53 protein-coding genes and 2 tRNA genes (1 of these 55 running past the window's edge) are annotated in these 56,416 nt (G+C 72.9%); 18 read left to right on the forward strand and 37 right to left on the reverse strand.

Annotated features, from left to right (window positions below):
• Positions 1–932 carry the 3' portion of a ketopantoate reductase family protein gene (locus BLU82_RS21180; RefSeq protein ID WP_092623056.1) on the forward strand. The gene continues 40 nt to the left of window position 1, outside the view, so only the last 932 of its 972 coding nucleotides appear in the window; its start codon lies off the left edge, out of view; the stop codon is at positions 930–932.
• A 603-nt stretch (positions 933–1,535) separates the two neighbouring features.
• Here BLU82_RS21180 and BLU82_RS21185 read toward each other — a convergent pair.
• From BLU82_RS21185 to BLU82_RS21285, 21 genes are all read right to left on the reverse strand, one after another.
• Positions 1,536–2,447, reverse strand: coding sequence for an NADP-dependent oxidoreductase (locus BLU82_RS21185; RefSeq protein ID WP_092623057.1), 912 nt, complete (start codon positions 2,445–2,447; stop codon positions 1,536–1,538).
• A complete protein-coding gene (locus BLU82_RS21190) occupies positions 2,444–3,880 on the reverse strand; it encodes a GuaB1 family IMP dehydrogenase-related protein (RefSeq protein ID WP_092623058.1) in 1,437 nt (478 codons plus the stop codon). The genes BLU82_RS21185 and BLU82_RS21190 overlap by 4 nt, the downstream gene beginning before the upstream one ends.
• Positions 3,881–3,913: 33 nt before the next feature.
• Positions 3,914–5,596: a metallophosphoesterase gene (locus BLU82_RS21195; RefSeq protein WP_092623059.1), complete on the reverse strand. Its 1,683-nt coding sequence runs from the start codon at positions 5,594–5,596 to the stop codon at positions 3,914–3,916.
• Positions 5,597–5,613: 17 nt separating this feature from the next.
• Positions 5,614–7,236: a CdaR family transcriptional regulator gene (locus tag BLU82_RS21200; protein ID WP_092623060.1), complete on the reverse strand. Its 1,623-nt coding sequence runs from the start codon at positions 7,234–7,236 to the stop codon at positions 5,614–5,616.
• A gap of 217 nt (positions 7,237–7,453) precedes the next feature.
• Positions 7,454–7,693 (reverse strand): hypothetical protein, encoded by a 240-nt coding sequence (locus tag BLU82_RS21205; protein WP_157741167.1) that lies wholly within the window; start codon positions 7,691–7,693, stop codon positions 7,454–7,456.
• 38 nt (positions 7,694–7,731) lie between these two features.
• Complete coding sequence (locus tag BLU82_RS21210; protein ID WP_092623062.1) at positions 7,732–8,340, reverse strand: ATP-binding protein; 609 nt, start codon at positions 8,338–8,340, stop codon at positions 7,732–7,734.
• A 54-nt stretch (positions 8,341–8,394) separates the two neighbouring features.
• A complete protein-coding gene (gene menC, locus BLU82_RS21215) occupies positions 8,395–9,504 on the reverse strand; it encodes an o-succinylbenzoate synthase (protein WP_172885664.1) in 1,110 nt (369 codons plus the stop codon).
• A complete protein-coding gene (locus BLU82_RS21220) occupies positions 9,501–10,331 on the reverse strand; it encodes a GNAT family N-acetyltransferase (RefSeq protein WP_197682371.1) in 831 nt (276 codons plus the stop codon). Before BLU82_RS21220 ends, menC begins: the two co-directional genes overlap by 4 nt.
• A 32-nt stretch (positions 10,332–10,363) precedes the next feature.
• Positions 10,364–11,497: a M20/M25/M40 family metallo-hydrolase gene (locus BLU82_RS21225; protein ID WP_092623064.1), complete on the reverse strand. Its 1,134-nt coding sequence runs from the start codon at positions 11,495–11,497 to the stop codon at positions 10,364–10,366.
• A complete protein-coding gene (locus tag BLU82_RS21230; RefSeq protein ID WP_197682372.1) occupies positions 11,494–12,324 on the reverse strand; it encodes a serine hydrolase in 831 nt (276 codons plus the stop codon). The genes BLU82_RS21225 and BLU82_RS21230 overlap by 4 nt, the downstream gene beginning before the upstream one ends.
• Before the next feature lie 4 nt (positions 12,325–12,328).
• Entirely contained in the window at positions 12,329–15,613 is a 3,285-nt protein-coding gene (locus BLU82_RS21235; RefSeq protein WP_092623065.1) for an LpqB family beta-propeller domain-containing protein, read from the reverse strand.
• Positions 15,610–16,581, reverse strand: a complete 972-nt coding sequence (locus tag BLU82_RS21240) for an ABC transporter ATP-binding protein (protein ID WP_092623066.1) — start codon at positions 16,579–16,581, stop codon at positions 15,610–15,612. Before BLU82_RS21240 ends, BLU82_RS21235 begins: the two co-directional genes overlap by 4 nt.
• Positions 16,578–18,473 carry a dipeptide/oligopeptide/nickel ABC transporter permease/ATP-binding protein gene (locus BLU82_RS21245; RefSeq protein ID WP_092623067.1) on the reverse strand — a complete coding sequence of 632 codons (1,896 nt, stop codon included), beginning with the start codon at positions 18,471–18,473 and terminating at the stop codon, positions 16,578–16,580. The genes BLU82_RS21240 and BLU82_RS21245 overlap by 4 nt, the downstream gene beginning before the upstream one ends.
• Positions 18,473–19,480 (reverse strand): ABC transporter permease, encoded by a 1,008-nt coding sequence (locus BLU82_RS21250; protein WP_197682373.1) that lies wholly within the window; start codon positions 19,478–19,480, stop codon positions 18,473–18,475. The genes BLU82_RS21245 and BLU82_RS21250 overlap by 1 nt, the downstream gene beginning before the upstream one ends.
• The gene (locus BLU82_RS21255) at positions 19,477–21,081 is read right to left on the reverse strand and encodes an ABC transporter substrate-binding protein (RefSeq protein WP_092623068.1); all 1,605 of its coding nucleotides are present in this window, start codon (positions 21,079–21,081) and stop codon (positions 19,477–19,479) included. Before BLU82_RS21255 ends, BLU82_RS21250 begins: the two co-directional genes overlap by 4 nt.
• A gap of 114 nt (positions 21,082–21,195) precedes the next feature.
• Complete coding sequence (locus BLU82_RS21260) at positions 21,196–22,767, reverse strand: amidohydrolase family protein (protein ID WP_092623069.1); 1,572 nt, start codon at positions 22,765–22,767, stop codon at positions 21,196–21,198.
• A gap of 53 nt (positions 22,768–22,820) precedes the next feature.
• Positions 22,821–24,116 carry an ATP-dependent Clp protease ATP-binding subunit ClpX gene (gene clpX / locus BLU82_RS21265; protein WP_074946843.1) on the reverse strand — a complete coding sequence of 432 codons (1,296 nt, stop codon included), beginning with the start codon at positions 24,114–24,116 and terminating at the stop codon, positions 22,821–22,823.
• Between the two features lie 146 nt (positions 24,117–24,262).
• The gene (locus BLU82_RS21270; RefSeq protein ID WP_370246327.1) at positions 24,263–24,916 is read right to left on the reverse strand and encodes an ATP-dependent Clp protease proteolytic subunit; all 654 of its coding nucleotides are present in this window, start codon (positions 24,914–24,916) and stop codon (positions 24,263–24,265) included.
• Complete coding sequence (locus tag BLU82_RS21275) at positions 24,913–25,521, reverse strand: ATP-dependent Clp protease proteolytic subunit (RefSeq protein WP_172885790.1); 609 nt, start codon at positions 25,519–25,521, stop codon at positions 24,913–24,915. Before BLU82_RS21275 ends, BLU82_RS21270 begins: the two co-directional genes overlap by 4 nt.
• 258 nt (positions 25,522–25,779) lie before the next feature.
• Positions 25,780–27,225 carry a trigger factor gene (gene tig, locus BLU82_RS21280; RefSeq protein ID WP_092623071.1) on the reverse strand — a complete coding sequence of 482 codons (1,446 nt, stop codon included), beginning with the start codon at positions 27,223–27,225 and terminating at the stop codon, positions 25,780–25,782.
• Between the two features lie 74 nt (positions 27,226–27,299).
• Positions 27,300–27,375, reverse strand: a tRNA-Pro gene (locus BLU82_RS21285).
• 63 nt (positions 27,376–27,438) lie between these two features.
• Here BLU82_RS21285 and BLU82_RS21290 point away from each other — a divergent pair.
• Positions 27,439–27,512: transfer RNA gene (locus BLU82_RS21290), tRNA-Gly, on the forward strand.
• 5 nt (positions 27,513–27,517) lie between these two features.
• Here the strand turns inward: BLU82_RS21290 and BLU82_RS21295 are convergent.
• Positions 27,518–28,078 carry a GNAT family N-acetyltransferase gene (locus BLU82_RS21295; RefSeq protein ID WP_092623072.1) on the reverse strand — a complete coding sequence of 187 codons (561 nt, stop codon included), beginning with the start codon at positions 28,076–28,078 and terminating at the stop codon, positions 27,518–27,520.
• Between the two features lie 50 nt (positions 28,079–28,128).
• Between BLU82_RS21295 and BLU82_RS21300 the strand changes: the two genes are divergently transcribed.
• Positions 28,129–28,563 (forward strand): hypothetical protein, encoded by a 435-nt coding sequence (locus BLU82_RS21300; RefSeq protein ID WP_092623073.1) that lies wholly within the window; start codon positions 28,129–28,131, stop codon positions 28,561–28,563.
• A gap of 150 nt (positions 28,564–28,713) precedes the next feature.
• Here the strand turns inward: BLU82_RS21300 and BLU82_RS21305 are convergent, their stop codons facing one another.
• A complete protein-coding gene (locus BLU82_RS21305) occupies positions 28,714–29,895 on the reverse strand; it encodes a GGDEF domain-containing protein (protein ID WP_157741168.1) in 1,182 nt (393 codons plus the stop codon).
• A 161-nt stretch (positions 29,896–30,056) separates the two neighbouring features.
• On the opposite strand from BLU82_RS21305, the gene BLU82_RS21310 reads away from it, so the two are divergent.
• A complete protein-coding gene (locus tag BLU82_RS21310) occupies positions 30,057–30,812 on the forward strand; it encodes a GntR family transcriptional regulator (RefSeq protein WP_092623075.1) in 756 nt (251 codons plus the stop codon).
• A 1-nt stretch (position 30,813) separates the two neighbouring features.
• Here BLU82_RS21310 and BLU82_RS21315 read toward each other — a convergent pair whose 3' ends face one another.
• Positions 30,814–31,371, reverse strand: a complete 558-nt coding sequence (locus BLU82_RS21315; RefSeq protein WP_092623076.1) for an AAA family ATPase — start codon at positions 31,369–31,371, stop codon at positions 30,814–30,816.
• 121 nt (positions 31,372–31,492) lie between these two features.
• Here BLU82_RS21315 and BLU82_RS21320 point away from each other — a divergent pair, with 121 nt between their 5' ends.
• A complete protein-coding gene (locus BLU82_RS21320) occupies positions 31,493–32,287 on the forward strand; it encodes a metalloregulator ArsR/SmtB family transcription factor (protein WP_092623077.1) in 795 nt (264 codons plus the stop codon).
• Positions 32,288–32,352: 65 nt separating this feature from the next.
• Complete coding sequence (locus BLU82_RS21325) at positions 32,353–32,895, forward strand: GNAT family N-acetyltransferase (protein ID WP_197682375.1); 543 nt, start codon at positions 32,353–32,355, stop codon at positions 32,893–32,895.
• Here the strand turns inward: BLU82_RS21325 and BLU82_RS21330 are convergent.
• Positions 32,870–33,205: a YnfA family protein gene (locus tag BLU82_RS21330; protein WP_092626105.1), complete on the reverse strand. Its 336-nt coding sequence runs from the start codon at positions 33,203–33,205 to the stop codon at positions 32,870–32,872. The two genes, BLU82_RS21325 and BLU82_RS21330, sit on opposite strands and share 26 nt — an antisense overlap.
• Before the next feature lie 52 nt (positions 33,206–33,257).
• On the opposite strand from BLU82_RS21330, the gene BLU82_RS21335 reads away from it, so the two are divergent.
• Entirely contained in the window at positions 33,258–33,668 is a 411-nt protein-coding gene (locus BLU82_RS21335) for a RidA family protein (RefSeq protein ID WP_092623079.1), read from the forward strand.
• Positions 33,669–33,996: 328 nt separating this feature from the next.
• On the opposite strand, the gene BLU82_RS21340 is transcribed toward BLU82_RS21335, so the two are convergent.
• The 6 genes from BLU82_RS21340 to BLU82_RS21365 form a co-directional block, all read right to left on the reverse strand.
• The gene (locus tag BLU82_RS21340) at positions 33,997–35,055 is read right to left on the reverse strand and encodes a hypothetical protein (RefSeq protein ID WP_092623080.1); all 1,059 of its coding nucleotides are present in this window, start codon (positions 35,053–35,055) and stop codon (positions 33,997–33,999) included.
• Complete coding sequence (locus BLU82_RS21345) at positions 35,052–35,753, reverse strand: glycerophosphodiester phosphodiesterase family protein (protein ID WP_092623081.1); 702 nt, start codon at positions 35,751–35,753, stop codon at positions 35,052–35,054. The genes BLU82_RS21340 and BLU82_RS21345 overlap by 4 nt, the downstream gene beginning before the upstream one ends.
• On the reverse strand, positions 35,753–37,159 hold the full coding sequence (locus BLU82_RS21350; RefSeq protein WP_092623082.1) for an ABC transporter substrate-binding protein: 1,407 nt from the start codon (positions 37,157–37,159) through the stop codon (positions 35,753–35,755). Before BLU82_RS21350 ends, BLU82_RS21345 begins: the two co-directional genes overlap by 1 nt.
• Positions 37,160–37,193: 34 nt before the next feature.
• Entirely contained in the window at positions 37,194–38,018 is an 825-nt protein-coding gene (locus BLU82_RS21355) for a carbohydrate ABC transporter permease (RefSeq protein ID WP_092623083.1), read from the reverse strand.
• The gene (locus tag BLU82_RS21360) at positions 38,015–38,995 is read right to left on the reverse strand and encodes a carbohydrate ABC transporter permease (protein ID WP_197682376.1); all 981 of its coding nucleotides are present in this window, start codon (positions 38,993–38,995) and stop codon (positions 38,015–38,017) included. Before BLU82_RS21360 ends, BLU82_RS21355 begins: the two co-directional genes overlap by 4 nt.
• Before the next feature lie 514 nt (positions 38,996–39,509).
• Positions 39,510–40,319 carry a DeoR/GlpR family DNA-binding transcription regulator gene (locus BLU82_RS21365; protein ID WP_092623084.1) on the reverse strand — a complete coding sequence of 270 codons (810 nt, stop codon included), beginning with the start codon at positions 40,317–40,319 and terminating at the stop codon, positions 39,510–39,512.
• A 144-nt stretch (positions 40,320–40,463) separates the two neighbouring features.
• Between BLU82_RS21365 and BLU82_RS21370 the strand changes: the two genes are divergently transcribed.
• From BLU82_RS21370 to BLU82_RS21395, 6 genes are all read left to right on the forward strand, one after another.
• Entirely contained in the window at positions 40,464–42,110 is a 1,647-nt protein-coding gene (locus tag BLU82_RS21370) for an FGGY-family carbohydrate kinase (protein WP_092623085.1), read from the forward strand.
• The gene (locus tag BLU82_RS21375) at positions 42,107–42,718 is read left to right on the forward strand and encodes a histidine phosphatase family protein (protein ID WP_092623086.1); all 612 of its coding nucleotides are present in this window, start codon (positions 42,107–42,109) and stop codon (positions 42,716–42,718) included. The genes BLU82_RS21370 and BLU82_RS21375 overlap by 4 nt, the downstream gene beginning before the upstream one ends.
• A complete protein-coding gene (locus BLU82_RS21380; RefSeq protein WP_092623087.1) occupies positions 42,715–43,497 on the forward strand; it encodes a DeoR/GlpR family DNA-binding transcription regulator in 783 nt (260 codons plus the stop codon). The genes BLU82_RS21375 and BLU82_RS21380 overlap by 4 nt, the downstream gene beginning before the upstream one ends.
• A 15-nt stretch (positions 43,498–43,512) precedes the next feature.
• Positions 43,513–44,967, forward strand: a complete 1,455-nt coding sequence (locus BLU82_RS21385) for an FGGY-family carbohydrate kinase (RefSeq protein WP_092623088.1) — start codon at positions 43,513–43,515, stop codon at positions 44,965–44,967.
• Positions 44,964–45,992: a 2-hydroxyacid dehydrogenase gene (locus tag BLU82_RS21390; protein WP_092623089.1), complete on the forward strand. Its 1,029-nt coding sequence runs from the start codon at positions 44,964–44,966 to the stop codon at positions 45,990–45,992. The genes BLU82_RS21385 and BLU82_RS21390 overlap by 4 nt, the downstream gene beginning before the upstream one ends.
• Positions 45,993–46,072: 80 nt before the next feature.
• Positions 46,073–46,792 carry a DNA alkylation repair protein gene (locus tag BLU82_RS21395; protein ID WP_092623090.1) on the forward strand — a complete coding sequence of 240 codons (720 nt, stop codon included), beginning with the start codon at positions 46,073–46,075 and terminating at the stop codon, positions 46,790–46,792.
• Here the strand turns inward: BLU82_RS21395 and BLU82_RS21400 are convergent.
• Positions 46,770–47,612 carry a phosphoribosylaminoimidazolesuccinocarboxamide synthase gene (locus BLU82_RS21400; protein WP_092623091.1) on the reverse strand — a complete coding sequence of 281 codons (843 nt, stop codon included), beginning with the start codon at positions 47,610–47,612 and terminating at the stop codon, positions 46,770–46,772. The genes BLU82_RS21395 and BLU82_RS21400 overlap by 23 nt on opposite strands.
• Before the next feature lie 152 nt (positions 47,613–47,764).
• Between BLU82_RS21400 and BLU82_RS21405 the strand changes: the two genes are divergently transcribed.
• From BLU82_RS21405 to BLU82_RS21415, 3 genes are read left to right on the forward strand one after another with little or no spacing between them, the layout of a single operon-like run.
• A complete protein-coding gene (locus BLU82_RS21405) occupies positions 47,765–48,280 on the forward strand; it encodes an RNA polymerase sigma factor (RefSeq protein ID WP_197682377.1) in 516 nt (171 codons plus the stop codon).
• Positions 48,273–49,055, forward strand: coding sequence for a hypothetical protein (locus BLU82_RS21410; RefSeq protein WP_092623093.1), 783 nt, complete (start codon positions 48,273–48,275; stop codon positions 49,053–49,055). Before BLU82_RS21405 ends, BLU82_RS21410 begins: the two co-directional genes overlap by 8 nt.
• A gap of 48 nt (positions 49,056–49,103) precedes the next feature.
• Positions 49,104–49,784, forward strand: coding sequence for a hypothetical protein (locus BLU82_RS21415; protein WP_092623094.1), 681 nt, complete (start codon positions 49,104–49,106; stop codon positions 49,782–49,784).
• A gap of 9 nt (positions 49,785–49,793) precedes the next feature.
• Here the strand turns inward: BLU82_RS21415 and BLU82_RS21420 are convergent, their stop codons facing one another.
• Positions 49,794–51,125, reverse strand: coding sequence for an Nramp family divalent metal transporter (locus BLU82_RS21420; RefSeq protein WP_092623095.1), 1,332 nt, complete (start codon positions 51,123–51,125; stop codon positions 49,794–49,796).
• A gap of 75 nt (positions 51,126–51,200) precedes the next feature.
• Positions 51,201–51,890: a GntR family transcriptional regulator gene (locus tag BLU82_RS21425; RefSeq protein WP_092623096.1), complete on the reverse strand. Its 690-nt coding sequence runs from the start codon at positions 51,888–51,890 to the stop codon at positions 51,201–51,203.
• An 89-nt stretch (positions 51,891–51,979) separates the two neighbouring features.
• Here BLU82_RS21425 and BLU82_RS21430 point away from each other — a divergent pair, with 89 nt between their 5' ends.
• Complete coding sequence (locus tag BLU82_RS21430) at positions 51,980–53,416, forward strand: FAD-dependent oxidoreductase (RefSeq protein WP_092623097.1); 1,437 nt, start codon at positions 51,980–51,982, stop codon at positions 53,414–53,416.
• 82 nt (positions 53,417–53,498) lie between these two features.
• Here the strand turns inward: BLU82_RS21430 and BLU82_RS21435 are convergent, their stop codons facing one another.
• The 3 genes from BLU82_RS21435 to BLU82_RS21445 all read right to left on the reverse strand — a co-directional run bounded on the left by BLU82_RS21435 (position 53,499) and on the right by BLU82_RS21445 (position 55,652).
• Positions 53,499–54,782, reverse strand: coding sequence for an RNA polymerase sigma factor (locus tag BLU82_RS21435; protein ID WP_197682378.1), 1,284 nt, complete (start codon positions 54,780–54,782; stop codon positions 53,499–53,501).
• Between the two features lie 2 nt (positions 54,783–54,784).
• Positions 54,785–55,138: a YciI family protein gene (locus tag BLU82_RS21440; RefSeq protein ID WP_092623098.1), complete on the reverse strand. Its 354-nt coding sequence runs from the start codon at positions 55,136–55,138 to the stop codon at positions 54,785–54,787.
• A 118-nt stretch (positions 55,139–55,256) separates the two neighbouring features.
• On the reverse strand, positions 55,257–55,652 hold the full coding sequence (locus BLU82_RS21445; protein WP_092623099.1) for a cupin: 396 nt from the start codon (positions 55,650–55,652) through the stop codon (positions 55,257–55,259).
• A 99-nt stretch (positions 55,653–55,751) separates the two neighbouring features.
• Between BLU82_RS21445 and BLU82_RS21450 the strand changes: the two genes are divergently transcribed.
• A complete protein-coding gene (locus BLU82_RS21450; RefSeq protein ID WP_092623100.1) occupies positions 55,752–56,354 on the forward strand; it encodes a TetR/AcrR family transcriptional regulator in 603 nt (200 codons plus the stop codon).
• The last annotated feature ends 62 nt before the right edge of the window (positions 56,355–56,416 follow it).

The raw sequence follows: 56,416 nt of genomic DNA on the forward strand, positions 1-56,416 counted from the left end.
TCCTGGGTGCGCGCCTGCACTCCGCCGGTTTCGACGTGCGGCTGATCGCCCGCGGCGCGCACCTGTCCGCCATCCGCTCCGGCGGGGTGCGGCTGGAGTCGCCGGAGGGCGCGACGACAGTGCCGGTGCCCGCGTACGGGTCGCCCGCCGAGGCCGGGGTCGGCCCGGACGACGTGGTGCTGCTCACCATGAAGAGCCAGGACACGCCGGCCGCGCTGGACGCGCTGCGCTTGGTCGCCTCGTCGACGACGCCGGTCGTGTGTCTGCAGAACGGCGTGGCCAACGAGCGCCTGGCGTTGCGGCTGTTCTCGCACGTGTACGGCGTGTGCGTGATGTTCCCGGCTGCGCACATCGAGCCGGGCGTCGTCCAGGCGCGGTCGGCGCCGGTCCCGGGCCTGCTCGACCTCGGCCGCTACCCCGGCGGCGTCGACGAGACCGCGCGGTCGGTGGCGGCCGCGTTCTCCAAGGCCGGGTTCGTCTCCGAGGCGCGCGACGACATCATGCGGTGGAAGTACCGCAAGCTGATCATGAACCTCGGCAACGCGGTCACCGCCCTGTGCGGCACCGGCTCGGGCCCCGCCGCGCAGGTCACGGAGCTGCTGCGGTCCGAGGGCGAGGCCGTGCTCGCGGCGGCCGGCATCGACGTCGTCGACGACGAGACCGACCGCGCCCGGCGCGCTGACCTGCTGCGGACGCCCGCCTTCGAGGGCCAGGCACCTGAGGGCGGCTCGTCGGTGCAGAGCCTGCTGCGCGGCACCGACACCATCGAGGCCGACCACCTCAACGGCGAGATCGTGCTGCTGGGGCGGTTGCACGGCGTGCCGGCCCCGGCGAACGAGCTGGTCAGGCAGCTGGCCGTGGTGGCGGCGCGGGAGCGGCGGGCGCCCGGCTCGGTGCCGGCCACCGACCTGCTGGCGCGGCTCGCGGCCTGAGTCGGCTCGCCATTGCCTCAGTTCGCCGGTTTGCTGCCGTGCGCCGCTGTTCGCCAGTCGGCCGTCCCCCTGGCGCCCATTCTCTTGGCCGCGCACGCGCGCCTCAAGCGGACTTGCGGGGCGCTTCGCGCCGGCGAAGGTCCGCTTGACCCGCACGCCCGCGGCCTAAGAACGGGCACCTATCAGGGGGACGGGGAAGGACTGGGCACGCCCCGGTGTCGCCGAGCCGGCCGCGGAACCGACTTCGATAGCCGGAACCCACGCGATCGGCCCGCAACGGCGCCCAGAACGCAATGCCCGCTATCGAAGTGGCCAACCGCCGCCTGCACGACCCGGCGACGGCGCACCGGGCACCACCCAGCCAGGGGCCGGCGGCTGGCGGCTGGCGGCTGGCGGCTGGCGGTGCACCGGGCGGGCTGTGCCCGCACTTCCCCGTCCCCCTGATAGGTGCCCGTTCTTGGGCCGCGGTGCCGCGGGTCAAGCGGTCGCCCATCGCGCGAAGCGCCAATCGGGTCCGCTCGAGGCGCGGTGCCGCGGCCAAGAGAATGGGCGCCAGGGGGACGGCCACTGCCGCAGAGCGGCGAACGGCGGGACCTGGGTCGGTCAGTCCACTGTCAGGACGATCTTGCCGCGCAGGTGGCCGGTCTCGCTGAGCTCCTGCGCCTCCGCGACCTGCTCGAGCGGGAACGTGGCGGCGATCGGCATCCGCACCGTCCCCTGCTCGACCAGCGGCAGCACGGTCTCGAACACCTGCGGCAGCGGCAGGTCGGCGCTCCAGCTGGCCCGCACGCCGTACTGCGACGCGGAGCCGTCGGCGATGGTGACGACCCGGTCCGGGCCGCCGGCCAGCTCGACGGAGACCGGCAGCACGTCGCGCCCGGACGCGTCCAGGACGGCGTCGACGCCGGTGGGGGCGAGCGCTCGCACCCGCGTGGCCAGACCGTCGCCGTAGCGGACGGGCTCGACGCCGAGGGAGGAGAGGAACTCGTGGTTGGCCGGGCCAGCGGTGCCGATGACCCGGGCGCCGCGGGCCAGCGCCAGCTGGCTCGCCACCAGGCCGACAGCACCCGCGGCGGCATGCACGAGCACGACGTCGCCGGCGCGGACGTCCAGCAGGCGGATGACCCGGAACGCCGTCTCGCAGGCCACGGGCAACGCGGCCGCCTGCACGAACGTCATTGCGCCCGGCTTGGCCACCAGCCCCGCGGCCGGGACGACGACGTGGGTGGCGGCCGACCCGGGCGCCAGCCCGAACACCGCGTCGCCCACCGCCCAGCCATCGACGTCGGGGCCGAGCGCGTCGACGACGCCGGAGCATTCCAGGCCGACCCGCGCCGGCTCGGCCGGCGCGCTCTCGTGCGCGTACAGGCCGCGCCGCGCCTTGGAGTCGTACGGGTTGACGCCGGCGGCGCGGACCGCGACCCGCACCTCGCCGGGCCCGGGCTCGGGCAGCTCGACGGCGTCCAGCGACAGCACGTCAGGACCGCCGTACCGGGCGTACCGGACGGCCCTCACCAGCTCACGTCCACGGGCATCCCCTCGGTGTAGCCCGAAGCACTCTGCACACCCACGACGGCCCGCTCGCGGAACTCCTCGATGGTCGCGGCGCCGACGTAGGTGAATGCGCTGCGCACACCCGCGACGATGGTGTCGACGAGGTCCTCGACGCTGGGCCGCGACGGCGAGAGATACATGCGCGCCTGCGAGACGCCCTCCTCGAAGATGCCCTTGCGGGCCCGCTCGAACGCGGAGTCCTCGGCCGTGCGCAACCGGACGGCGCGGGCCGACGCCATGCCGAAGCTCTCCTTGTACAGCCGGCCCTCGCCGTCGCGCAGGACGTCGCCGGGCGACTCGTAGGTGCCGGCGAACCAGGACCCGATCATGACGTTGTCGGCGCCCGCGGCCAGCGCCAGCGCGACGTCGCGCGGGTGCCGCACGCCGCCGTCGGCCCAGATGCGGACGCCCAGGTCGCGGGCGCGCGCGGCGCACTCGAGGACGGAGGAGAACTGCGGCCGGCCGACGCCGGTCATCATGCGGGTGGTGCACATGGCGCCCGGTCCGACGCCGACCTTGACGATGTCGGCGCCCGCCGCGACGAGGTCGCTGACGCCCTCGGCCGTGACGACGTTGCCGGCGACGACGGGTACCTGCGGGTCCAGCGCGCGGACCCGGCGCAGGACGTCGAGCATGCGTTCCTGGTGGCCGTGCGCGGTGTCGACGACCAGCACGTCGGTGCCGGCCGCGAGCAGCGCCTTCGCCTTGCCCTCGACGTCGCCGTTGATACCGACCGCAGTGCCGATGCGCAGCCGCCCGCCGTCGTCGAGCGACGGCTGGTACAGGGTGGCCCGCAGCGCCCGCTCGCGGGTCAGGATGCCGGCGATGCGGCCGTCCGGCCCGACCACCGGGGCCAGCCGGTGCCGTCCGTCGTGGAGCTGGGTGAACGCCTCCTCGGGCGCGACGCCGGCGGGCAGCGTCAGCAGCTCGCGCGACATCACCGAGTGCAGCTGGGTGAAGCGGTCGACGCCCTGGCAGTCGGCCTCGGTGACGACGCCGACGGCGCGGCCGTCCTCGACCACGATGACGGCGCCGTGGCCGCGTTTGGGCAGCAGGTTGTACGCCTCGCCGACGGTGCCGTCGGGCGGCATGGTCAGCGGGGTGTCGTAGACGGTGTGCCGGGCCTTCACCCACGCGATGACGTCGGCGACGACGCCCGGCGGGATGTCCTGCGGGATGACGGCGAGGCCGCCGCAGCGCGCCAGCGTCTCGGCCATGCGCCGCCCGGACACCGCGGTCATGTTCGCCGCGACCAGCGGGATGGTCGTGCCCGTGCCGTCGGCGGTGGTGAGGTCGACGTCGAGCCGCGACCCCACCTGAGAACGGTTCGGCACGAGGAACACGTCGCTGTAGGTGAGGTCCTGGTCAGGGACCTGGTCGTGCAGGAACCGCATGTGTCGCCTCCCCCGGCTCGGCCGGGATCCAGCCTATCCGGCACCCCTCCGCGGCCCGTCGAGCAGTACCGGCGGCTCGGCCAGCGTGGCGTGCAGCGGCTCCGCGGGGACGATCCACGGCGTGCCCGGCGCGCCGCCCGGGTCGGCCCGCCAGGCGTGCGCCACCCGCTCGACCGTCACCGGGTAGAGCGTCAGCGACCCGTCGCGGCCGATGTGGAAGCGCAGGAAGCTCTTCTGGTCCTCGATGCCCAGGCCCGCGTACAGCTCGTTGACGTTGACGTCGAAGTACCGCGCGACCAGCAGGTACGCGCAGACGACCCAGGTGTCGAGCAGCCCGATCACCGGCCCGTAGACGGCGAACGTCAGCAGCGTCACCCAGGGGTTCGGCAGGTCGGACAGCGGCAGCGCCGACCACGCCGCCGCTCCCCCGAGCGCCAGCGCCACGTGCGGTACCGCATGGAGCAGCGCCGCGACGATGTGCTTGCGCGTCCGCACGCCCAGGACCAGCGTGAACACCGCCGTACCGGCCAGCACGGCGGCCACCCCGGTGACCGTCGCGGGCGTGATGAGATGCTCCGGCGACGTGACGAAGGCCAGCATGAGCAGCGTCTGCATGAGCCCGAGCAGCCCGACGAAGCCGGGGTTGCGCCGCGGCAGCCGGGCGAACACCTGCCACCCCAGCCGCCGCGACGCCTGCCGCGACGGGTACGCCGCGACCAGCTCGTAGCGTCGCGGGGTGCTGCGCCGCCGGGTGATGGTCTGCTCCGGCGGGACATCCACGGCCTCGGGCAGGTGGTCGGTGCCGACGAGGTAGGCGCCGCCTCCGCCGCAGGTCACCAGCTGGCGGCCGCGTCCGTCCGGCCCGTCGCCGGTGTAGCGCGCGTAGTGGTGCATGTCGCCGGAGAGCAGCAGCGGGACGCGGGCGCCGGTCGGCTCGATGATCGTGCGGATGAAGTAGTCGAGGCTGTCGTAGGCGTCGGGCCGCTCGTGCGTCTTCACCCACGACGGCTGGGCCGGCGCCAGGATGATGCGGCTCTCCGGCGTCAGGCGCTCGGCGACGCGGCGGAAGTAGTCCAGCTGCGGCTCGTCGATGTACGAGGACAGCTGGATGTCGACGGCGAACAGCCACCACCCGTGCGGCAGCTCCAGCGCGAAGTAGCTGCGTCCCTGCCGGGTGCGCCAGCCGCCGATGGTGTCGCCCTGCGCGAACAGCCGCAGGAACGCCGTCAGGCCGTCGTACCAGTCGTGGTTGCCGGGCAGCGCGTACAGCGACGGCGTCTCGGCGGCGAGGTCGGGCAGGGCGGCGCGGTACGGGCCCTTCCAGCGGTTGTCGTAGGCCGGGCTGGACGCCGTCGGGTACACCTGGTCGCCGCCGAGCACGAGCAGGGCGCCACGCGGCAGCAGCCGGCCGTCGTCGAGCATGAGCTCCGGCCGGGCCAGCAGCGACGCGACCGAGTAGGTGGCGTCGAAGCCGTCGCCGACGTCGGCGGTGTAGTCGAACCACAGCTCGTCGGCGGCGGAGTGGTCGTACGCGCGGTCGGGCAGTGCCGCCTGCAGTTCGCGTTTGTCGAGGTAGCCGCCGAACAGGTACGCGAGCAGGACGCGGACGGCGGTGCCGGCGAGCAGGCCGGGGTTCAGCCAGGGCACCGGGCGCTGCCGCACGAACCCGGTCTCCGCCGGGCTGAGGTCGCGCGGCCGGGGCGCGGGTGCGGGCATGGTTGGTCACCCTACGGTCAGGCCGTGGGGTGATCAACCATCGCGCGCAGCCGCAGTTCGAGCATGGCCGCGAACCTTGCGTCGGGGTCGGTGAGGTCCAGCCCGCCGATCTCGCCGACCCGCCGCAGCCGGTACCGGAACGTGTTGACGTGCACGTGCGTGGCCGCCGCGGCCGCCGTCACGTCGCCGAACGCGTCGAGCCAGGCGCGCAGCGTCGGAACCATCTGCGCGCGGTGCCGGCGGTCGTAGGCGGCCAGCCGGGCCACCGGGCCGGACGGGACACGCCGCTCGGCCGCCATCGCGCTGCCCAGCTCCAGCAGGAACGCGGAAATCTGCACGTCGGTGAGCCGGGCGACGCGGGCGCCGGCCGGCCGGGTCCGCAGCACGCGGACCGCGCGATCGGCGTCGGCGCGCGACTGCGGCAGCCCGGCCGGTCCGGCCGCGACCCCGCCGATGCCGACGACGACGCGGCTGCGGGCGCCGATGCGGCTGAGGAACTCCTCGGCGACGGCGACCGCGCGCAGGTCGGCGTCCGGCCCGTCGGCGGCCAGCGGGATGACGCCGTAGACCACACCGCCGACCAGCGCCACCGCCGACCGCGGGTGGACGGCGGCGAGGTGCAGCGCGAACGCGCCCGCGACCCGCTGCAGGTCGGCCTCGACGGAGGACGGCTCGGCCTCGCCGGGCACGGCCAGCGCCAGCACGCAGGCCGGACCGCCGGCCAGGCCCAGCCGGCTGGCGGCGTCACCGGCCGCGGGGCCGCCCTCGACCACCGTCGCGACGAGCTCCGCCCGCAGCCGCCGCTCGACGTCCGCGCCCGCGCGGTGCCGCAGCATGTGCAGCGCCACCAGCTTCGCCGCGTCGACGAAGGCCTGCTCGCGCTCGGCGCTCAGCGGCTCCTTCACGGCCGCCCACATGGAGCCCAGGATCTCGTCGCCCGCGCGCACCCGGATCGCCACCCGCGGCAGCCCGGTGCCCTCGATCTCCGGCAGGTACACCGGCTGGTCGGACGCGTACAGCGCACGGAAGGCGCCCTGCCGCTCCAGCTCGCGCAGGTAGCGTTCGGGCACCTGGCGGCCGAGCACGGTCTCCTTGCGTCCTTCGTCGGCGCGGTCCTGGTCGGCGGAGAACGCGATGACCCGTGAGTTCAGGTCCTCGATCGTCAGCGGCGCGTCCAGCAGCGCCGACACCGCGCCGGCCAGCGCGAACAGGTCGCCGGCCCCGGCGCCGGCCAGCGTCTGGTCGTCGACGCCGCCGAGGTCGTCCAGCGCCAGCAGGCTGCGCAGCAGGGCCGCGACCTGCGCCCACGAGGCGCCGCGGGTCAGGCCGAACAGCACCAGCCCCTCGTCCGCGACGGCCCACCGCACATCGTCGTCGGTGTCGACCGGGACCCGCACCACGAGCCCGACCGCCCCCTCGGCGGCGATCGACCGCACGACGTCCGCGATCTCGCCCGACGACGCCAGTCCCACCCCCAGCACCAGCGCGTCGGCCGGCATCGACGGCGGGTCCAGCGGGTCGTGGATGACCACCCCGCCCACCGACCGGCCCGGCTCGACCCGCCCGGCCACCACCTCGAGCAGCGTCGACCCGAGATCGTCGAGGACACGGCCGAGCGTGGCCCTCGGTCGCAGGGTCATGCGCAACACCTCTGAAGCCAAACACGCGGGGGACCGGCAGGAGTTCGTCGAACTCTACAATCCGCGCCACCCACTTGGTGCGCGATGACGAACGGCGGTCCATCGTGCGGCCTGCTTTGCAATGAGCACCTATACGCATCGATGCGTATAGGTGCTCATTGCAAAGGGAGCGAGCAAGTGTTCAAGCGGCCGCCTAGCAATCGACCCCCGGGGGGCATCAGTGCTCGCCCGCGTCGGAGGGCCAGCGCCACAGGGCTGCGATGGGTACGGCATGGACGCGATCCGCAAGCGCGAACGCTGTCGGCCCCGTGTGCATCACTATGCCGCGACGGAACCTGCTGCCCAGTTGATCTCGCATCCAGAGAAGGTGCTTGGCGTCCTTGACAGAGATGGCTGCGGCCGCCTTGACCTCGACGCCGACGAGATCGCCGGTCCGTGACTCGAGCACGAGATCCACTTCTCGATCGCCACCGCGCTCGCGAAGGTGCCCCATGGTCAGCGATGGAGAGCCAGAGCGAGCAGAGGGCGAAGCTGCGCCACGACGAACGACTCGATCAGCCTGCCGAGGAGATCCCCGGATCTCAGTACGGCGGTGGCGTCGACTCCGATGACGGCGGCCGCCAAGCCAGTATCGGTCAGGTGGTACTTCGGTGCCTTCACAAGGCGGGTGAAGCGATTCGAATGCCAGGCCGGCAGACGCTCGACGATACGGAGGCCTTCGAGCAGATCGAGATACGTTCGCGCAGTTCGGACGTCGATGCCTGCCGCTGTCGCGAAGCTGGTCTCGGTCGGCGACCCTGCGATGTTGTGTGCGACGGCCGTGAGGAGTGCGCTGAGTCGCTCCGGTGCTCTGATCCCACCGAACTCGGTGGCATCTCGATATATCAGCTCGTCGCGGTACCCGTCGAGCCAGGCCGCACGGGCGACCTCGGACAGGCCGACAACCGCCGGGAACCCACCTCTCAACGCCAGATCCACGTAGTCGACGACGCTCGGAGCGTTTTGGATGGTGAAGGTCGGCACTTCCCGCACGGTGAACAGCCGGTGGAGAAATGCCTGTGCTCCTGGCGCACGTTCGATCTCGGCGACCGTGAGGCCGTGCATGCCGATGGGGATGCATCGGCGCGAGATGCCATCCGGTTCTGCCGGACCGCGCGGTCAGCCGGCCGGAAGCCAGGCGGTCGAGGTCGTGAGCGAGGCCAGGACGTCGGGCAGCGGCTCGACGCCGAGGCCGGGGCCGGACGGGACGGCCACGTGGCCGTCGGACAGCACGAACGGGGCCGTCACGTCCTGGGCGAAGTAGCGGTCCGACGCCGACGTGTCGCCGGGGAGGGTGAAGCCGGGCAGCGCCGCCAGCGCGACGTTGGCCGCGCGGCCGAGGCCGGTCTCCAGCATGCCGCCGCACCAGACCGCCGCGCCGTGCGCCACCGCGAGGTCGTGGATGCGCCGCGCCTCCAGGTAGCCGCCGACCCGGCCGGGCTTGACGTTGATGATCGAGCAGGCGCCCAGCAGCAGCGCGTCGGCGGCGTCCTTGGCCGACTCGATCGACTCGTCGAGGCAGATCGGGGTGCTGAGCAGCCGCGCCAGGACGGCGTGCTGGCGCAGGTCGTCCTCGGCCAGCGGCTGCTCGATCAGCAGCAGCCCGAACTCGTCGAGGGCGGCCAGCGTCCGGGCGTCGGCCAGCGTGTAGGCGGCGTTCGCGTCGACCTGCAGCATCACGTCATCGCCGAACCGCGCACGCACGGCACGCACCGGCGCGACGTCCCAGCCGGGCTCGATCTTCAGCTTGATCCGCAGGTAGCCCTGGTCGAGGTACCCGGCGACGGCGTCGAGCAGGGCGGGGATCGAGTCCATGATCCCGACGGAGACGCCGGCCGGCACGCGGTCGCGCACGGCGCCGAGATAGGACCCGAACGACTCACCGCGAGCGCGCAGCCACGCGTCCAGCACCGCGGTCTCCAGCGCCGCCTTCGCCATCCGGTGCCCGCGGACGGGCTCGAGCAGCCGCGCGACGTCCAGCGGCCCGAGGTCGCCGGCGGCGAACAGCCGCGGCGCGAGGAACCGCTCGATCACCTGCGCCGCCCCATCGGCGTACTCCGGCGAGTAGAGCGGCTCGCTCATCGCGACGCACTCGCCCCAGCCGTCGCCGTCGGGGGTGACGGCGCGCACCAGCAGCACGTCCCGCTCGGTCTCGACGCCGAACGACGTCCGGAACGGCGCCACCAGCGGCATCGCGATCCGGCGCAGCTCGAACCCGGTGATCTTCACGTGTCCGTCCTCTCCACCACGTACATCCCGGACCGGGTGAACCCGGTCACCCGCGCCCCGTCGCCGAGCAGTTCGCCGAGCACGTCGCGCATCGCGCCGCGCCACTGCCGGGCCGCGACGGGGTCGGCGGCGCGCAGCGCCTCGATGTCGGGCGGCGTCGCGACCGTCACCCGCGCCGCCCGCGCCCACGACGACCGGGGTGCGGCCTGCGGTCGACCGGACGGCGATTCGGCCAGCGCCGCGACGGCGTCGGAGGGCACCACCGCGCCGGTTCCGCCGCCGGCCGCGCAGGCCGCCACCACCTCCGGCGCGTCCAGCCGCCAGCGCATCAGCAGCCGGTCGCTGCCCTGCCCGCCGTTGATCGCGTCGTCCATGTCGCCGTAGAAGTCGACGAGGTAGTCGCCCGGCCGGGCCTGCAGCTTGGCCAGGTTGAAGTAGGCGTTGCGGCGCACCAGCGGGTCGAACGTCCAGGTGATCTCGCTGAGCCCGCGCTCCAGCGCCCACTCCCGCTGGTGCGCCTTGAGCGCGAACCCGACGTGCCGGCCGCGCGCGGCGGACGAGACGCCCGCGACGTGCGAGTGCATCGACCGGCCCGGTGGCGCGGCGAAGAACCCGACGCAGGCGCCGATCAGCTCGTCGCCGTCGTAGGCGCCGGCGACGTAGTTGCCGGCGTGGGTGAGCGCGCGCAGGTGCTCGACGGTGACGGGCGGATTGGACCGGTCCGGCTGCCAGATCCGGTCGAACAGCGCGTAGACCTCCTCGAGGTCGCCGAGCGCGTCCAGTTCGCGGATGGTCGGACGGGCGACGGTGGCGGGCTGAGCTGCCATGTCGTCGATGATCCTCCGCTCCGGCACGCCGGTCATGGTCGTCCGGCCCGATCCGCGGCGGCCGCGTTCGTCCAGCTCGACGAGCGCACCTCGTCGACCAGCCCGGCCAGCAGCGCGGCCCGCCGCGGCAGCTCGTCGACGAGGACGTACTCGCCCGGCGCGTGCGCCCCGGCCCCGACCGCGCCCAGTCCGTCCAGCGTCGGCGTGCCGTCGCCGGCGACGATGTTGCCGTCGGACGCGCCGCCCACGTGTGCCGACGCCAGCGGCCCCAGCCCGAGCCGGTCCGCCACCGAGCGGGCCAGCGCGAACAGCGACGCCGACGACGACGGCTCGAACGGCGGGTGCCGCGGCCCGGGCACCACCTCGACCCGCGCGCCGTCCAGCACCGGACGCAACGCGGCCAGCCCGTCGTCGACCCGGCGCGCCTCGGCCGCCGTCGGCACCCGGGCGTCGACGTGCACCGTGGCCGCCGCCGGGACGGTGTTCGCCGTGGTGCCGGCCGTGGTCAAGGTGGGGGTGACGGTGGCGCCGGCGGGCCCGCGGTCCAGCGCGGCGATGGCGTGGATCTGGTGCGCCAGCTCGACCGCCGCGTTCACCCCGTTCCACGGCTCCAGCCCGGCGTGCGCCGCCCGCCCGGTGACCTTCACCTCGTACCAGGCGACGCCCTTGCGCGCGGTCTTCAGCGCGCCGCCGTCGGCCGAGGCCTCGAGGACGAACGCGGCCGACGCCCGGGCCGCCTCCTCGTGCAGCAGCGGCCGTGACGTCAGCGCGCCCAGCTCTTCGTCGCCGGTGACCAGCACGGTGATGCCGTCCAGCGACGACAGCCCGGCGAGGGCATGGAACAGCTGCACCAGCCCGGCCTTCATGTCGAAGCAGCCGGGGCCGTACGCCCGGCCGTCGACGACCCGCCACGGGTGCTCGATCAGCGAGCCGACCGGCCAGACGGTGTCGTGGTGGCCGAGCAGCAGCACGCCGGGCGGCCCGAACCGCCAGCGCAGATGGGTGCGCCCGTCGACGACCAGCCGCTCCGGCTCGGCGCCGGTGAGGCGCGCCCCCAGCGCGGCGACGACCTCGGCCGACGCCGCGACGGCGGCCAGGGACGACGACGGCGACTCGCACTCGACCAGCGTGCGCAGGTCCTCGGTCATCGCGGCGACGCTGCTCATGCGGCCGCCCGGAGGTGGTCGACGGCGATCCGCGCGGCCGTGCCGATGACGGCGTCGGCGGCCGGGTTGCGGAACTCGGGCCCGGGCAGCCGCAGGAACACCGCGACCGCGTACGTGCCGCCGTCGGGGTACTCGACGACGCCCACCTCGTTGCGCACGTGCGACAACGTGCCGGTCTTGCCGCTCACCCGTACATCATCGTCCGGAAAACCCGAGGTGAGCCGGTGTGGCCACACCTGAAGTGCCAGGATCCGGCGGATCTCGTCGCAGGCGGCCTCCGGCAGCCCGTCGGCGGTCCAGACGCGCCGCAGCAGCGTCGTGGTCTCGCGCGGCGTGCTGCGGTTGGTCGTCCTGGCGTCCAGGACGGCGTCGAGTCCGTCGGACTCGATGATCCGGAACAGCCCGGCGCAGTCCTCCTCCAGCACCGTCCCGGTCAGCCCGAGCGCGGCCATGCCGGCGTTGATCTTCTCGCGCCCGAGCAGCGCCATCAGCGCGTCCGTCGCGTGGTTGTCGCTGACGCTCATCATCAGGTACGCGACGTCGCGCAGCGACAGGTCCGCGTCGTCCAGCATCACCGACAGCCCGGTCGGGCCGAGCGTGCGCCCGCCGGCCGGCACCCGCAGCCGGTCGGCGGGCGCCCGCTCACCCGTCGCGAACTGGCGGCACAGCTCCACCAGCACCGGGATCTTGAACACGCTCGCGGTGACGACCGGCGCGTCCGGCTCGACGCCCACCTCGGCGCCGGAGCCGACGTCGGCCGCGTGTAGGAACCCGGTCACGCCGGCCGCCGCGAACGCGTCGCTCAGCTCCCCCTCGACCTCCCCCACGACGTCAGGAGACCTTCGGCGTCGCGCGGACCCCGAGGTGCATGTAGGGCGTCCCGTCGGCGAGCTGGTAGAACGTCACCGGCATCCAGGTCTCGTTGCCGGGCAGCCGGGTCACGTACAGGCCGTCGCGCACGGGCACGAGGTCCAGCTCCTTGGGCTCGTCGTCCAGGCCGGCCAGCTCGCTGGTCGACGTCAGCCGCAGCTTCGGCCCGGTCTCGGCCTCCCAGACGTCCAGCCGCATGCTGGTGCGCTCGTAGGTGCCCACGTGCGGCGTGACGTCGACGTCGACCGGCTCGGCCGGCGGCTCCAGCGGGGTGGTCATCTCGACGCCGGCGACGTCGCGGCAGATCTCCCGGATCAGCGTCTCGTACAGGTCGCGGGTGTGCCCGCCGTTGGTGAGCAGCGTGACGGCGACCTCCTGGTCGGGCAGCACCCGCAGGAACGCGGACTGCCCGATGGTGTTGCCGTCGTGGCCGAACAGCCGGGTGCCGTTCCAGTCCAGCCGGAACCAGCCGAGCCCCCACGAGTCGGCCAGCGTGTACGGGTCGGGCAGCCGGACCTGCTCCTCGCGCATGGCGGCGGCGGTGCCCTCGGCGAGCACGCGGGTGCCGTCGGCGGCCACCCCGCCGGCCAGGTGCATGCGGGCGAACGCGAGCACGTCGGCGACGGTGGCGGCGATCAGCCCGGCCGGACCGGCCGAGCGCGGCAGCACCCAGACCGGCGCGCGGCGGTACGGCTCGTCCTCCTCGTGCACGTGGCCGACGGCGGTCCGGTAGAGCAGCGCGTCGTCGGGCAGCGTCACCGTATGGGTCAGCCCGAGCGGCGTGTACAGCAGCTCGCGCATCGCGGCGTCCCAGGTCTGCCCGGTGAGCTTCTCGATCACCCGGCCGGCGGTGGTGAACCCGGAGTTGCAGTACGACCACGTGGCGCCGAGCGGGTGGTTGAGCGGCAGCCCGGCCAGCGCCGCGACGTACTTCTCGAGGCAGTCGTCGCCGCGGCCGGTGTCGAGGAAGAAGTCGCCGTCGATGCCGCTGGTATGCGTCAGCAGGTGCCGCATGGTGACGCGGGCGGTGGCGTCGTCGTCGGCCAGCTTCAGCTCCGGCAGGTACGTGACGACCGGCTCGTCGAGGTCCAGCTTCCCGGCGTCGGCCAGCGCCATGACGACCGTCGCCGTCCACACCTTGGTGATCGAGCCGATCTGGAACAGCGTGTCGGTGGTGACCTCGACGCCGGTGTCGACGTTGGTGACGCCGAAGGCCAGCTCCAGGGTCTCGTCGCCGCGGGCGATGCCCAGCGTGGCGCCGGGGACGCGGTACTTCTCGGCCAGTTCGTTCAGGCGCTGCTGCCAGTGCGCGGCGTCCAGGGAGGGTGTGGTGGTGGTCATCGGGCTCTCCTTCTTCGAGGTGTGCTGCGTGACCCAGTCGACGATGCGGCGGGCGTAGTCGAGCCGGTGCGACGGGCGCCCGGCCAGGATGAACAGGTGCGACGCGCCCGGGTAGAGCACCAGCTGGGCGGCGACGCCGCGGGCGCGAAGCGCGGCGAACCACTGCTCGGCCTGCTCCGGCGGGCAGCGGTCGTCGTTCAGGCCGTGCAGCAGCAGCGTCGGCGTCGTCACGTTCGCGACGTTCGTGTACGGCGACTGCGCGGCGGCGCCCTCGGGGTCGGCGAACGGGACGGCGGTCTCGAACGCGGCCAGGTAGTGCCCGGCGTCGGAGCTGCCGGCGAAGCTGGTGATGTCGGTCAGCGAGCCGCCCGGGATCGCGGCGGCGAACCGGTCGGTGCGCCCGGTCAGCCAGCAGGTCATGTAGCCGCCGTAGCTGTACCCGGTGACGGCCAGCCGGTCCGGGTCGGCGACGCCCTCGGCGACCAGCTGGTCCAGCGGCTCCAGGAAGTCGCGCTCGTCGGCCCGGCCCCACTGCCCCGCGGCGGCGGAGAAGAACGCCTCGCCGTACCCGTCGCTGGCCCGCGGGTTGAGCAGCAACACCGACCACCCCTGCTGTACCAGCAGCTGGTGGTAGGAGTGGCCGACGTCGGGCACCGGGCTCCACGCGTTGTGCGGGCCGCCGTGGATGTCCAGCAACAGCGGCGTGGCGCCGGTCCCGGCCGGGCGGTGCAGCCAGCCGTGCACCTCGGTGCCGTCGGAGATGGTGAACACCCGCTCCTCGGCGACCGGCAGGTCCAGGTCCGCGGGCGAGTGCGCGGTCAGCGTCGTCTCGGCGCCGGTGCCGACGTCGACGAGCACCACCTCGCCGTACGAGCCGTGCCCGGCGACGACGACGGCGGCGCGGTCACCGGCGACGGACAGCCCGGACACCACCCGGCCGGCGCCGCCGAGCAGCGGCCGCACCGGGCCGTCGTCCACGGCGTACACATGGGTGCAGCCGCGGTCGCGGGCACAGAACACGACGGTGTCACCGGCGCCCGCGAGCTGCGGCAGCCCGCCGGGGTACCCGGGCCCGCCGGCCATGACGTTGCGGTCCAGGTCCGCGGTGAGGTCGACGGCCGGGCCGCCGTCCAGCGGCACCCGGAACAGCCGCTGGTGCGCGACCGCCGGCTCGCGCTGACCGACGACCAGCAGCGCGCCGCCGTCCCGGGTCCACGTCACCGGGCCGGCGGCGCGCAGCTCGCCGGCGGGCTCGCCCAGCGGCCCGCCGTCCGCCGCCAGCACGTAGACCGACGACTCCATGGTGAGGTCGGCGTCCGCCGCGGTCGTCGCCGGGAACGCCAGCCGGGTGCCGTCCGGCGACCACGCGGGCGAGCCGCAGCTCCAGTCGCCGTCGGTCAGCTGGGTGACCTCGCCGGTCGCGACGTCCACCACGTGCGCGTGCTGGCGCAGGCCGCGCAGCAGCCCCGCGCCGTCGGCCTTGTAGCGCAGCCGGTCGATCACGATCGGGTCGGTGTCCTGCTGGCCCGTGGTGTCGACGGCGGCGGCGAACGCGATGCGCGCGCCGTCCGGGCTCCACACCGGCGCGCCGGCGCCCTTCGGCAGGTCGGTCAGCGCCACCGGCTCGCCGCCGCCGGACATCGGCAACAGCCACAGCTGCGGCGGGCCGTCGGCGGCGCGCAGGAAGGCCAGCCTGCTGCCGTCCGGCGACCACGCGGGCGACGCGTCGGCCCGCCCGTGGGTGAGCCGGCGCGGCTCGGCGCCGGCCTCGGCCAGCCACAGCGACGAGACGTTCTCGTCCGCCTCGCCGTCGCTGCCCTTCAGCACGTACGCCACCCGGGCGCCGTCCGGCGACAGCGCGGGCTCGGCGGGAACGGTCAGAGCGAGCACATCGTCAGGGGTCATCGGGCCGGCACCTCCAGGATCTCCGCGGCGAAATGGCAGGCGGCCCGGTGCGGCCGGTCCGCCGCGCCGGGCTGCGGGTCGGTCTCGGCGCAGATCGTGCGCTCCGGCCGGGTCAGCGGGCCGATCGGGCAGCGACGGTGGAACCGGCAGCCCGGCGGCGGGTCGTGCGGCGACGGCGCCTCGGTGTCCAGGCGGTCGTCGTCGGCGGGGACGGGGTCGTCCAGCGCGACGCCGAACGCCGGCGCGGCGTCCAGCAGCGTGCGGGTGTAGGGGTGCTTCGGCGCCGACAGCACGGCGTCGGCCGGGCCGGCCTCGACGATGCGGCCCAGGTACATGACCGCGATGACATCGCTGACGTAGCGCACCACCGACAGGTTGTGCGAGATGAACAGGATGGTCAGGCCGAGCTCGCGCTGCAGGTCGCGGACCAGGTTGAGCACCGACCCCTGCACCGAGACGTCCAGCGCGGAGGTGATCTCGTCGGCCAGCACCACCTCGGGCTCGGCGGCCAGCGCACGGGCCAGCGCGACCCGCTGCCGCTGCCCGCCGGACATCCCCGACGGCAGCGACCGCGCCCGCGCCGGGTCCAGGCCGACCAGCTCCAGCAGCCGGGCCACCTCGGCGGAGCGGGCGGCCCGGCGGCGCCGGCCGGGCAGCGCCTCGGCGATCGTCTCGCCGATGGTCATCCGCGGGTCCAGCGACGCGTGCGGGTCCTGGAACACCATCTGCAGCTTGCGCCGGTCGCGGCGGGTGCGCAGCGGCGTGCCGTCCAGCCGGACCTCGCCGCCGCTCGTCGGGACCAGCCCCACGGCGGCCTTGGCCAGCGTCGACTTGCCCGATCCGGACTCGCCCACCAGCCCGACCACCTGGCCCTGCGGCACGACGAGGTCGACTCCGTCGACGGCGGTGAGCGCGGAGCGGCCGGTCCCGAACCGGACCGTCGTGCCCTCGAACGACAGCTCCCTCATGCCTGGCCTCCCGTGACGGCGTCCAGCGTCAGGTCCAGCGGCCGCCTACGCGGGTGCCAGCAGGCGGCCCGCTGGTCCGGCGCGACGGCGGCGAGGCCGGGCCGCACCCGGCAGGCGTCGTCGGCGAACGCGCAGCGCGGCGCGAACGCGCAACCCTCGGGCCGGTCGGACGGGTCCGGCGGACGGCCCGGGATGGTGGCCAGCGGCCGGTCGCGGTCGGTCGCGAGGTCCGGGACGGACGCCAGCAGCGCGCGGGTGTACGGGTGCGCGGCCGCGCCGAGCCGGTCGACCGGCAACTCCTCGACCACGCGGCCGGCGTACATGACGACGACCCGCTCGCACAGCTGCGCGACGACGGCGATGTCGTGCGAGATGAGCACGACGGCCGCGCCGGTCTCGGCCTGCACGTCCTTGAGCAGCCGCAGCACCTGCCGCTGCACCGTGACGTCGAGCGCGGTGGTCGGCTCGTCGGCGATGATCAGCTCCGGCGTGCTCATCAGGCCCATCGCGATCATCGCCCGCTGCCGCATGCCGCCGGAGAACTCGTGCGGGTACTGGTGCGCCCGCCGCTCCGGCGCGGGGACGCGCACGGTGCGCAGCCGGTCGACGGCACGGGCCAGGGCGGCCCGCTTGCCCTGCCGTTCGTGCACCAGCGTCACCTCGGCCAGCTGCCGCCCGACCCGCATCGACGGGTTGAACGAGGTCATCGGGTCCTGGAAGACCATCGCGACCTTCGTGCCGAGCAGGTCGCGGACCTCGGCGTCGGTGCGGCCGAGCGGGGCGACGCCGGCCACCTCGAGCCGTCCCGCCGTGACGTGCGCGGCGTCCGGGGCGAGCTGGGCGACGGCGAGCGCGGTGAGGCTCTTGCCGGAGCCGGACTCCCCCACGATGCCGACGGTCTCGCCGCGGCGGACGGTGAGGGCGACGCCGTCGACGGGGTGGGTCCAGCCGCCGCCGGGCGCGGGGAAGCCCACGCGCAGGTCGTCGGCGGTGAGGACGGCGTCCGCCTCGGCCTCGGCGGCCACGGCCGGCGCCGGCTCGGCCACGGGCTCGCGCCGGCGGCGCACCGCCCGCACCCCGACCACCTGCGCGATCGACTCGCCGAGCAACGTGAACGCCAGCCCGGCGACCACGACGGCGACGCCGGGAGCCAGCGCCGCGGCCGGGTTGATGTAGATGCGGTCCAGCCCCTCGCCGAGCAGCCGGCCCCAGTCGTAGGCCGGCGGCTGCACGCCCAGGCCCAGGAAGGACAGCCCGGCGAAGGCCAGCAGCGCGCCGCCGGCCAGCACCGTCGCGTTCACCACCAGCGGCTCGCCGACGTTCGGCAGCAGGTGCCGGGCGATCAGCCGGAACCGGCCCACCCCGGCCACCCGCGCGGCCGCCACGTAGTCCCGTCCGGACACCGCGGCCACGTTCGTCTGCACCAGCCGGGCGAACGACGGCGCGCCGGCCAGCCCGATCGCCAGCACGGCGCCGCGCGCGCCGACCCCGAAGATCACCGCGAAGAACAGCGCCAGCAGCAGCCCGGGGAACGCGACGGCCAGGTTCACCGCCGCCGTCACCAACCGGCCGGTGCGCCGTCCCAGCACGGCCGGCAGCACGCCCAGGACCACCCCGACGACGACGCAGATCGCGGTGGCCAGCAGCGCGAGGCCGAGCGAGTACCGCGTCGCGACCAGGACCCGCAGCAGGATGTCGCGGCCCAGGGCGTCGGTGCCCAGCGGGTGCTCGGACGTCGAGCCCTGCGACAGCGCCGCCGGGTCGGTCTCCTCGGCCGCGTCGCCCCAGATCATCGGCGCGACGACGGCCAGCACGGCCAGCGCCGCGAGCAGGCCCGCGGCGACGGCACCGACCGGGTTGCGCAGCGCCGCCTTCCACTGTTCGCGTCCCATCAGCCCTCCCTGATGGTCGAGCGCGGGTCGGCGACCGCCAGCAGCACGTCGACGACGAGGTTCACCAGCAGTACCGCGGCGCCGTAGACCAGGACGATGCCCTGCACGACCGGGTAGTCCTTGGCCAGGATCGAGGAGACGATCGTCATGCCCATGCCCGGCCAGGCGAACACGTTCTCGACCAGCACGGTGCCGACGATCATGCCGCTGAGCAGCAGGCCGCCGATGGTGAGCGTCGAGGTGAGCGCGTTCGGGAAGACGTGGCGCAGGTACACCCGCAGCGGCGGCAGCCGTTTGGCCCGGGCGGTGCGGACGAAGTCCTCGTCCAGCACCGCCAGCGCCTCGACCCGGACCATGCGCGCCAGCAGCAGCGCCGGCCCGAGCGACAGCGCCAGCACCGGCAGCACGTACGACGACGCACCGCCGCGTCCCGCCACCGGGAACCAGCCCAGCGACACGCCGAACACGAACACCAGCCCGACGGCGAGCAGGAACTCCGGGATCGCCGCGACCATCGCGCTGGTGGAGGTGAAGCCGAGCTCGGTGCCGCGGCGCCGGCCGCCCCGGGTCAGCACGGCCATGCCCAGCCCGAGCGGGACCGCGATCAGCATCACCACGACGAACGCGGCGATCGCCAGGCTCGCGGTGGCCGGCAGCCGCTGGCCGATCGTCTCCGACACCGGAACCCCGGACGACATCGAGATGCCGAGGTCACCGGAGAACAGCGCTTGCAGGTAGTTCACGAACTGCGTGCCGAGCGGGTCGTTCAGCCCGAGCGCCTCGCGCCGCGCGTCCACCAGCTCCGGCGGCGCCGTCACGCCGAGCGCCGCCCGGACCGGGTCGCCGGGGATCAGGTGGATCATCCCGAACGCCAGCGTGACCAGCACCGCGAGCGACACCAGCAGCCGCCCCAGCCGGCGGACCAGGAAGGCGGCCCACGGGTTGCCGGCCCACGCGGACACCCGGGTCCGCGTGGGCGCGGGCGACGCGGCGACGGGAGCCGTCACGAGGCCGACAGCCGGAGCGTCGCCGGGATCACGCCGTCACCGCCGCGCTCGGCCGTGACGCCGTCGAGGAACAGCGGGATGGTCTCGTCGGCGAAGATCAGCACGTCGTTCTCGGCGTACAGCGCCTCCTCGGCCTCCTGCCACTTGTCGCAGCCCTCCTGGCCGGGCAGCGTCATCGCCTCGGCGACGGCGGCCGCGTAGGCGGGGTTGTCGATCGACGCGAGGTTCACGCCGCCCTCGGCCGGCGGCGGGCCGGAGAGGAACGGCACCATCTGGCTCGGCAGTCGCAGGTTGACCGGCAGCAGCGCGGCGCCCCACGACCCGGTGCCGAAGACCACCTCGTTGTACTCCGTCGGCGGCAGGCCGCGGGTGGTGACGGCGACGCCGAGCTCCGTCCACGTCGACGCGATCAGCTCGGCCGCGGCGGCCGTGGTGTCGCCGCGGGTGCTGTTGTAGATCAGCTCCAGCTCCAGCCGGGCGCCGTCCTTGGCGCGCACGCCGTCCGACCCGGCCGTCCACCCGGCATCGTCGAGGGCCGCGGCGGCGGCCTCGGCGTCGTGCTCCGGCAGATTGCCGTCGACGGCGTCGTAGCTGCAGACCACCGGGTCGATGATGGCCAGGGCCTCCGAGCGCTGTCCGTAGCCGCCGGTGATGACCGACATCAGCTCGTCGAAGTCCAGCGCCTGGGCGAGCGCCGCCCGGACGGCGTCGTCGGCGCCGGGGTTGCCCGCGGCCTGGTTGAGGAACAGCTCTCCGACGACCGCCCGCATCGTCAGTTCCTCGTAGCTCTGCTCCAGCCGCTGCCGGTCCGGCCCGACGACGGACACGGCGTTCAGCTCGCCGGAGAGCAGCAGGTTCGCCGCCGTCGACTCGTTCGCGACGATCCGCAGGTTCACCGTCGCCGGCGTGCCCGGCTCGTCCGCCGTGGCGCCGTCCGGCCCCCACGCGTAGTCGTCGCGGCGCTGGAACGTGTAGTGGTCGTCGCGGACCACCTCGGTCAGCTCGAACATGCCGGTGCCGATGCCGGCCTCCTCCAGCAGCGACGGGTCGTCCAGGCCGGCCTTGCACGCGATGAAGAGATCGCCGGTGCTCTGCAGCAGGAACGGGTCCGGCGCGGGCACCGTGATCGTGACGGTGCGGGCGGCGTCGTCGGCTGTCGTGGTCATCTCGGCCGGAACGAGCACGCCGCGCACCGGGGAGACGTTGGCGTCGTCGACCACGAACTCGAAGTTCGCCGCCACGTCCGACGCCGTCAGCGGCGTGCCGTCGGAGCAGGTGATGCCGTCGCGCAGGGTGTACGTGACGGTCGTCGGGGTGACCTCCCACGACTCCGCCAGCCAGGGCAGCTCCTCACCGTCGACGGTGAAGTAGACCAGCCGGTCGTACACGTAGTTGGCGATGGCGCGGGTCGCCGCGAGCACCGTCAGATGCGGGTGCAGGTTGCCCGGGTCCGCGCTGACCGCCGTGTTGAACGTCCCGTCCACGACGGGTTCGGCGGCGCCGCCCGCCTCACTGGGACCGTCCCCGCCGCCGTCCCCGCCGCAGGCCGCGAGGATCAGGGTGAGGGCCGCGACGACGGTGACCTTCCGGCGTGTGCGCATGACGACTCCTTCTGGGGCCCAGGTGGTCCGCACAGCGTGGCCCCGTGACCCGGGTCACGTCTTTGTCCGATCCGACGACCCCGGGACGCGGAAGTCGTCGTCCCGCACCGAAGCTCAGGCGCGCAGCACCCGTCCGGCCCGCTCGCCGGTGAAGCCGCCGCCGTCGACGACCACCCGGCCGCCCAGCACGACGGTCTCGACGCCGTCCGGCGTCACGTCCGGGTCGGTGTAGCTGCCGGCGTGGCCGACGCGCTCCGGGTCGTAGACGGTGACGTCGGCGTGCGCGCCCGGCAGCAGGACGCCGCGGCCGGCCAGCCCGAACTGGCGGGCGATCAGCGACGTCGCCTTGCGGATGGCCTCTTCCCAGGTCAGCACGTTCTGCTCGCGGACGTACGTGCCCAGCAGCCGCGGGAAGCAGCCGTAGGTGCGCGGGTGCTGGAGGCCCATGGGCGGGCCGTTGTCCGAGCCGATGCCGACCAGCGGGCTGGCCATGATCGTCCGCACGTCCGGCTCGGCCATCATCTCGACGACGATCATCGCGGCGGGGTCCTCGCCGACGAGGTCGCAGAGGGTGTCGAAGCCGTCGGTGCCGCGCCGGGCCGCGAGGTCGGCCACGGTGCGGCCGACAACGGTGGCGTCGCGATGACCGGTGACGATGACCTGCGCCGCCGTCGTGTTCGCCCACATGCCGTCGCCGGGCTCGCCGCGCTCGGCGTCGGCCCGCAGCCCGACCCGGTACGCGGGGTCGGCCAGCCGCGCAGTCATGGCCGCCGCTCCGCCCTCGGCCGCGCGGTTGGGCAGCAGCGCGAGCAGCACTGTCCCACCGGCGAGGTACGGGTACTGGTCGCCCATCGCGTCGACGCCGGCCAGCCGGGCCGCCTGGATGCGTTCCAGCAGGGCGGTGCCCTTGCCGTGCGCGGCCCGCCCGGCCGCCTTGCAGTGCGAGATCTGCAGCCGCACGCCGCCGGCCTTCGCGACCGCGACCGCCTCGTCGATGGCATCCTCGACGAAGCGGCCCTCGTCGCGCATGTGGGTGGCGTACGTGCGGCCGTAGGCGCCGGCGACCTGGGCGATCGCCTCCAGCTCGGCCTGGTCGGCGAAGCAGCCGGGCGGGTAGATCAGCCCGGTGGAGAAGCCGACGGCGCCGGCCTCGAACGCCTCGGCGGCCAGCCGCCGCATCTGCTCGACGGCACCCGGGCGCAACTCGTCGCCGGCGCCGTTGGCGGTGAGCCGCAGCGTGTGGTGGCCGACGAGGTAGGCCAGGTGGTTGGTGGGGCCGTGCCGCTCGACGAGGTCGAGGAAGTCGGCGAACGAGCCGGGCGGCGGCGCGATGTCGCAGCCGAGCTCGCCGTACAGCTCCCGCACGACGGCCGCCGACGCCTCGTCCAGCGGGGCGAAGCTGAACCCGCAGTTGCCAGCCACCTCGGTCGTCACGCCCTGCAGCAGCTTGAACGGCTGCGGGTCGTCCATCAGCGGCACCATGTCGCTGTGCGAGTGGGCGTCGACGAAGCCCGGTGTGACGTGGAGGCCCGTGCAGTCGAGGACGCGGGCGCCGGTCTCGGCGGCGCCCGCACCGGGCGCGACCGCGCGCACGACGCCGTCGGCCACCACCACGTCGGCCTGGAGGCCGGGCGAGCCCAGGCCGTCGAACACGGTGCCGCCACGCAGGACGAGTGTCTCGCTCATGCCCGGATTCAACCGCAGAGCGGCGCCGCCGTGTTCGTCGGATCGGCCAAACGTCAGGCGGACTTCTCGCGGCGCTCGCGCTTGCGCGGGCCCTCTCGCGGCACCAGGGTGGGCAGCACGTTGGCGTCGACCACCTCGCGGGTGATGACCACACGGGCGACGTCGTCGCGCGACGGCACCTCGTACATGGCGTGCAGCAGCACCTCTTCGATGATCGCCCGCAGCCCGCGAGCGCCGGTGCCGCGCAGCAGCGCGAGGTCGGCCACCGCCTCGACCGCGTCGTCGGTGAACTCGAGCTCGACGTGGTCGATCTCGAACAGCCGCATGTACTGCTTCACCAGCGCGTTGCGCGGCTCGGACAGGATGCGGATCAGCGCGGCGCGGTCGAGCGGCGACACCGTCGTGATGACCGGGAGCCGGCCGATGAACTCCGGGATCAGCCCGAACTTCAGGAGGTCCTCCGGCATCACCTCGCCGAAGGTGTTCACCGCCTCGCGCTCGGACTTGGACTGGATCTGCGCGCCGAAGCCCAGCCCGCGCTTACCGATGCGGCCCTGGATGATGTCGTCCAGACCGGCGAACGCGCCACCCACGATGAACAGCACGTTCGTGGTGTCGATCTGGATGAACTCCTGGTGCGGGTGCTTGCGGCCGCCCTGCGGCGGGACGCTGGCCGTGGTGCCCTCGAGGATCTTCAGCAGCGCCTGCTGCACGCCCTCGCCGGACACGTCGCGGGTGATCGACGGGTTCTCGCTCTTGCGGGCGATCTTGTCGACCTCGTCGATGTAGATGATGCCGGTCTCGGCCTTCTTGACGTCGTAGTCGGCGGCCTGGATCAGCTTCAGCAGGATGTTCTCGACGTCCTCGCCGACGTAGCCGGCCTCCGTCAGCGCGGTAGCGTCGGCGATGGCGAACGGCACGTTCAGCATCTTCGCCAGCGTCTGCGCGAGGTAGGTCTTGCCGCACCCCGTCGGGCCGATGAGCAGGATGTTGCTCTTCGACAGCTCGACGGTGTCGTCCTTGCCGTGGCCGCGGGCGGCGGCGGTCTGGCGCGCCTGGACCCGCTTGTAGTGGTTGTAGACGGCGACGGAGAGCGCCTTCTTGGCGACGTCCTGGCCGATGACGTACTGCTCGAGGAACTCGTAGATCTCGCGCGGCTTCGGCAGCTCGGAGAGGCCACCCGCCTCGGCGGTCTCGCTCAGCTCTTCCTCGATGATCTCGTTGCAGAGATCGATGCACTCGTCGCAGATGTACACGCCGGGGCCTGCGATGAGCTTCTTCACCTGCTTCTGGCTCTTACCGCAGAACGAGCACTTGAGCAGGTGGTCAGCGTCGCCGATGCGTGCCACGCGGTACGTCCTTCCTCGACGTCGAGCGTCTTGCCGGCCCTCGCGAGCCCTGCGTGCCTTCGACGTTACAACGTCCGATGGACAAACGGGCACCCGGAGACCGGATCGGGCCCGGCGCGTCGCGCGCCGGGCCCGATGGTGCGAGGTCAGCCGACGAGGCTGGCCTTGCGGGAAGCGGTGAAGTTGTCGACGAGGCCGTAGTCGATGGCCTCCTGGGTGGTCAGGATCTTGTCGCGCTCGATGTCGGTGCGCACCTGGTCGATGCTGCGGCCGGAGTGGTCGGAGAGCATCTTCTCCAGCAGCGCCCGCATGCGCAGGATCTCGTTCGCCTGGATCTCGATGTCGCTGGCCTGGCCGTAGGTGCCCTCGGTGTAGGGCTGGTGGATGAGGATGCGCGCGTTCGGCACCGCCAGCCGCTTGCCGGGGGCGCCGGCCGCCAGCAGCACGGCCGCCGCCGACGCCGCCTGGCCCATGCACACCGTCCGGACGTCCGGCTTGATGAACTGCATGGTGTCGTAGATGGTCGTCATCGCGGTGAACGAGCCACCGGGCGAGTTGATGTAGATCTCGATGTCGCGGTCGGGCTCCATCGACTCCAGGCAGATCAGCTGCGCCATGACGGCGTTCGCGACGTCGTCGGTGATGGGCGTGCCGAGGAAGATGATGCGCTCCTCGAACAGCTTGCCGTACGGGTCGATCCGCCGGAAGCCGTAGGACGTGCGCTCCTCCCACTGCGGGATGTAGTAGTTCACTGGGTCTCCTCTGTTGTTCGCTCGTGTCGTTGGCGGTGGCGGCGTCAGGCCGTGCCGCCGCCGTCGGAGACCTGCGAGGCGCTCGCGACCACGTGGTCGACGAAGCCGTACTCGAGCGCCTCCTGCGGCGTGAAGTAGCGGTCGCGGTCGGAGTCGGCCTCGATGCGCTCGACCGGCTGGCCGGTGTGGTGGGCGATCAGCTCGGCCATCTCGCGCTTGGTGCGCAGCATGGCCTCGGCCTGGATGCGGATGTCGCTGGCCGACCCGCCCATGCCGCCGGACGGCTGGTGCATGAGAATGCGGGCGTGCGGCAGCGCGTAGCGCTTGCCCGGCGCCCCCGCCGTCAGCAGGAACTGGCCCATGGAGGCCGCGAAGCCCATCGCCAGCGTCACCACGTCGGGCTTGACGTACTGCATGGTGTCGTAGATGGCCATGCCGGCCGACACCGAGCCACCCGGCGAGTTGATGTACAGGTTGATGTCGCGGTCGGGGTCCTCGGCCGCCAGCAGCAGCAGCTGCGCGCAGATGGCGTTGGCGTTCTCGTCGCGGACCTCGGAGCCGAGGAAGATGATGCGCTCTCGCAGCAGCCGGTTGTAGATGTGGTCGTCAAGACCACCACCGATGCCGGGCGCGGGGGCGTGGGCCTGAATCAGGGACGGGCCCGACGTCTCGGGGCGTGTGCTCACCGTGATCTCCTTGGGGCTTGCTGACTGGTCGTCGAGACCGTTGGTTCGTGTGTGACTTCTTCGTTGTGTCAACGACAGTAACCACAAAGGCCGCGGCGACCATCCGCCGCATGGCCGGTGTTCGCTGACGGCGTGCGCGGCGAGGCCATATGGTGCGCAAACGCGATCAGGTGACCAGCCCGTGGGTGGTCACCTGATCGCGTGGTCGTGCTGGGATCCGGGCCGTCAGGCCTTCTTGTCGGCGTCGGCCTCGGCCTCGTCGGCGTCGTCCGCCGCTTCGGCGGCCTCGGCGGTTTCGGCCTCGCCGGCCTCGGCGGTTTCGGCCTCGCCGTCCAGCTCGGCGAACTCGAACGAGCCGTCGACCGCCGGGGCGGCGACGCCCTCGACCTCGCCGGGCTCGGCCAGGGTGCCGTCCTCGCGCAGCCGGTTCAGCTCGACCGCGTTGCCGGAGGCGTCGGTGACCTTGGCCTTCTCGACCGCCAGGGCCAGCGCCTTGCCGCGCGCCACGTCGGCGACGACGGCGGGCAGGTTGCCCTGGTCGACCAGCTGCTGGGCGAGCTGGTTCGGGTCGATGCGCGAGCGCATGGCCTGCTGGATGATGTACGAGCTGAGCTCATCCTGCGAGACCTCGATGCTCTCGGCCTTCACCAGCTCGTCGAGGACGAACTGCTGGGTGAGGTTGCCGCGCAGGTTCTGCTCGAACTCGGCCCGGTGGTCGTCGTCGCCGTGGCCGTCGGCGAGGTGCTCCTCGACCTGAGCGGTGATGAGCTCCTCGGGCAGCGGGATGTCGCCGGCGCTGCCGATGAGCTGCTCGAGCACCTTGTCGCGGGCCGACATGGCCTGCTCGATGCGCTTGCTGTTCAGCGCCTGCTGGCGGATGTCGTCGCGCAGCTCGTCGAGGGTGTCGAACTCGCTGGCCAGCTGGGCGAACTCGTCGTCGAGCTCGGGCAGCTGCTGCTCCTTGACGGCGTTCACCGTCACCTCGACGTCGACCTCTTCGCCCTCGTGCGTGCCGACGAGCGTCGTGCGGAAGCTCTTGGTCTCGCCCGCCGTCAGACCGGCCAGGGCTTCGTCCAGGCCCTCGACCATGCCGCCGCGGCCGATCTGGTACGAGACGCCACTGGCCTGCCCGCCCTCGACCGGCTCGCCATCGCTGGTGGCGTTGAGGTCGATCTGGACGAAGTCGTCGTTCGCCGCCGCCCGCTCGACCGTCACCAGCGTGCCGAACCGCGCCCGCAGCACGTCGAGCCGCTCGCTGATGTCGTCGTCGCTCGCCTCGATGTCGTCGACCTGGACCTCCAGGCCCTCCCACTCGGGCAGGTCGATCTTCGGCTTGACCGTGACCTCGGCGGTGAACTTGAGGTCCTCGCCCTCGCCGAACGACGGCGAGTCGATCTCGGGCTGCGCCAGCGGCGTCAGCTCGTTCTCGCGCATGGCGTCCTGGTAGATCTGCGGGATGGCCTCGTTGACGGCCTCCTCCAGCACCACCGGCCGCCCGATGCGCTGGTCGATGACCATCGGCGGGACCTTGCCCTTGCGGAAGCCCGGCACCGTCACCTGAGCGGCGATGCGCTTGTAAGCGGACTGGATGTTCGACTCAAGCTCGGCGAAGGGAACCTCGACCGCGAGCCGGACCCTGGTCGGGTTGAGGGTCTCGACGACGCTCTTCACGCTTTCGTGTCTCCTGTGTGGTGGTGTGCGGGCACGTACGCAACCGTTCGTGCTGGGTGGTTGCGTACGCGGGCTGGTCGGGGCGACAGGACTCGAACCTGCGATCTCCTGCTCCCAAAGCAGGCGCGCTAGCCACTACGCTACGCCCCGGGTGCCCGGACAAGTCTAGGCCAGATCACAGGGTACTCTGTCCCACGGGGCTCAACGCCCTGCGCGGGTGTAGCTCAATGGCAGAGCCCCAGCCTTCCAAGCTGGTCATGCGGGTTCGATTCCCGTCACCCGCTCCACGCTCTCATCCGGGGCGCACCGACGCGTACAGCAGCATGTCCCTGCGCTCGCCGGCGATCGGCTGGTGACTTCGCAACAGCCCTTCGCGGCCGTAGCCGGCCCGTTCGGCGGTCCGGACGGAGCCGACGTTCCACGGCTCGATGTACAACGCGATCCGGAAGAGACCCGGCACCGTCCACCCGAACGAGGTGAGCGCGGCCAGGGCGTCGGCGGCGAGCCCCCGGCCACGCTCGGACGGGGCGATCGCGTACCCGGCCGTGCCTCGCCCGTCCGCGAGCTCTTTGAGCCAGAGCCCGCAGTGCCCGACCGCCGCATCGGTGGCCGCGTCGGCGATCGTGAAGGAAAAGCCCGTCCCTTCCGCGTGCCGGCCTCGCTGCCGGTGCACCCACGCCAGGGCTTCGTCGTCATCGGCGCCCGCCGGAAGCGAGCCGATCTCGGGCACGTACGGGTCCGTCGCCAGGTCCCGCGCCATGGCGACGTCGGACTCGCGCACCTCGCGGAGGACTACGCGGCCGTGCGAGGGAGGCTCGCTCGGCCAGGGAGGAAGCGGAGGCGCCTGCGTCATGCGTCCATCATCGACGCCGGACGTTCACGTCGTGATGGGAGGATGCCGCGATGACGCTGACGACCGCGCCGAACCTGCAGATCGCCGAGCACAGCTGCCCCGACTGCGCCCAGCCGTTCCGCCGCATCACCGGCTTCATCCACCGCGACGACGCCCCCTACGCCGTCTTCTACGCCAGCTGCCACCACCACGACGGCAACGACGTCCTCCTCGACGCCGTCTTCGGCACCTGGGACCGCGACGACCACTCCGACCACGTCACGTTCGGCTGCCGCATCGGCCCGGCGCCCGGCCAGCCCGGCCCGGCGGTCCAGCTCATGCCCGCGGCCGCCTCGTTCGGCCCGGAGCCGCTGTTCGGCCGCAGGCTCACCACCGACGAAGCCGCCGGCCACCCCCGTCTGGACGACTTCCGCGAGCTCGTCCAGCACGTCCTCTCCACCAACACCGTCATCGCCGCCCACCTGGCGGCCGCGCCACAGCCGTAGGAGCGACGAAACCTCGCGGGACCGCGTCAGGGTCGCCGCGCCGGACCTGCTTGAACTCGAACAGGGTCCGTTCGACGGCGCTCAGCAAGTGCCGGGTGAACTCGGCCCACCAGTGGTCACCGGCGACGGGCGTCGGAATGTGCTCTGGAGTCACCACCGCGGCGGCGAAGGACACCGTGCACGGCAGGCTCTCCCCCAGGACGTCCCGTAACACCCGCTGACGGCTTCGATGAACGCCCTCTGGTCGGCCGCGAGGCCGAGCAGCACGATCTCGTCGCCGCCGAACGTCGCCAGACATGCGTCCGAAGGGCCCGACTCGCGCAACCACGCTCGAGCGACGATGCCGAGCTGCTGCATCAGCGCGTTGCCGGCCAGATGCCCGAACGAGCCGGCGTCCACCGATCGGACCCGCTCGACATAGGTCTTCAGGTCGTCCACGTCGCCGATGGCCAGCCCGACCGCTCGCCCGTCACCGAGTTGCCGGCGCAAGAGGCCCGGCAGCGCCTCGTGGAACGCCGGCCACGCGACGAGACCCGTGATCGGGTCGTCCCGCGCGGCGACGGACATCCGGCCCTGCGCGGGCGGCGGGAAGCGGTCGTGCCGGTCAGGGCGTTGCTCGCCGTCCCGTCGCCCCAGCAGCGTCCGCCTCATCACGCAGCTCCCAGGGCTGCAGGCGCATCGCGGCGGCCGACAGCGCCGCCAGCAGTGGCGCCGCCTCGGGTAGCGGGGTGTGCGGGAACCGTTGCGACCAGAGCCAGTGCAGCCGCCCACGCGGGTGCCGGGTCGGCGGGACCGGCAGTAGGTCGCCCGGCCCAGCTTCTCCACCCGGAGGCCGTACGTCTCGATCAGCGGAACCGGCTCGGCGAGCGGACGCGTGCAGGCCGCCCAGGAGCCGTCCGGGCGGTGCAGCAGTGGCGGCCAGATCGACGGCCGCTGCGCCTCCAGCAGCCGCAGGCCGAGCGCGCCGAGCTCCCGCGGCATCCGCCAGATGTCGATCGTCGCGGACGGGCTGATCAGCAGACCGGGGGGCTCCTGGCCGCCCCACAGCTCGGCGACCAGCTCGGCGGACAGGACCCGCCGCGCATCCCCCACCGGGTGAGCGCCAGGGTCCGGGCACCCGGTGAGCCCGCACGTGCACTCCCACCGCCTGCGCCAAGCCCGGCCGCCGTCGAGTGGCACGACCCGATGCGCCGGTGTGACGGGGACTCCCGCCGCCGCATACGCCAATGCTGCGTCGAGCAGACGATTCTTCCGACCAGGCATGTGCGCCGCCTCCGATCGATCTCGGCCCTGCACATCCTGTCGCACCCAGGTTCCCTCTGCACGGTTCACGTGTCCGACCTTCGATGTTCGCCACCACGTCTCCACCTTCCGTGGACTCGGACGATACATCTCTAGAGATGTCTACGAGACAGTAGCACCACCTCTCTAGAGATGTCAATCACCGCGAGGCGCGCCGCTGTCCAGCGAATCCGAAGGGGTACGGTGGGAACATGTCTAGAGAGGCGGGCCAGAACCGGAAGTACCGTCAGATCGCCGACGACCTCCGTGCGGCGATCGACGACGGCACTCACGGGCCTGGAGACCGCCTCCCGGGCGAGAACGCCCTCATGTCCGCCTACGGTGTCGCCCGCATGACCGCCCGGCAGGCGCTCGCCGTCCTGCAGCAGGAGGGCCTGGCGGTCGCGCGCAAGGGCTCCGGCGTGTTCGTCCGCGAGTTCCGGCCGATCGTGCGGTCCGGGATCGCCCGGCTGTCCAAGGAGACGTGGGGCAGCGGCGGCGGGATCTGGGACGCCGAGAGCGAGCAGCGCACGCTCACCGTCGACAACGTCACCGTCACCGAGGAGGAGGCAGGCGGCCACGTCGCTGTCACCCTCGGCCTCGACGACGGCGACACCGTCCTCGTGAGGCGACGGCGCTACCTCCTCGACGGCCGGCCGGTCATGGTCGCGACGTCGTCCTTCCCCGCCGAGCTCGCCCGCGGCACCGCGATCGCCCGGGATGACACCGGCCCGGGCGGCGTCTACGCGCGATTGTCGGAGCTCGGGCACGACCCAGTGCGTTTCACGGAGGACGTCCGGGCCCGGATGCCGCGCGCCGTCGACGCCGGCCTGCTGGACGTCGACGCAGGCGCACCGCTGTTCGTCATCGTCCGTGTCGCGTTCACCGCCGGCCGTCGCGCCGTCGAGGTGAACGAGATGACGCTCGACGCGTCGGCGTATGTGCTCAGGTACGAGTTCGACGCCTGATTCAGGCGACGACGGCTTTCGCGGCGGCGTATCCGACGATGTCGGCGGCGGTCTCGTCGGGGGTCTGGGCCGAGGAGTCGAGCCACCAGCCGACGCCGGCGAGGGAGTGGTCCATCTCGGCGGCGAGGCCGCTGTAGTCGTAGTGGACCTGCTCCTCCGGAGCTCGCTCCGCGTTGCGCCGCCGGCAGACCTCGAGCGACGGCGCGAGCACGACGAAGCGGACGGGGAGCGGCGCCAGCCACGCCGTCATCGCGTCGAGCACGTCGCGGTTCGGCACGACGTGGTCGAGGACGGGCAGAAACCCGGCGGCCGCGAAGTTGGCGGCCAGCGAGCACAGGTTCCGCGCCCGCAGCAGCAGCTGCCGCTGTGACTCGTCGCGCGGCTCGCCGATGACGCTGACGCGCCCATTGACGATGAAGTCGGCCATGACGTCGCCGTCGAGGCGGACGGAGCGGGCGTACCGGGCGGCGACCAGCCGCGTCACCGTCGTCTTGCCGGCGCCGGGCAGTCCGGTGACGATCAGCACGCCCGGGGGCGGGTCCAGCAGCGAAGCGGTCATCGCGGCCCATCCTGCCGCCCGGCCCGCGTCGCCGCATCCGAGTTTCCTTGACAGGCAGCCAGGCGGCTGCCTATCGTCGAAAGGCAGCCAACCGGCTGCCCATCTGGCCGCGGGGGACGACATGGACGACGACGTGTTCCGGGCGCTGGCGGACCCGAGCCGCCGGGCGCTGCTGGACAGCCTGAACCGCGACAACGGCCAGACGCTGCGGCAGCTCTGCGCGGGCCTCGACATGGCCCGTCAGTCGGTCAGCAAGCACCTCGCTGTCCTCGCCTCCGCCGGCCTCGTCACCACCGAGAAGCGCGGCCGCGAGAAGCTCCACTTCCTCAACGCCGAGCCGATCAACGCCATCGCGGACCGCTGGATCAGCCGGTACCACCGCGGGCGCGTCCAGGCACTCGCCGACCTCAAGACCGCATTGGAGACCACTCCCGTGACCGACACCGAGTTCACCTACACCACGTTCATCCGCACCACGCCGGAGCAGCTCTGGAAGGGGCTCACCGACAAGACGTTCACCCGCCGCTACTGGGGCCTGGAGTTCGAGACCGACTGGACGACGGGCGCGCCGATCACGTGGCGCATCGGCGACGTCACCATCGCCGACGACGAGCAGCGCGTCCTCGAGTCCGACCCGTTCCGCCGGCTCGCCTACACCTGGCACTCGTTCACGCCGGAGTTCGCCGCCGCGTACGACTTCGACCCGGACGTGGTCGCCGGGCTCGGGCGGGAGCAGCGCTCCAAGGTGACGTTCGACCTCGAACAGCGCGGCGAGATGGTCCGCCTGACGGTCGTCCACGACGGCTTCGAGCCGGGCAGCCAGGTCCTGAAGGACGTCAGCGGCGGCTGGCCGGAGCTGATCGCCAGCCTGAAGACGCTGATGGAGACCGGCGAGCCGCTGCCGTCCGGCTCCTGACCCGACGACGGCGCCGCACCGCGCCGTCTTGTGTTCCGGCGCCGCGGCGAGCACCATGTGCCCCGATGACCGAAGTGATGACCGAGCCGAAGCACGTCAGCATCGTGCAGTTGAACAAGGCCGCGTTGACGGCCCTCGCCGCGGGCGATCTCGTCGCGGCCAACCAGGAGTCGCCGGTCCGGTTGACGCCGTACTGCGCCGGCCCGCACTGGAGCAGTGTGTGGCGCATGCGCAGCGAGCAGGTCGCGACCGACCCCGCCAGTGCCGCCTGGATCACCGGCATCGTCTGGGACGACGACCGTCAGCTCGCCGTGGGGCGGGCGGGGTTCCACGGGCCGCCCGACGGCGAGGGCCGGGTCGAGGTCGGCTACGCGATCGACCCCGCCCACCGCCGCCGCGGGTACGCCCGGGCCGCGCTGGAGCTGATGCTCGACCGCGCCGCCCACGACCCGCAGGTGCGCATCGTCCGGGCCACCGTCAGCCCGACGAACCTGGCCTCGCGCAACCTCGTGGGGCAGTACGGGTTCGTCGAGGTCGGTGAGCAGATCGACCCCGAGGACGGCCTCGAGACGATCTACGAGCTCACGAGTGACGAGGCGCGTACATGATGATCGCGACGCCGACGATGCAGATCGCCGCGCCGATCACGTCGTAGCGGTCCGGCCGGAACCCGTCGGCCACCATCGCCCAGGCCAGCGAGCCGGCGACGAACACACCGCCGTACGCGGCCAGCACCCGGCCGAAGTGCGCGTCGGGCTGCAGCGTCGCGACGAACCCGTAGAGGCCCAGCGCGACGGCGCCGAAGCCGGTCCAGAGCAGGCCGCGGTGCTCGCGCACGCCCTGCCAGACCAGCCACGCGCCGCCGATCTCGGCGACGGCGGCGAGCAGGAACAGGGCGATGGAACGGGCGACGGTCATGGCCGCCACCCTAGGAGCCGACCTTGTCGGTGGCCCGCCGTAGGCTGCCGCCATGCCGATGCAGTTGATCAACCCGCCCGGGCTCCCCCAGCCGCCCACCTACTCCCAGGTCGTCGTCGCCACCGGCTCGCGTCAGGTCGTCGTCGCGGGTCAGGTGCCGTGCGACGCCGACGGTGCGCTGGTGGGCGCCGGCGACCTCGCCGCGCAGACCGAGCAGACGCTGCGCAACGTCGCCACGGCGCTCGCGGCGGCCGGCGCCACCTTCGCCGACGTCGTCCGGCTCGGCATCTTCGTCGCCGGCTACGACGAGCACAGCCTCGAGCAGATCCACGCCGGCCTGGTCGCCGCCTCCGACGTCGCCGTCCGCCCCGACGGCCCGCCCGCGGCCACGCTGGTCGGCGTGGCGGCGCTGGCGTTCCCGGGGCAGCTGATCGAGATCGAGGCGACCGCCGTCCTCCCCTGACGGGTGGGTGGAGCGTCCGGCCGGTGCGGGACGGATCGGCCGCGGCGCACGCCGCCCAGACCCTCTCGGGGACCCGCGGTCCCGTCGACGTATTGGGCCGGGACGGTTGGGTTCCGGTCGGGTGACCTCGACGCCAACAGTTGGCGCCCATGTCACCTCACCCGACACCACCCCGCCTCACACCGGGTGACGCCGACGCCAACAGTTGGCGCCTACGTCACCTCGCCTGTCACCACCCCGCCTCACACTGGGTGTCGCCGCCGTCAGGGCACCGATACCGCCGGCCCGCGCCGTCAACCGCCCCGCGCCGTCAACCGCCCCGCCGCCCTCAGCCGAGCCGCTTCGTGAGGATCGTGCAGAGGCGGTCGTCGTCCGGGTCGGCGGTCAGGCTGGTGCCGAACGCGAACCCGAGCCGCGCCGTCGGCCGCCGGCCGGGCGAGGCGAGCCAGACGCCGAGGCCCTCGGGTTCGCGCCGGTGCAGTTCGTGCCCGTCGGTCGTGCGGACCCGTTCCGCGACGGCGCCGGTGCGCCAGTCGACCCTGGTCAGGTGCGCGTTGCCCTGCCCGGACGGCGGGTTGGTGTCGCTGTAGATCTGCCCGTCGTACAGATAGAGGTCGCGCCCGTACGTCGCGTAGCCCTGGAACACCGGGCCGCCGCTGAGCACGTCCGGCTGCGCCACGTCGGCCACTGGCACGTACGCCGGCCGCTCGCGTCGCACGTCGTCGAGGTCGAAGAGCGCGTACCGGAACGCGCCGTCGCGGCGGTACCGCATGACCAGCGTGCGGTGGACGGGGTCGACGTTGCAGGTGGTGCGGTCGACGCCGGGCAGCAGTTCGCGTCGTTGCAGGTCCGGCGTCGTGTCCGCGTCGATGACCGTGCCGTCGGCGAACGGGAACCGCAGCAGCCGGGTTCCCCACCCGCTCGTGCCCTCGGTGACGGCGTCGACCTCTGTCCACAGGTGCACGTCGCGGCCGGACCTTTCCACACCGATCGCGACGCCGTGCCCGAACCGCTTGAGATACATGTGCCCGAGCAGGTTCCCGGTGAGGTCGAGCTTGGACAGCGTGAGGTCGCCGCGGGCGACCCGGCGCGCGTACGCCTCGTCACCGGGCGCGTCGCCGGGAAGGATGGTCCCGCCCTGGGTGATCTGCACGACGTAGACGTGGCCGCCGGGACTGTCGACGGCGAACGACTGCATGATCGTCCGCTGGTCGTGCAGGCCGACGTTGACGAGGAACGGCTCGGCCGGCGTGGTCAGGTCGAACGGCCGGGCCCGTCCGGGCAGCCCGGCCGCCGGCGCTGCCGTCGTCCCCGCCGCCGCCAGCGCGCCGGCACCCGCCACCGCACCGCCGAGCCGCACGAACGCCCGCCGCGAGAGTTCCGTCATGATGCCGCCTCCTCGATCCGTGCCAGCTCGGCCGCGATGATGGCCGTCTCGTCGGTGGTGAACCCGTCGACGCCGAGGGCCCGCGCGTCGCGCAGCTGCTCCGGCGTGTTGACCAGCCAGACGCTGAACTCCAGGCCGTGCGCCTGCGCCTTCTCGACGAGCGCGCGGTCGGTGCCGGCCCAGCCGAACAGCACCCGCGAGGCGCCCAGCTCGACGGCGCGGTCGAGCGACTCGGCCGACCCGGCGGACGCGATCAGCCCGACCGGCGCGTCCGGGAACAGCCGGACCAGCTCGGCGACGACGTCCGGGTCGAAGCAGCACGGCGAGATGCGGGCGAGGTCGTCGGGACGGTCGCGCAGCAGCTCGGCGAGCGGGCCGGCCGCCTCCGGTGCCTTGATCTCCACCTGCAGCCGTGCGCCGACGCCGTCGAGCACCTCCTCGAACGACGGGATCCGCGCGCCGCCGCCGGCGTCGAGCGCCTGGAGCTCCCGCAACGTCAGCTCCGCGACGGCGCCGGTGCCGTCCGTCGTCCGGTCGACGGTGGCGTCGTGCATCACCACCAGCCGGCCGTCGGCGGACAGCCGCAGGTCCAGCTCGATCTCGTCGGCGCCCTCCTCGACCGCCTGCAGGAACGACCCGACGGTGTTCTCCGGCAGCACCGACGGCGAGCCGCGGTGTGCGCACACGCTCAGCGCCATCAGCCGAAGTACTCCTCGTAGGCGGGCCGGATGTCCTCGACGCCCTGCCGCAGCTGTTCGGCGACCTCGTCGAAGACGTCCTGCGGGTCCTCGCTGCCGTCGCTGTAGATGCGCTGCAGGCCGCTGATGATGAGGTCGGTGCCGTTGGGCAGGTAGGACCGGATCGCGTCGCTGCCCTTCGCCTCGGGCAGCTGCTCGACGGCGACGTTGAAGTTCGGGTCGCTGGCCAGGGTCTCCGCGAGCTCGGGGACGTCCATCGACGCCTTGACGATCGGCAGGTAGCCGGTCGCGAGCGTCCACTCGGCGGCGTTCTCCGGCTGGCCGAGGAACTTCAGCAGCTCGAACGCGGCGTCCTTCCGCTCCTTCGCGGCGCCCTTGAGCAGCGAGAACCCCATGCCGCCGGTCGGCACGCCGCTGGCGACCTCCTTCGGCAGGAACGCGGTGCCGACCTCGAACCCGGCGCTCGCGGACGCCTCGTAGATGCCGCGCAGCCCGCCGGTCGACGTGATCGCGGTGGCGACGACCCCGGTGCCGAAGTCGGTGCCGGCCGCCTGCGCGAGGTAGCCGTAGCCGTCCTCGAAGATGTACTGCTGGTGCCAGCGGGCCGCGTCGACGGCGCCGCCGGAGTCGATGGTGACGTCCAGGCCCTCGGACAGCTTGCCGCCGAACTGCCAGGTCGCGGCCATGAACTGCCAGTCGTCGTCGCCGGTGAACGCGTGCGCCTTCAGCGGCTGGCCGTTGACGCTGAGCTGCGAGATCTCCGCCGACCACTCGCGCAGCTCCGTCCACGTCTCGGGACCGCGGTCGGGCAGGCCGAGCTGCTGGAACACCGTCTTGTTGTAGTAGAACAGCGGCGTGCTGCGGCCGAACGACAGCCAGTACAGCTCGTCGCCGACCAGCCCCTCGTCGTAGAGCGCCTCGACGTAGTCGTCGCGGCCGAAGTCGTCGCCGAAGTAGTCGTTCAGCGGCTCGAGCGCGTCGTTGATGAGGAACCGGCCCCAGAAGGTGTCGGCGAGCATCATGACGTCCGGGACAGCGCCGGCCCGCAGCGCGGCGGTGAGCTTCGACGCCGACTCGGGGTACGGGCCCTGGAACTGGACCTCGGCGTAGATGTCCTCCTGCGACTGGTTGAAGCTCTCCACCAGCGCGGCCAGCGCCTCGCCGTTGACGCCGCTCATCGCGCTCCACATGGCGACGTTGACGCGGCCGGCGTACTGCGAGGGCGGGCTGATGTCGACCTGGTCGAGGTTGCCGCCGGGGTCGCCGGTGCCGTCGTCGCTGCCACCGTCGTCGGTGACGCCGCCCGCGCAGCCGAGCAGCGGGACGGCGACGCCGGCGGCCGCCGCCATGGCGAGGAAGTCGCGGCGGCTCGGCCGGGAGGGTCGCAGTACGGTGCGGTGTCGCATGGGGGTGCGTCCTTTCGTGACGAGCAGGCGGGGGTCAGCCCTTGACGGCCCCGCCGGTCAGCCCGCGGGTGATCTGCCGCTGGGCGAGGAGGAAGAGGATGAGCATCGGGAGTGCGACCATCACCGTGCCGGCCATGATCGCGCCCCAGTTCGCGTAGCCCTCGTTGGAGCGCAGGTAGAGCAGTCCGATGGGCAGCGTCCGCATCTCGACGGTGTTGGTGACGATCAGCGGCCAGATGAAGTCGTTCCACATGTCGACGACGGCGATGATGCCGACCGTCACGAGCATCGGCTTGCACATCGGCAGCACGACCTGCCACATGATGCGCAGGTGCCCCGCGCCGTCCACCCGCGCCGCCTCGACGACGTCGCCGGGCAGCGTGAGCATGTACTGACGCAGCAGGAACATGCCGAACACCGAGCCGGCGCTGGGCACGATCAACCCCAGGTAGGTGTTGATCCAGCCGAGGTTCGACACGGTGATGTAGTTCACGATCAGCGTGACGTTGTTCGGCACCATCAGCGCGCCGAGCATCACCAGGAAGATCACGTTCTTGTAGGGAAACCGCAGGAACACGAACGCGTACGCCGTCAGCGTCGCGTTGACCAGCTTGATCGTGGCGCCGCCCGCGGTGACGATGACGGAGTTCATGAAGAAGTCACCGAACGGGGCGGCCCGCCACGCCTCGGCGAAGTTCTCGAAGTGCCAGCCGGGCAGCCAGCGGGGCGGGAACTGGTAAATATCGCCAGATTCTTTGAGAGCCGACGAGAACAGCCAGTACAGCGGGCCGATGAACAGCAGCCCGACGGCCACCAGGCCGGCGTACAGCAGCACCCGTCGCAACCGTGCGGCGGTCATGTGTAATGCACCTTGCGCTGGACGAACCTGGTCTGCAGGCCCGTGACGAGGAGGAGGATGAAGAACAGCAGCATGGCGGCCGCGGCGGCGGTGCCGGCGTCGGAGGCGCGGAAGCCCTGCTGGTAGACGTACCACGACAAGGTCGTCGTGGCGTCGCCCGGTCCTCCACCGGTGAGGACGGCGATCATGTCGTAGGCCTGGAACGTGCCGATGATCGACGTGACCAGCACGAAGAACGTCACCGGCGACAGCAGCGGCAGCGTGATCCGCCGGAACGTCGTCCACGTGCCGGCGCCGTCGAGCTTGGCCGCTTCGTACAGTTCTTCCGGGAGGTTCTGCAGCCCGGCGAGGTACACGATCGCGACGAACCCGAGGCCCTTCCACAGGTACGCGATGATCAGCGCGATCATCGCCCAGTCCGCGTCGTTCACCCATCTCGGCGACGCCACCCCGAACGGGTCGAGCACCACCCGCGTCAGCCCGTAGGCCGGGTCGAAGATGAACAGCCACAGCGTCGCGACGGCGGCGCCGCTGACGATGTGCGGGGCGAACGCGGCGGTCCGGACGATGCCCCGGCCGCGTAGCTTCTGGTCGAACAGCAGCGCGACCGCCAGCCCGAGGATGACGCTGCCGATCACGATCGCCGCGCTGAACGTCAGCGTGTTCCACAGGATCCCGTGGAAACTGGAGCTGTTGAACAGGTTCTCGTAGTTCTGCAGGCCCACGTAGCGCGGGGTGCCGGAGAGCATGTTCCAGCGGGTCAGGCTCAGCCAGGCGTTGTAGATGACCGGCCAGTAGTCGAAGGTGCCGATGATCAGCAGGTTCGGCGAGATCATCAGCAGGAAGAGCGCGTACTCCTTGCGGCGGCGGCGCCAGTGGTGCCGGCCCCGGCGGCGGCCACGTGCCGTCGGAACGGCGCCTCCGCCCGTGCTCGCGCCGGCGGCCTGATCCTGCCGATCGGCGGTGGTGGTGGTCACGAACGCCTCCCGACGTGACGGTCGCAATCGGCCTCATCGATGTGCGGTGTGAGAGGGACCGTAACAGACTTAACACAAAGAACGATAGACTTAACTTCCACGAAGAGATGAACGGCATGCGGCCACCCGGCGGCGGGCCCGTGACCAGGCCGGATCACGGCCGCTTCGGCCCCCATCCGCCCGCGTCGGTGAGGCTACGGGAGTGGCCGCGACTGTGGCACTGAGTGCAGGTGCGGCTGGCCGCGCAGGACCCGGGTGCGGCGCCGCGCGCGGGTGCGGCAGCGCGAGCGGGTGCGGCGCCGGACACCGCTCTGGCGCCCAGTGCGACTGCGGCACTGAGCGCGGCCGCGCCAGCAGGCCGCGCCGGTCACCGCACGACACCGGGCGAGCGCACCCATCCGGCCACCGCCCGCGGCGGCAGCGCCGGCGCGGTCACGCCACGTGGGCTCGCCGCGGGCCGGGCCACCACCACAGCCAAGACCGCCACCGCGGCCCCGGCCGGCGCCGCGAACACTCAGGAGACCGCCACCACGATCGTGTGATCGCGCAGTTCAGCGAGCGCGCGCTCCCCCACCGCGGAGTTCACCACCACGGCGTTGAACTCCGACGTCGGCGCCAGACGGTGCAGCGCGGTGCGGTTGAGCTTCGTCGGATCCATCAGCAGGATGCGGCGCCGGCCGGCCGCCATCATCGCGCGTTTGACGGTAACGATCTCGGGTTCCTGGTGATAGGTGGTCGACATCGTCATGGCGGACGTGCTGAGGAAGACGATGTCGGTGGTGAGGGCGCCGATCGCCTCGATGGCGCTGAGCCCCAGGAACGCGTCGTGGGTGGCGTTGTAGTCGCCGCCGACGCCGATCAGGTGGATGTCCGGCGTGGTCTTGAGCACCTGCATGATCGGCAGATAGTTCGTCACGACCGTCAGCGGGCCGAGCCGCAGGTCGCCGAGCCGTCGGGCGACGAAGAGGTTGGTGGTGGAGGTGTCGAGCATGATCGACATGCCCGGCTCGATCATGCCCAGGGCGGCCGACGCCAGCGCCTCCTTCTCCTTGACCTGCACCCGGAGCCGGTACTCGGAGCTGCTCTCGAACACCGTCGACGGCTGCGCGGAGACGCCGCCGTGGAACTTCCGCACGACGCCGCGGCGCGCCAGCTCGTCGAGGTCGCGGTGGACCGTCATGACGCTGGCCCCGGTCAGCTCGGTCAGCTCGGAGACCGTCGCGACCCCGTGAGCGACCACGTGCGACACGATCGCCTGCTGCCGCGCCTCACGGGCGAGCGTGCGCCGCGACGGCACGTCGGCGGGACGAGTGGGCGGCTTCATGCGGAACAGTCTGGCGCAGTGTCCGGTCATTGGCGTGCACCGCTTCGATCCACCGCCAGATGGGTTATCTTTAACATCCAAACGTGTTATCTATGCGATAACGTGCTGGCTGAAACGCGCAGACATCGAGGCGACGGGGTGCATATGGATCCGAGGCCGGCTGACGTCATCCGGGTGGGCATCGACCTCGGGACCCAGAGCGTGCGCGTCCTCCTCGCGGACGACGCCGGGCGGGTGCTCGCGCTCGGATCGGCCCGGCTCACGAGTCATCGGCGCGGCGACGGCGACCGGCGGCACGAGCAGGACCCGCACCAGTGGTGGGAAGCCGTCGGCGATGCGTCGCGGCAGGCGTTCGGCGCGTTGCCGACGGCGCGGCCGCGGGGTGCGGCTGGCACCGGCGCGACACCCAGCGCGGGCGGCCCGCCGGTCGTCGGCGCGGTGGCCATCTGCAGCACCTCGGGCACCGTGCTCCTCGGCGACGACCACGGCGCGCCCCTCACCCCCGCGCTCATGTACGACGACGCCCGCGCGGTCGACGAGCTGGCCCGCCTGAACGCCCGCCTGGGCGACGGCCGCACCGTGCAGCTGTCGTGGGCGCTGCCGAAGATCGACTGGCTTTTCCGGCACCACACGACCACCGGGCTGTCCGGCCGCCACGTCATGCACAGCGCCGACGTCATCGCGGCGGCGCTGGTCGGGCACCGGGTCGACACCGACAGCAGCCACGCGCTGAAGTCCGGCTACGACGTCGTGGCCGGACGGTGGGACGCGGCGCTGCTCGCGGCCGCCGACGTCGACCCGGCGACGCTGCCGGCCGTCGTGCCGCCGGGCACCACGCTGGGCACCGTCACGGCGGCGGCGGCCGAGCACACCGGCATCCCGGCCGGCACCCCCGTCGTCGCCGGCATGACGGACGGGTGCGCGGCGCAGATCGCGGCCGGCGCCCTGACCGTCGGCTCCTGGAACTCCGTCCTCGGCACGACGCTGGTGCTCAAGGGCGTCTCGGCCACGCTCATCGACGATCCCGCGGGCGCCGTCTACAGCCACCGCCACCCCGACGGCGGCTGGCTGCCCGGTGGCGCGTCGAACGTCGGGGCGGGCGCCGTCGCGGGCGAGTTCGCCGACGACGACCTCGACGCGCTCGCCGCCGAGGCCGGCCGCCGGTTCGAGCCGGCCGGCGCCGTCATCTACCCGCTGACGGCGCGCGGCGAGCGGTTCCCGTTCGTCCGGCCCGACGCGACCCGGTTCGAGCTCGGCGCCACGTCCTCCCGGGCCGAGCGCTACGCCGCCGTCGTCCAGGGCGTCGCCTTCGTCGAGCGGCTCTGCTTCGAACGGCTCGCCGCGCTCGGGGCTCCCACCGACGGTGATATCCGTATCACCGGTGGTGGTACGCGCAGCGACTACTGGAACCAGCTGCGCGCGGACGTGCTCGGGCGGCCGCTGGTCATGCCGCGCACGCCGGAGCCGGCGTTCGGCATGGCGGTGCTCGCCTCCGCCTCCGGCCACCACGCCGACGCGAAGGTGACGGTCACGGACCGCGCGGCCGTGATGGTCGGGCGCCGCGCGGTCGTCGAGCCCTGCGCCGACGCGCATGAACGGCTCACCGAGGGCTACGAACGCCTGGTCGCCGAGCTCACCCGGCGCGGCCACCTCGACCCCGCCCCGGCCCCCGCCCCCGCCGCCGACGATGACGCCCACGACGACGGCACCCGGGACGACGGCGTCCCCGGCGACCCCCAGGCCACCACATCGACCGCCGCGCAGCGGCTGAGCGGCAGGTACGCCCCATGACGACCACCATCACGCTGGCCCGGCACGGCCGCACGCCGTGGCACGAGGGCAACCGCTACACCGGCTCCAGCGACATCGGCATCGACGACGTCGGCCGGGCGCAGGCCGAGGTGCTCGCCGCCCACGCGAAGGAGCACCCACCCGCCGCCCTCTTCGCGTCCGACCTGCTCCGCTCCCGCCAGACCGCGGCCGCCGTCGCCGACGTCACCGGGCTGGACGTCCAGGTCGACCCGCGGCTGCGCGAACTGGACTTCGGCCACGCCGAGGGCCGCACGCTCGCCGAGGTGCGCGCCGACGACCCCGAGGCCGCCGCCGCGTTCGTCCGCGACCCCGTCGCCCACCACCTACCCGGCGGCGAGCACCCGGAGGCCGCCGCGGACCGCGCCGAGCAGGCGCTGCGCGAGATCGCCGCCCGCCACCCGGACCAGCACGTCCTCGTCGTCTGCCACAACACGTTGATGCGGCTGGTCGTCTGCCGGCTCACCGGCATCCCGCTGCGCGCCTACCGCACCGTCCTGCGCGGTCCCGACCCGACGGCGACGACGCAGCTCAGCTTCACCGGCGGGGCCGTCATGCTCGACCACTACAACCAAGCGCCGCGACGATGACGCAGACCAGCCGCGGCGTCCGCCAGGACCGCATCGCCGACCACGTGCTGCGCGAGGGCTCCGTCACCGCGAGCCAGCTGGCCGAGACGTTCGGCGTCAGCCTCATGACGGTCCACCGCGACCTCGACGAGCTCGAGCGTCAGGGCGTCGTCCGCAAATTCCACGGCGGCGTCAGCGCTCAGCCGTCCAGTGTGTTCGAGAGCAACGTCGCCTACCGGTTGCGCACCGCGCGCGCCGAGAAGGCGGCGATCGCCCGGTTCGCACGCACGCTGATCGAGCCGGGCATGGCGGTCATGCTGGACGACTCGACGACGACGCTCGGGGTCGCGGAGCTGCTCACCGACGCCGCGCCGCTCACCGTCATCACGAACTTCCTGCAGGTCATCAACGCCATGAGCCGCGCCGACCGGGTCCGGCTGATCTCGCTGGGCGGCGAGTACTACCCGACGCACGACTCGTTCCTGGGCGTGCCGTGCATCGAGGCGATCGAGTCGCTGCGCGCCGACGTGCTGTTGACGTCGACGTCGGCGGCGTCGGGCGGGCTGACCTACCACCAGGAGCAGGAGATCGTGCTGGTCAAGCGGGCGATGATGCGCTCGGCGACCCGCAAGGTGCTGCTCATGGACCACACCAAGCTCGGCGGCACCGCGCTGCACCAGCTGGCGCCGCTCACCGACTTCGACGACGTCGTGGTCGACGGCGGCACGCCCGCGGACGTCGTCCGGGCGCTGCGTGACCGCCGGGTGAACGTCCACGTCGCACCGCTCGACACCCCCTGACCGCGAGGAGGCGGCATGTACATCGGCGTCGACATCGGCACCACGCTGACCAAGGCCGTCGGTTACGGCGACGACGGCGCCGAGCTGTGCGTGCACAGCGTCCCGACCCAGCTGAGCCACGGCGACGGCGGCCGCGTCGAGCAGGACGCCGACGCCGTCGTCAGCTCCGTGACCAGCGTGATCCGGGCCGTCGCGGACGAGCTCCCCGGCCCGCCCGAGCTGGTCGCGCTCACCGGCCAGGGCGACGGCTGCTGGCTGTCCGACGCCGACGGCGCCCCGGTGCGGCCGGCCGCGTCCTGGCTGGACGGCCGCGCCGCCGACGTCGTCCGCCGGTGGGACCGCGACGGCACCGCCGACGCCGTCCTCGCCCGCAACGGCGGCATGATCTTCCCCGGCGCGTCGGCCGCCATCCTGGCCGCCCTCGACCGCGACGAGCCCGGCGTGCTCGACCGCGCCGCCACCGCCACGCACTGCGTCGGCACCGTGTTCCGGCGGCTCACCGGCGTCCGCGCCGTCGACCTCTCCGACGCGTCGTACCCGTTCCTCGACCCGCGGACGCGCGACTGGTCCGACGACGTCCTGCGCCTCACCGGGCTGGAGCACCGGCGCGAGCTGCTGCCGCCGGTCGTCGGGCCGGGCGGGCCGGCGGCGGAGCTGACGGAGGGCGCGGCGGGCGCGCTCGGGCTGCCGTCCGGGACGACGGTGAGCGCCGGGCCGTACGACCTGCTGGCGTCGGCCCGCGGCAGCGGCACGGTCGCGCCCGGCGACGGCCTGCTGATCGTCGGGACGACGCTGGCCTGCCAGGTCGTGACCGCGGACCCCGGGCCGATTCCGCACCGCGCCGGCCTGCTGCTGGCGACGTGGCAGCCGGACCGGTGGGTCCGGGCGATGCCGGCGATGGTCGGCACCGCGTCGCTGGACTGGCTGCTGCAGCTGGTCGGGGCGCCGGTGTCGGCGCTGGCCGGGCTGCTGGCCGAGTCGCCGCCAGGCGCTCGCGGAGTGACGGTGCTGCCGTACTGGTCCGCGTCGGGCGAGCGCGCACCGTTCGTCGAGGCGTCCGCGCGCGGCCGGTTCGACGGCCTGCACCTCGCGACGTCGCGGGCCGATCTGGTCCGCGCCCTGTGCGAGGGGCTCGCGTACGCGGCGCGGCACTGCTTCGACGCGGCCGGGCTGACCGGACGGCTGGCCGTCTGCGGCGGCGGCGCGCAGAGCGCGGCGTGGACGCAGCTCTTCGCCGACGTGCTCGGCCGCCCGCTGGACGTCGTCGACGTGCCGCAGGCCGGTGCGTACGGCGCGGTGCTGTCGGCGCTGGAGGCTCGCGGCGAGACGCCCGGCTGGCCGGTCCCCGCGCACACCGTCGAGCCGTCCACCACCCATCGCGCGCACTACGACGACGGATTCGCCGCCTACCTCGACCGGGTCGCCGCCGCGCGGGAGACCTGGTCGCACGCATCGGAAGGGAACGCATGAGCCGGATCCTGCTGGCCGGGGACCACTTCGTCCGGAACGACCTGCTGGCCGGCCGCCTGCGTGCGGCGGCCGGCGAGCACGACGTCCGGACGCTCGAGCTGCCCTGGCCGCTCGTCCCGTTCGGCCGGGTCGCGGAGGTCGACGAGGCCTCCGACGTCGAGGACGAGCTGGCCGAGCTGGCCGGCGACGCCGAGGTGATCGTCACGCAGATGGGGCCGGTCACCGCACGGGTCCTGGCGGCGGCGCCGTCGTTGCGGCTGGTCGTGTGCACGCGCGGCGGCCCCGTCAACGTCAACGTCGACGCGTGCACGGAGCGCGGCGTGCTGGTGTGCAACACACCCGGCCGGAACGCCGTCGCGGCGGCGGAGCACGCGCTGACGCTGATCCTGAGTACGGTGCGGGCGATCCCGCGCATCCACGGCACCGTCGCCGCCGGTGAGTGGCGCAGCGACCTGTACGCGTACGACGAGTGCGGGCTGGAGCTGGGCGGGTCGACGGTCGGGCTGGTCGGGTACGGCGCCATCGGGTCGCGGGTGGCCCGCATGCTGCTGGCGTTCGACGCCCGGGTGCTGGTCGCCGACCCGTTCGTCGCGCCCGATTCGCTGCCGGACGGCGTCACGCTGGTCGGCCTGGACGAGCTGCTGTCGCGCAGCGACGTCGTCAGCCTGCACGCGCGGCTCACCCCGGAGACCGCCGGGATGATCGACGCGGCCGCGCTGGCGGCGATGCGGCCGGGTGGCTACGTCGTCAACTCCGCCCGGGGCGGCCTCGTCGACTACGACGCGCTCGCGGCGGCGCTGGACAGCGGCCACGTGGCCGGCGCCGGGTTCGACGTCTTCCCGGCCGAGCCGCCGCCCGCGGACTGGCCGCTGCTGCGGTCGGACCGCGTCGTGATGACGCCGCACCTCGCCGGCGCGACCCGTCAGACCGCGCACCGCGCCGCCGAGCTGGGCGCCGCCGCGGTGGCCGCCTTCCTGGCCGGCGACCGGCCGCCCGGCCTGGTCAACCCCGCGGCGCTGGGCTGACGTACCACGATGCGATAGCCCGCGGATTAGCCCTACCGGGCGACGAAGGCGACGCCGCGGTTGCCCGGCTACGATCCGGTATGGCCGACCTCGACGCCGCGGAGTTCGAACGACGGCTCCGCGAGCACCAGTCCGACGACGAGCTGCGCAAGATCCAGCGCTACTTCAAGGACGGCACCAGCGGCGTCTTCCTCGGCGTGCGCATGGGGACGGTGTTCGCGCTGGCCAAGGAGTTCATCGAGCTGCCGCCGGCCGAGCTGGAGCGGCTGCTGGAGTCCGACGTCCACGAGCTGCGGGCGGGCGCGTTGAGCGTCATGGACAAGCAGGCCCGTCGCAAGCGCACGCCACCGGACCGGCGCCGCGAGTTGTACGAGCTCTACCTGCGCCGGCACGATCGCATCGACAACTGGGACCTCGTCGACCTCGCGGCGCCGCACGTCGTCGGCGGGTACCTGGCCGACCAGCCGCGCGACGTGCTGTACGAGCTGGCGCGGTCGCCGAACCGGTGGGAGCGGCGCACGGCGATCACCGCGACGGCGTACTTCATCAGGGCCGGCGACGTCGGCGACACGTTCGCGATCGCGGAACTGCTGCTGGACGATCCCGAGGACCTCGTGCACAAGGCGACCGGCGGCTGGTTGCGCGCGGCCGGCGACCACGACCGCGACCGGCTGCTCGCCTTCCTCGACCGGCACGCCGCGACGATGCCGCGGGTGATGCTCCGCTACGCCATCGAGCACCTCGAGCCGGCGCAGCGCGAGCACTACCGCGCAGCGGCTACGTCCAGGCCTGGCCGGTGATGCGCTCGTACATCTCGATGTAGACGGCGCGGGTCCTCTCGACGATCTCGTCCGGGACGGCCGGGCCGGGCGGGGTCTTGTCCCAGGTGCCGAGGTCCTGCGCCCAGTCGCGCACGACCTGCTTGTCGTAGGAGACCTGACGCCGGCCCGGGGCCCACTGCGACGCCGCCCAGAACCGGGACGAGTCGGGCGTGATGACCTCGTCGGCAAGCAGCAGCGTGCCGTCGGGGGCCAGGCCGAACTCGACCTTGGTGTCGACGAGCAGGATGCCGCGCCGTTCCATCAGTTCCGCCGCCCGCCGGTACAGCGTCAGCGTGAGGTCGCGCAGCCGCGCCGCCACCGGCGGGCCGACCTGCGCCTCGACCTCGGCGTACGTCATGGGCTCGTCGTGGCCCAGCTCGGGCGGCGTCTTCGTCGTCGGCGTGAAGATCGGTTCCGGCAGGCGGTCGCCCTCGACCAGGCCGGGCGGCAGTTCCACCCCGGACACCGCACCGGTCTCCTGGTACGACGTCCAGCCGGAGCCGGCGAGGTAGCCGCGCGCGACGCACTCGACCGGGACGATCTCGACCTGACGGCAGCGGATGGCCCGGCCGCGCCACTCGTCCGGCACGTCGTCGGCGGAGACGACGTGGTTCGGGACGACGTCGGCGAGCTGGTCGAACCACCAGAGCGAGAGCGACGTCAGCACCTTCCCCTTGTCGGGGATCGGCGTCGGCAGCACGACGTCGTAAACCGAGACGCGGTCGGACGCCACGAGGATCACCTCGCCCGGCCGGTCGGAGTAGACGTCGCGGACCTTGCCCTTGTGAAGAAGCTGCACGGCGCCGTTCTAGCACAGCCGGGAACCGCGGCGGCCCGCGCGGTGTATGAACGGCAGAACGACGACACGAGGACCGAACCATCGCCGACGAGACCGAGCAGGCCGCCATCGCCCGCGTACGCGCCGGAGACGCCGACGCGTACGCCGTCCTCGTGCGCCGGCACGCCGCCGACGCGCGCCGGCTCGCGGTGGTGGCGGGCGCCGGCCCTGACGCCGACGACGTCGTCCAGGTGGCGTTCGTCAAGGCGTACCGCACCATCGGCGGCTTCCGCGACGGCGCCCCGTTCCGGCCGTGGCTGCTGCGGATCGTGCTCAACGAGGCCCGCAACAATGCGCGGGCGGCCCGCCGGTACCGGGCGACGGCGGACCGGTCCTTCCTGCTCGACGTCGCGACCACCGGCTCGGCCGACGACGACCCGGCCGCGACGGCGCTGACGGGCGAGCGGCGGACGGAGCTGGTGGCGGCGCTGCGGTCGCTGCCCGAGCCGCAGCGTCAGGTCGTCGTCTGCCGCTACCTGCTCGACCTGGACGAGGAGGAGACGGCGACGGTGCTCGGCTGGCCGCGCGGCACGGTGAAGTCGCGGCTGCACCGGGCGCTGCGCCGGCTGCGGACCGAGCTGGCGCCGGCTCCGGCCCGCACGCCCACCCAGGAGGTGGACCATGGATGACGCCCTCGAGCGCGAGCTGCGCGCCCTCGGCCGGTCGGCCGCCACGGCCATCGACGACGCCGGGCCGGCGCCGGACGCCGTGGCCACGGCCGTCCTGAACCGCCTCCCCGCCGCTCCGACGCCGGCCTGGATCGCGCGGATGCGGCGTATCGCCGGGCGGGTCGCTCGGTGGCCGTGGGGCGACGGCCTGGGGCGCCGGCTCGCCGTCGTCGCCGTCGCGGTGCTGGTGGCGCTGGGGCTGACGGCTCCGGTGCGGGCCGCCGTCGGCGAGTGGCTCGGGATCGGCGCGGTCGCCGTCCGGCCCGGCCCGTCGCAACCGTCCGCGTCAGCGCCGCAGCCGGCGCCGGCAGGGCTCTCGCTGGGCGCGGCGGCGGAGCGGACCGGGCTCGACCCGGTCGTGCCGCCGGTCCTCGGCCCGCCCGACGGCGTCGAGGTGTCGGCCGACGACCGCGTGCTGTCGCTGACCTGGGGCTCCGGGGGCAGCACCGTCCGGCTCGATCAGGTCGCCGACCCGCTGTCGCCGGTGTATCTCAAGACGGCGGTGCTCGGTTCGACGGCGTCGACGCTCACCGTGGCCGGCCGGGACGCGTGGTGGTTCGGCGTGCCGCACGACCTCGTCCTGCTGGCGCCGGACGGCAGCGAGCGGACCGAGTCGGCGCGCATCGCCGGCCCGACCCTCGTGTGGGTCGACGACGGCGTGACGTTCCGGCTCGAGGGCGTCGGCGACCGCGGCCGCGCCGTCGACATCGCCGCGTCGGCGCTGGGAACCGGCTGAGCCCGGCCGGTGTAGTCGAGGCAACGACCCCGACCACCTGGAGCCGTCATGCGTCTCGTCCGCCCGGCCGCCGTTCTCCTCGCACTCGGCGCCCTCCTGTTCGCCGCCGCCCCCGCGCCGGCCGGTGGGCCGACCAGCGTGCTGCTGGTGTCGCCGTCCACCGGACGTACCGCGTCGCTGCACACGACGAACGCGGCGTACACGACCCTGATGTCGCAGCTCGTCGTCGAGCCGGTGGCGGAGCGACCCGGCCTCGTGCCACCCACCGGCGGCGACGAGATCGTCGTCACCTGGATGATCCACGACGTGCAGCCGTGGCGCGTCGACCGCATCACCTTCGACGACGACGGCCGGCCCGAGTGGATCCATACCTCCCAGTCCATGGGCCGCGGCCCGATCGAGGCGGGCGGCGACGGGATCTGGCACCGGCCCGCCGACGTCCACGTGCTCGACGAGCTCCTCACCGACCTCGGGATGACGGGACGGACCGGGCCGCGGCCGGCGGAGGAGGACCCGGACGGCGCCGCCGTGGCCGCCGCGGGCGGGGGCGGCTCCGGGGCCGGCGGGTCCGAGGGCGGCGCATCCCGCGACGCGGCGACGTGGGCGTTGCCGGCTGTGGCCGGCGGGATCGTGGTGGGCGTCCTCGGCGACCGGTGGCTGCGCCGGCGGCGTGGCGGCGCCGACGGCGGTCGCTGGCAGCTCGTCGACGCCCCCGGCCCATCGGCCTGACCCGGCGGCCTAGAAGAAGATCCCGGCGATCGCTTGGTACGACGCCCAGATGCCGATGCCGCCGACGACCACCAAGGCGGCCGTCGTCCACCACCGATTGACGTAGGCCGGCAGGACGAACCTGCTGCTGGACGTCAGGATGATCACCGCGAGGATGATGACCGGCGCGGCCACCGCGGCCAGGGCGTTGACGAAGATGGTGAGCTCCACGAACGAGGGCATCGCCGGTATTGAGAACATGACCGGCAGGACGAGCAGGAACCCGCCCTGCAGCCACCGGAACGAAGCCCGCTTCTCATAGTCGGCGCTGGAGAGCTCGTCCGGGTCGTCGGCGCGAGACCGGAAGGTGTGCGCCGCCCCGTCCATCAGGAGCTTCGTCTGGCCGTACGAGTACGCCGGGAACGTCGTGAAGGTGATGAAGAACAGGCCGATCCAGAACAGCACCTCGCCGATCTGCCCGATCGTGTTGCCCAGCAGCATCGCCAGCGCGTCGACGTCGTCGATGGCGCTGCCCGCGACGTCGGCCTCCGCCGCTGTGACCCAGATGGCGAGGTTGATCAGGAGGATCACCATGATGCCGACGAAGAGGTCGATCAGCTGGATCCTGCGGTGGCCGGGAGTGAGCCAGCCCTTGTCCTGCAAGAAGTAGTTGTACATCAGGTTCGTCGTCGATCCGCCGACGCCGCCGATCAGCGCGGCGACGATGACCAGGCTCTCGATGCCGCCCTTGCTCTCCGGGACCTGGAACGCCAGCCCCTCCACGAAGGCCACGGGATCGAAGCCCTGGATGAGGGCGACGGCACCGAAGCTGCCGAGCAGGATGACCGCCGCGGCACGCGCCGTGAACTCCAGGGTCGCGTACTGGCGTCGGGTGAACAACAGCACCAGGGTGACCGCCACCAGCCCGGCCACCGAGAGGAACACGCCCCATTCGGAGTCACCCGGGCGCCCGATGAGGGCGTAGAAGGCGGTGCCGGCGCCCTTGAGGATGTACGTCGCGTAGCCGAAGCCGAGGATGAACGCGCACAGCCCGACGATGAACGGCAGCGGCCGCCAGATGCGGGCGAATCCCTCCATGATCGAGCTGCTCGAGCTGTTGTTGCACAGGACGTACTTCGCGATCGCGGCGACGAACACGTACCGGGCCAGCAGCGACAGGACCAGCGCCCAGATGAGGACGTACCCGTAGTCGGCGCCGGACACCGACGACGCGACGAGGTCGCCGGCGCTCATCCATGCCAGGGCCATCACGACGCCGGGGCCCAGGGAGCGTAGGTGGCCTCCGAATCCTTCGGGCACTGGGGCGGTGCGTACTCCGGATTCGGTGGCTGCCATGTGCATCACTACTCCTCGTTGAGTGCTGCTCCGGATTCGGTCACTGCTGATCGGGCCCCTGACGAGTCGGCTGGACGCACCTCACGGCCGGGGCGGAGGACTGTCACCGGCCAGGTGCGAGCGCAGGAAGCCGGCCCAGGTCGCGACGTGGGTGCGCATGGCGTGCTCGGCGCCGTCGGGGTCGCCGCGTCCGATCGCCGCGGCGATGGCGAGGTGCTCCTCCGCCGCCCGCCGCGCCCAGGCCGGCGACGCGTGTCCATAGGTCAGGCGGCGGCACAGCCGCACGCGGTCGTGGATGGTCGCCATGAGCTCGATCACCGTGGCGTTGCGGCTGCCCCGGGCGATGGCGTCGTGGAAGTCGTTGCCGAGTGCGGACTCCTCGTCCGGGCTCATCGTGATGGATCCGTCGATCAGGCCTTCGAACTGCGTCACGAACGGGGCGAGGAGGGTCTCGTCGGCTCGCTCCGCGGCCAGCCGTGCCGCCATGCCCTCCAGCGCCTCGCGCGCCTGGTACAGGTTCTGCATGTTCGCCGCGCTGAACTGGCGCACCTGCGCGCCGCGCTGCGCGACGATCGACACGAGGCCGTCGCGCTCCAGTTGCCGGAGCGCCTCGCGCACCGGCACCCGGCTGACGGCGAGCTCCTCGGCGATCACCCGTTCGGGAATGGGCTGCCCAGGCTCGTAGCGACCGTCGAGGATCCGCGTGCGCAGCTCCTGACGGATGGCCTCGAACTTGCGTGTTCCGGCGTCGGCGCCGCTGAGGTTGCTCACGGCCGGCCCCGGCTCGCGAAGTGGTATACCAACATCGCGTCATGGTATACCTAGGTCACATCGAGTCAAGACCTTGACCTTCACCGACGGTGAACGCGCTGCTCACGTCCATGGGCGAGGTCGCACGGGGCTACGGAGAGGAACCCATGGAGCATCTCGGCGAGTACGACACCATCGTGGCCGGCGCCGGAGTCACGGGCATCGTCGCCTCCGTCGCGGCGGCGCGGGCGGGCGCCCGGGTCCTGCTGGTGGAGAGCAGCGGCATCCTCGGCGGTCTCATCACCGGCGGACGCCTCACCAAGCCCACCGGCATCGTCCAGCCCGGCGTGTACCTCGACCTGATCGAGCGGGCGGCGGCCTACGGCGGCGCCGACCCCAACGTGCAGGAGTCGCACTGGGGCACGTACAGCGGGGTATTCGACACCGAGGTCATGCAGCGCGTCATCATCGAGACGCTGGAGGAGGCCGGTGTCGAGGTGCTGCTGTTCGCCCACGTCACCGGCGCACTGCGCGAGGGCGACCGGATCCGCGGCGTCGAACTGCACACGAAGGCCGGGCCGTGCCTGGCCACCGCCGCGACCGTCGTCGACGCCAGCGGCGACGGCGACGTCGCGGTGCTGGCCGGCGCCGACTCCATGTACGGACGCCCCGGCGACGGGCACGTTCAGCCCATGACCAGCTACTTCCGCATCCTGAACGTCCAGTTCGCGGAGTTGGCGCAGGACTGCCGGGACCACCCCGGCGACATCCGTGAGCTGGTGATTCCGGAGGGAGCCGGTCAGGACAACGAGGACTACGTCCTGAAGTTCTACATGGCCGGCTTCGAGCAGCGCATCGCCGACGCCCGACGCGACGGGTTCGACTGGATCATCCCGAAGACCCACCTGCACATGAAGGCCGGACTGCTGCCCGGCGAGCTCAACGTCAACGCCACTCGCGTGCAGGGCAACGCCCTCGACCCCCGGACCCGCACCCGGGCGGCGATCGAGGTGCGCAAGCAGGCCTACTGCGCGTTCGACTTCCTGAAGCGCTACGTCCGTGGCATGGAGTCGGCCATCTTCCTCGACGTCGCGCCGGTGCTCGGCGTCCGCGAGACCCGCCGCATCTCGGGCGACTACGTGCTGACGGAGGACGACGTGCGCGCCGAAGCGCGGTTCCCCGACGCCATCGGACTGTCCAACGCTCCCCTGGACATCCACGAGCCCGGCGGCGAAGGCGGCGCGATGATCGGCGTCGGCAGCGGCTACGGCATCCCCTACCGGTGCCTGTTGCCTCGCGGCGTGGACGGCCTGCTGGTCGCCGGCCGTTGTCTGTCGGTCGATGCCGGCGCGTTCGCCTCGACGCGCAACACACCGGCCTGCGCGATCACCGCCCAGGCGGCCGGCGTCGCCGCGGCCGAGTGTGCGCGGCGCGGCATCACGCCCCGGGCGCTGCCGCCGCAGGTCGTCCAGGAGGCACTGGCCGCGATCGGCGTCTCGCTCGGCACCGACGCGTCCGATCGCGCAGTCGCCGCGGCGGCGTCCTGATCATCGTCGCGCCGGAACCGGTGGACGTGGTGCCGGCGCCGGGACCACACGACGGCGGTGCGCCGGCGTCGTCGGTCAACGGTCAGGGGCCGCCGGGCCGGCCGAGGCGCCGTTCCGCGGCGGTGAGGCAGCGCAGCAGGAACGCCCGTTCGGCGTCGTTCCCGCACAGCTCGAGCGCCCGCCGGTAGGCGGCGACCGCGTCGGCCGGGCGATCGAGCCGGTCGAGCAGCCGGGCGCGGGCGGCGTGCAGCGGATGGAAGCGGTCCAGCGCGCCGCCCGCCGCCAGTTCGTCCAGCAGATCCAGTCCGGCCGCCGGGCCGTGCGCCATCGCGACGGCGACGGCGCGGTTGAGGTCGACGACCGGCGAAGGAGCGGTGGCGCGGAGAACGCCGTACAGGCCGACGATCTGCGGCCAGTCGGTGGCGGCCGCCGTCGGGGCCTCGTCGTGGACGGCGGCGATGGCGGCCTGCAGCGCGTACGGACCGGGCGGCCGGTGCCGCAGCGCGTCGAGCACCAGCGCCTGACCCTCGGCGATCTTGGCCCGGTCCCAGCGAGATCGGTCCTGGTCGTCGAGCAGCACGAGGTCGCCGGCGTCGTCGACGCGGGCGTCGCGGCGGGCGTCGACCAGGAGGAGCAGCGCCAGCAACCCGGTGACCTCCGGTTCGGCCGGGAGCAGGCGGTGCAGGATGCGCGCCAGCCGGATCGCCTCGTCGGCCAGCTCGGGGCGCAGCAGCGCGGCGCCGTTGCTGGCCGCGTACGCCTCGGTGAACACGACGTACACCACGCTGAGCACGGCCGGCAGCCGCCCGGGCAGCTCCGTCGCCGACGGCACGCGGTACGGGATGCCGGCCACGCCGATCTTCTGCTTCGCCCGCACCAGCCGCTGCGCCATGGTCCCCTCGGGCACCAGGAACGCCCGCGCCACCTGCGCCGTCGACAGCCCGGCGAGGTAACGCAGCGTCAACGCGACCCGCGCGTCGGCGGCCAGCGCGGGATGGCAGCAGGTGAAGAACAGCCGCAGGCGGTCGTCGCCGATGACGTCGGGCCCGGCGTCGCCGGCCGGTTCCGAGAGCCGGGCCAGCTCGTCGCGCTCGGCCTCGACCTTCAGCACCGCCAGCTTGGCCGCGTAGTTCTGCCGCCGTCGCAGGACGTCGACCGCCCGCCGCCGCGCCGTCGTCAGCAACCACGCGCCCGGCCGCTCCGGCACGCCGTCGACCGGCCAGCGCTCGACCGCCGCCGCGATGGCATCGGCCGCGACCTCCTCGGCCAGGTCGAAGTCGCCGACCCAGCGGACGAGCGTGGCGAGCAGCCGGCCCCACTCCTCGCGGAAAACCGCCTCGGCGGGGTCGGCCGCCCACCCGTTCACCGTCAGCCCTGGTCGAACACCGTGATCGGGCGGATCTCCATGGAGCCGTACCGCGACCCGGGGCACTTGGCGGCCCAGTCGAGCGCGGTGTCGAGGTCGGGCACGTCGACCAGGTAGTAGCCGCCGAGCACCTCACGGGTCTCCGCGAACGGCCCGTCGGTGACCACCCGCTCGCCGTCCTTCACCCGTAGCGTGGTGGCGGTGGACGTCGGCTCGAGCGCGTTGCCGTCGACGTAGACACCGGACTTGCGGATGGCTTCGTCGTACGCGAACCACTCGGCCATCTCGGCGTCGATCTGGCTCTGGGCCGGCGCCTCGGTGGCCGGCTCGCTGTAGATCAGCAGCAGGTACTGCATCTCGGTCCCCCTTCGAGGGTCGTCGCGGGCGGCCCGGTGCCGCCCTCACCATGACGACGAACGGCGACTGCCCTCATATACAACACCTCCCCACCGACAACGGGAACGTCTTCGGCCGTCAGCTCGTCGCGGGCTGGAACTCGGCCAAGCGGCCGGCGTACGGCGAACTCTCGGTGGCCGCGAGCCAGTGCGGATGCGAGACATAGACCACCTCGCTCTCCTCGTCGGCGCGGTAGACGAGGTCGGTGCCGGCGCGCAGGTAGATGACCTCGCCGGCGGCCGCGGTGGTGACGGTGCCGCCGCTCTCGACACTGAACCGGCCGCGGGTGACGACCAGCGCCTCGTCGTACGAGACCGTCCAGGGATTCGACTCACCCGCGCCGTAGCGGGCGAAGCCGACGGTCATCGCGGCATCGTGGCGCTGGTCGATCGCGTCGGCCAGCTGCAGGTTCTGATCGAGGCGGCGGAACCATTCGAGGTCGTCGCCGCTGGTCGCCTTCGTCACGCCGGACATGTCGCGCTCCTTTTTCTGTAGTGGTTGCTACACAATAAAACAGTGGCGGCGGGTGGCGTCAAGTGGTTAATGTAGTGATCGACACAGAAAGGAGACTGGATGGGGCGCGGGCGACCACGCAGCTTCGACCGCGACGTGGCACTCGACGACGCCATGCGGCTGTTCTGGACCCGCGGTTACCAGGACACGTCGATCGCCGACCTCACGGACGTGCTGGGCATCGGCTCGCCGAGCCTGTACGCCGCGTTCGGTTCCAAGGCGTCCCTGTTCTGCCAGGCGGCCGACCGCTACCAGGACGGCGACGGCGGGCGGCCTGGCGTGGCGTTGGCCGAGGCGCCGACGGCGCGCGGCGGCGTCGAGGCGCTGCTGCGCGAGAACGTCGCGTTGTTCACCCGGCGCGGCGGGCCCCGCGGCTGCCTACTCACCCGGGCGACGCTGAGCTGCCCGCCGACCGACTCGACGGTGCTCGCGTACCTGGAGCGCAGCCGGCGGGATCGGCTGGCGGTGCTGCGGACGAGACTCCGGTCCGCCGCGGCCGACGGCGAACCACTGCCGTCCGACGACGTCGACACGCTGGCGCAGTACTACGACGCGCACGTGCAGGGGCTCGCGGTACGGGCGTTGGAGGGGGCGAGCCGGGCGGCGCTGCTGCGCACGGTCGATCTGACGATGGCGGGGTGGGACGCGCTGGCCGGCCGGTGAACGCCTGGTACGGCAGCACTCCGCGCGACGTGCGGGGCGCGAGGCTGAGGCATCCGCCGGCG

Origin of the sequence: Jiangella sp. DSM 45060, assembly GCF_900105175.1 — a bacterium.
In the GTDB taxonomy this organism is placed as follows: domain Bacteria; phylum Actinomycetota; class Actinomycetes; order Jiangellales; family Jiangellaceae; genus Jiangella.

What these genes read in the sequence shown, in the direction of transcription:
- BLU82_RS21190 (WP_092623058.1), bottom strand. Translation starts at nt 3,880, where the DNA reads ATGCGGTTCCTGCACGACCAGGTCCCTGACCAGGACCTCACCTACAGC.
- BLU82_RS21195 (WP_092623059.1), bottom strand. Translation starts at nt 5,596, where the DNA reads ATGCCCGCACCCGCGCCCCGGCCGCGCGACCTCAGCCCGGCGGAGACC.
- BLU82_RS21200 (WP_092623060.1), bottom strand. Translation starts at nt 7,236, where the DNA reads ATGACCCTGCGACCGAGGGCCACGCTCGGCCGTGTCCTCGACGATCTC.
- BLU82_RS21210 (WP_092623062.1), bottom strand. Translation starts at nt 8,340, where the DNA reads ATGCACGGCCTCACGGTCGCCGAGATCGAACGTGCGCCAGGAGCACAG.
- BLU82_RS21220 (WP_197682371.1), bottom strand. Translation starts at nt 10,331, where the DNA reads ATGGCAGCTCAGCCCGCCACCGTCGCCCGTCCGACCATCCGCGAACTG.
- BLU82_RS21225 (WP_092623064.1), bottom strand. Translation starts at nt 11,497, where the DNA reads ATGAGCAGCGTCGCCGCGATGACCGAGGACCTGCGCACGCTGGTCGAG.
- BLU82_RS21235 (WP_092623065.1), bottom strand. Translation starts at nt 15,613, where the DNA reads ATGACCCCTGACGATGTGCTCGCTCTGACCGTTCCCGCCGAGCCCGCG.
- BLU82_RS21240 (WP_092623066.1), bottom strand. Translation starts at nt 16,581, where the DNA reads ATGAGGGAGCTGTCGTTCGAGGGCACGACGGTCCGGTTCGGGACCGGC.
- BLU82_RS21245 (WP_092623067.1), bottom strand. Translation starts at nt 18,473, where the DNA reads ATGGGACGCGAACAGTGGAAGGCGGCGCTGCGCAACCCGGTCGGTGCC.
- BLU82_RS21255 (WP_092623068.1), bottom strand. Translation starts at nt 21,081, where the DNA reads ATGCGCACACGCCGGAAGGTCACCGTCGTCGCGGCCCTCACCCTGATC.
- BLU82_RS21260 (WP_092623069.1), bottom strand. Translation starts at nt 22,767, where the DNA reads ATGAGCGAGACACTCGTCCTGCGTGGCGGCACCGTGTTCGACGGCCTG.
- BLU82_RS21295 (WP_092623072.1), bottom strand. Translation starts at nt 28,078, where the DNA reads ATGACGCAGGCGCCTCCGCTTCCTCCCTGGCCGAGCGAGCCTCCCTCG.
- BLU82_RS21300 (WP_092623073.1), top strand. Translation starts at nt 28,129, where the DNA reads ATGACGCTGACGACCGCGCCGAACCTGCAGATCGCCGAGCACAGCTGC.
- BLU82_RS21310 (WP_092623075.1), top strand. Translation starts at nt 30,057, where the DNA reads ATGTCTAGAGAGGCGGGCCAGAACCGGAAGTACCGTCAGATCGCCGAC.
- BLU82_RS21315 (WP_092623076.1), bottom strand. Translation starts at nt 31,371, where the DNA reads ATGACCGCTTCGCTGCTGGACCCGCCCCCGGGCGTGCTGATCGTCACC.
- BLU82_RS21320 (WP_092623077.1), top strand. Translation starts at nt 31,493, where the DNA reads ATGGACGACGACGTGTTCCGGGCGCTGGCGGACCCGAGCCGCCGGGCG.
- BLU82_RS21325 (WP_197682375.1), top strand. Translation starts at nt 32,353, where the DNA reads ATGACCGAAGTGATGACCGAGCCGAAGCACGTCAGCATCGTGCAGTTG.
- BLU82_RS21330 (WP_092626105.1), bottom strand. Translation starts at nt 33,205, where the DNA reads ATGACCGTCGCCCGTTCCATCGCCCTGTTCCTGCTCGCCGCCGTCGCC.
- BLU82_RS21335 (WP_092623079.1), top strand. Translation starts at nt 33,258, where the DNA reads ATGCCGATGCAGTTGATCAACCCGCCCGGGCTCCCCCAGCCGCCCACC.
- BLU82_RS21340 (WP_092623080.1), bottom strand. Translation starts at nt 35,055, where the DNA reads ATGACGGAACTCTCGCGGCGGGCGTTCGTGCGGCTCGGCGGTGCGGTG.
- BLU82_RS21345 (WP_092623081.1), bottom strand. Translation starts at nt 35,753, where the DNA reads ATGGCGCTGAGCGTGTGCGCACACCGCGGCTCGCCGTCGGTGCTGCCG.
- BLU82_RS21350 (WP_092623082.1), bottom strand. Translation starts at nt 37,159, where the DNA reads ATGCGACACCGCACCGTACTGCGACCCTCCCGGCCGAGCCGCCGCGAC.
- BLU82_RS21355 (WP_092623083.1), bottom strand. Translation starts at nt 38,018, where the DNA reads ATGACCGCCGCACGGTTGCGACGGGTGCTGCTGTACGCCGGCCTGGTG.
- BLU82_RS21365 (WP_092623084.1), bottom strand. Translation starts at nt 40,319, where the DNA reads ATGAAGCCGCCCACTCGTCCCGCCGACGTGCCGTCGCGGCGCACGCTC.
- BLU82_RS21370 (WP_092623085.1), top strand. Translation starts at nt 40,464, where the DNA reads ATGGATCCGAGGCCGGCTGACGTCATCCGGGTGGGCATCGACCTCGGG.
- BLU82_RS21375 (WP_092623086.1), top strand. Translation starts at nt 42,107, where the DNA reads ATGACGACCACCATCACGCTGGCCCGGCACGGCCGCACGCCGTGGCAC.
- BLU82_RS21380 (WP_092623087.1), top strand. Translation starts at nt 42,715, where the DNA reads ATGACGCAGACCAGCCGCGGCGTCCGCCAGGACCGCATCGCCGACCAC.
- BLU82_RS21385 (WP_092623088.1), top strand. Translation starts at nt 43,513, where the DNA reads ATGTACATCGGCGTCGACATCGGCACCACGCTGACCAAGGCCGTCGGT.
- BLU82_RS21390 (WP_092623089.1), top strand. Translation starts at nt 44,964, where the DNA reads ATGAGCCGGATCCTGCTGGCCGGGGACCACTTCGTCCGGAACGACCTG.
- BLU82_RS21395 (WP_092623090.1), top strand. Translation starts at nt 46,073, where the DNA reads ATGGCCGACCTCGACGCCGCGGAGTTCGAACGACGGCTCCGCGAGCAC.
- BLU82_RS21410 (WP_092623093.1), top strand. Translation starts at nt 48,273, where the DNA reads ATGGATGACGCCCTCGAGCGCGAGCTGCGCGCCCTCGGCCGGTCGGCC.
- BLU82_RS21415 (WP_092623094.1), top strand. Translation starts at nt 49,104, where the DNA reads ATGCGTCTCGTCCGCCCGGCCGCCGTTCTCCTCGCACTCGGCGCCCTC.
- BLU82_RS21420 (WP_092623095.1), bottom strand. Translation starts at nt 51,125, where the DNA reads ATGCACATGGCAGCCACCGAATCCGGAGTACGCACCGCCCCAGTGCCC.
- BLU82_RS21440 (WP_092623098.1), bottom strand. Translation starts at nt 55,138, where the DNA reads ATGCAGTACCTGCTGCTGATCTACAGCGAGCCGGCCACCGAGGCGCCG.
- BLU82_RS21445 (WP_092623099.1), bottom strand. Translation starts at nt 55,652, where the DNA reads ATGTCCGGCGTGACGAAGGCGACCAGCGGCGACGACCTCGAATGGTTC.
- BLU82_RS21450 (WP_092623100.1), top strand. Translation starts at nt 55,752, where the DNA reads ATGGGGCGCGGGCGACCACGCAGCTTCGACCGCGACGTGGCACTCGAC.